Source organism: Nitrospira sp. Vd2, from assembly GCF_979581665.1.
In genome coordinates this window covers 1-56,127 of sequence record NZ_CEFZSK010000040.1, presented here as the reverse complement: position 1 = coordinate 56,127, position 56,127 = coordinate 1, and the positions used below count along the sequence as shown (strand labels likewise).

The window sequence follows — 56,127 nt, the reverse complement described above, 5'->3', positions numbered from 1 at the left end:
TACACCTCGACCCAGGCGTGCGCATCCTGTTGCCGCACGACGTAGTAATGGCCGAACTCATTCCAGTCGCCGGGAAGGAACCCGGTCACGAGCCTGGCCGGGATGCCGAGCGTCCGTAACAGCAGCACCATCGCGGTCGCGTAGTGTTCGCAGTAGCCGCTCTTCCGCGTGAATAAGAAGTCCTCAACGGGCGTAGCGGTGATGCCGGCCTCAAGCTCCAGGGTATAACGGTAGTTTCTGAGAAGGTGCTCCTTCACCGCCACGACTCTTTGAAATGGTGTTCGCGCCCTGGCGGTAATTGACTCCGCCAGTTCTTTGACCTTGGAGGTCATCGGCGGAAGCTGGAGGAAATGGCGAAGCACGACCGGTGGGTAGGCGAGCTGCTCGGCTTCCCGGTCTTCATCGACGAGCCGGTTGGATCTGGAGATGACGCTGTACTGAAAGCGAAGCGTCCCCGGCATGGCGAGACGTATCTCGCCCATGCCGTCGCTGTAGACAGCAGAAAAGGGCCCTTTGATCTGTTCGATGAAGGGCAGTCCGAAGAGCACGGCCGTATCGAGCGCTTCGATCAGGATATCCTGTCGAATGCGTGGACCGAGCGCGGCGCGGTGACGCGGAAACAACTCGAACAGTCCTTCCTCGGCTTTTGCTGCTGCATGGCGTGTTGCGAAGGTGTTGATCCAGGATTGACCGGTGTAGGCATCAAAGGCGACGCCGCGAAAATAGAGCGGAACCGACGGTGGCGGGGGACCGTCGGGAAACTGGACCCTCATGACGAGCGTCGGGTCCTGCTTCACGGCGCCGAGAAGACCAAGATCGACCTTTTCTGAAAAGCCGGAGGTCTTGATAGCCGGGCCGTGCGAACGTTGAAAGAATCCGGCGCCGGCACGAGGCATGATGAGGAATACGATTGTCGTGATGGTCAGTGTGACGAGGGCCAAGGCGGCCGTGGTGACCATGAAGCCGGGCGGGGGCATAAAACGTCCAGAGGAGTGCGGCTCTCTCGGCGGCCCGGACGCCGCTTCGGTGTGCAGGTGGTACAGCAAGAGTGCCCAAATGGCGACGACCAGGTACGCGACGAACCCGACAGCGAACCACAGGTCGACGGTCAGTACGGCGGCTGCGAGGAATTGCAAGAACGTAATCGCAAACAAATGCAGCACATCCTGCGCGGTCTTGGCGGTCAATAATTTGTTCGCCATGAGGACGACGAGCAAATACAGACTGGCCTGCAAGAGGTCGGCTGAGCCGATGAGAAAGTCTCCCGCACTGATCAGGCACGCTATGACAACGAGGATGTTCCAACCTTCGGCCGATTGAAGGAGTGCGGGGGTCCGCCAACGCATGCCCCGTGACTGCAGTGCGGCTACCGCGAGTGTCATGAGACCCAACACGGTTAAGCCGAGAGGGACGCGTCCCGTGCCGATCAGCGTGACAAAGGAAACGACGGCCAGAGCGACCATCGCGCGACGCAGTGACGGCTGGAATAGGATCATGCGTCGGGGCTCATGACGATGTGATGTCGACCTTGGCTCCCCATGGCTCTCATGCCGGGCCACGGCAGAATCGTCACCATCGGTTGATCGGGATCCAATCCCGCCGTTTCACAGTCACCGTTCGACGCGGAGTCGACTTCGCACAGGGCGAGTTCGGCGAGGATCCGATGGAGATGTGGAGCCCCGGCTCCAAACGGGACCCGAGTACGGCCGGCGATCAGCATCACTTCGTAGCCGCGCTCGATGTAGAAGGCGGCGACCGAGGCGGCAAGCGACACGGCGTGTTCGAAGCGGGCGGCCCTCTCCGAGGAGAGCCGTCCATCGCGTGGTGGCATGGCCAAGGTGACGACGATCCGCTGTTGTTCCTCCGCCTCGAGTTCTTTGATGATCAACTGCGATTTCCGCGCGGTGGTCTTCCAGTGAATCGACCGAGAGTCATCGCCGGGTTGGTACAACCTCAGGTTATAGAGCGTGCTCCCTGGGCCGCGGCGGATGGTCGGCTGATCTCGACCACCGCCCTCCAACCGAGCCACCAGGGAATCTCGCAGCGGCAGCAGCGCTGGATAGACGAGGAGGTCGGTAGAAACCGGGCGTTTGATAGATTTGTCAAAGAAGCCGAATGGGAAGCGCGTGCAGAGGCTCACACCATCGAGTCGATGTCGTCCCCGTCGGTTGAACCGCAGCCGATAGCTGACACTCGCACTCTGACCGACCGGAAGATACGGGACTCGTGCCTCTCGATCAACCGCGCTACGGCCGAGGACATCGAGAATGCGTAACGAGAGCGCCGGCATGCGACGAGAGGTATTGGTAACGAGGAACGTCGCCCAGGCCTCTTGATCTGCGTACAGATGGCCCGGCACTCGACGGCTGATTGAGATGTGCTTGAGGCACTGCTCGGAGAGCACCCCCGAGACGATGATCAAACTCAGCATCATCGCAAAGAGGAGATACAGCAGATTGTTGCCTGTATTGATGGCGGCGACCCCCACGGCGATCGTGAGCACAATGAATCGCGTTCCGTCGGTTGTCAGGCGGATCGACCGGTAGCCCGAGAGCTTGGCGAGCAGATCCGAGAGGCGGGATGCAGCGAGTGACGTGCTTCCAGTCCCGTGTGCCGAAGGTGAGACAAGCATCGCGGCTGCCAAAGGGGCCTAGAGCGTTACAGCGGGACGGGAACGGAGTCCAGGATGCGTTGGATGATCTCGACTGCGTCTTCAAGGCGGTGGCCGCGGGTCCCGATGGTGGTTTTCAGCATGACGCGATGCGGAAGGACGAGCAAGGCGAGTTCCTTGATGTCGTCGGGCAGACAATAGTTCCGGCCGCGGACGAGCGCCAGCGCTTTCGCGCCGCGTGTCAGCGCGACCGCCCCGCGCGTACTGACGCCGAGCGCGAGCTGTTCGTGCGATCGGGTGACTGCGACGATTTCCAGCAGGTAGTCCAATAAGCTATCGTCGATCCGCACCTTCTCAGCGAGCTGCTGGAGCTCCAGGACATCGTCGCCGGACAGAACTGGTTCCAGGTCGTCGGCCGGATGCAGCGAGGATGGCCGATCGAGGACTGCCTTCTCGGCTTGTCGGTCCGGATAGCCGATGTGCAGGCGCATAAGAAATCGGTCGAGCTGCGATTCCGGCAGCGGGAACGTGCCGTGATGCTCGGCCGGATTTTGTGTTGCGATGACCATGAACGGCTGGGGAAGTGCCCGCGTTTCATTGTCCATTGAGACCTGCGCTTCGTTCATGGCCTCCAGCAAACTGCTCTGGGTTTTCGGCGTCGTACGATTGATCTCATCCGCCAGGACGATATTGGCAAAAATCGGCCCGGGCATGAACTCGAAGGCTTGTTTTTGCCGGTTGAAGATCGAAATGCCGAGAATATCGGAAGGCAGGAGATCGCTGGTGAACTGGATGCGGCGGAACGAACAGTCCAGCGAGCGGGCCAAGGCGTGCGCGAGTGTCGTTTTCCCGACGCCGGGGACATCTTCGATGAGGAGATGGCCGCGGGCCAGGAGGCAGACGATGGCCCATTCGACCACTTGGGATTTTCCTCGGACCACACGTTCGATATTCTCCTGAAGGAGACGTATGTTCGCTCGTGTATCCAAGGTGTAGCGGGAAGCGGCAAAGGCGCCGAGCCAAAAGTCTAGCAAACGCCCTTAGGAGCGTCAATTTATCCAGGAATTGGCTCGGGCACGAGGAGCAGCCACCACGGCGTCTCCTCCTCGGTCATGTCGGCGAAGAGGCGTGCCGTTTGGCTTGAAGGAAGTCCGGGGAACACGGCTCCGCGACGGACCTCGGCGTAGCGAAACCGGACAGTCGGTGGGGTGTCGCCTGCACCGACCACGGGCAGTGCGTCGCGCAAAGGCGTCAAAGAGGAAAGATCAAGCCGTATCCCTGGCCGGAGTGTTGTGAGTTCCATATAGAGGCGCCCGAAGATCTGTGGAATGACCTCGCGCGTGAAGATCACGTCAGGCGGACGATACCCGTCATCCTCCACCAGTTGAGAGAGGATCTCCCAGAACACTTGCGAGTCGATCGCGGTCAGCACGGCCAACGCACCGCGATGTGCGACCAGATCGAGAAGCGCGAGCGGACCCCGGACATCAAATTTCCAGGCCGGAAACAAGAGCGATCGGCCGCCGTGCCGCACTTCCAGCGCCTCTTCGCCCTGGTCGAGAACGAGCCGGAACTCCCCCTTGGTCGTCCGCAAGTCCTGCTCGATCAAGCGACGCGCGACACGGGTCGGTTCGTAGGCGAAGGTCGGCGTGGCCGGGCCGTGACACGTCACGATAGTGTACCCGTCGCGGATGCCCTCGGCGCGATCGAGCGCGAACATGTCTTGATCACCGAAAAACCGGAATTCCAAGGCGCGTGGTGAGGGCATCCCGGGTCGTCCGACCAATCGCTCGGCGTAGCGGGGGTTGACCTGTAACCGACCTCCCAAGTGTGAACCGGGACGGAGCCGGTCCACACAGTGCAGCCTCAGCCGGGCGCCACGTTGCGCGAGGGGAGCCGCGTAGTGATCGGCGAGTTCTGCCGCGAAGGAGAGGTCGCCGGCTCCAAGATCGAGCAGGCTCGGATCGTTCGTTGCGAGCAGGAGATCGTACGGATTCTCCTGGTCGCGCAGAAATGTTTCGACGTTGCTCGGCGTGAGCGTGCCGCGTAGCGGCTGTGCGGGGAACGCACTCAGCCGGCACAGGAGGCAGAGCGATCGAAGCGCTTTTGACGCGGGCAGCCCCGTTAACGCCTTCAGCAGCGCGGTTCGGACCCCGCCCTCCGTCGGGGAGCCGCCGGTCAACGCCTCAGCCAATTTGACTTTCAACGCATCGGGCAGGTCGGTCTCGCGCACCGCGACGGACAAGCGCCTCAGCGTCTCAGGAAGGTGCGGCTCACTCACGAATACACGCGAGTGTTCCCACGCGGCGTGATCTCGTTCACGCAGGTCCTTCAGTCGTGACTGAAAAGCTGTCAGGTCGTACTGTGATGCAATCATGTCGGGCTCGAGTGAGCAGCCAGACTCGGAGAATACGAGTCGGTCCGGGAAGCAGTCAAGGTACCTTGCCTCGTTTCAAACCCGTGTGCTAGGAACGAGCATGCCGCTCCTCTGGATGCTGAGTCTTGCGCTCGTCGCCATCGATGCCTGCGCGCTGGCCAGCGATGTCGCTGAAGAACATCCCGGGCTACACTATCAAGCCTGGCAGGTGATCGATGTGAGAACCGGCCGGCCGGTCGACTTTGAGAGCTGGATGACGTCGTTAGCGCGGCAGGACGTGATCTACTTGGGTGAGGAGCACCACAATCAGTGGCATGTCGAGGCCGCGCAGAAAATTCTTCACGGCCTGCTCGCCATGGGTCGGCGTCCCGGCCTGGGATTGGAAATGTTTTCGTGGGACGGCCAGCAGGCCATAGACCGGTATCTTGAAGATCAGGACCTACCACGCAGCCAGTTCCTCAGCGAGGCGCATTGGACAGACAACTGGGGCGGTGCGTTCGAGGATTATGAACCGCTGCTTACCTTTGCGCGGGATCACCACGTGCCGGTCGTCGCACTCAACGCGCCCCGTCCTCTCGTCCGTAAGGTGGCAACGCGCGGGCTGGCTGCGGCCTTACTCGATCAGGACATGGAACGCTGGACGATGAAGGAAGAGACATTTGTGCAGGATGCAGCCTACCGCGACCGCATCGTGGGCCAACTCACACGCTGCCACGGCGGACTCTCTGAGGACGGCTATCAAAAGATGTACGAGGCATCCCTCTTTCGCGATGAAGCGATGGCGAGTACGATTGTCCGCTATGTCAGGAAGGAGCGGGAGACTGGGCAGCGCCTTCCTTTCATGAGCTACACGGGCGGAGGCCACATCCAATATCAGTTGCCGATTCCAAATCGGGTGCGCCGTCGAGAACCGAGCATACAGCAGGTCACCATTTATATGGTGGCTTTGGATGAGCAACGTCGGGGAGAGGTTCAGGAGCTGGTGAATGAGCGGATCGCCGACTTTGTATGGGTCACACCGGTTGGAGCGCTGGGGCCGGCGAGACGGTGTCGGTGAGCGGGAGCCCGGCATGAGCGAGCACGAATCTGCGAAGATGCACGGGCCACCGGAGCGAGGGAAGCGATGAAAGATGAAGCATTGATCGCGCAACGAGGACCATATGTCGTCGAAGCGGGGCCTGGCATTATCTATTGGTGTCGGTGCGGGCGCTCAAGGACGCAACCCTTTTGTGACGGATCTCATACCGGTACCGCGTTTGCTCCACTCGAAGTCGAACTGAAGGAACGGAAACGCGTCGCGCTCTGCGGATGTAAGCGCACGAAGCGGCCGCCGTTCTGTGACGGCACACATTCCAGCGTGTGATGCATGCACCGGGTGTGCGTTGACAGCTCTGGACTATCGAACGGATGACTTGACACTGCTCAGGGCGGCGGGTACACATGGTACGTAAACAACCGGCCGTGTCAGTACGGCATTGGAAACCATGATGCGCGGGAAAATTGCCTGTTCGGCTCAGCGACTGAGCCTCCTCGATCCCGAGATGGTGCAATCGGTCGTCGACGGACAGGCGTATCAGGTCGGCCTGCAGTACCGTTCGGAGAATCGCGTGCGCATCACCGAGGCGGATGAGCGTCAGATCGCCTCGGTGGTGATCGGCAATTCCGGCGTCTATCAAGTCGCGATTCAACTGAAGGATGGGGCCCTGACGACGAAGTGCTCCTGTCCGTTGAATAACGAACAACCGCTCTGCCGCCATTCCGTGGCGGTGCTCCTCGAGTATCACCGCTGGTCTCAAGCCAAACCGGCCCCACGACCCGTTCCGAAACCCGCTGCTGTTCCGCAGTCCGCTCCGCCCTCGGCGTCTACCTTGGACGTCAAGTTGAGCGAGGTGATGGTGGTCATGGAGTGGCTGCAAGCGGCAGTCCGCGCGATGCAGCAAGAGACGCCACTGCCTGAGGCGCCAGCCGTCGGCGGTGAAGCGGCGACCTGGATCAAGACGGTGCAGGACCTGGATGAGCGCCGGCGGCAGAGCGAAGAGAAGAATCAGGGTCTCGAGGCGGACCTGCGCGCGCGAGAGGCGCATCTGACGCGACTAACCCAGCAGTTGCAGGCGTCAATGGACGAGACGAAAGCAGCGCAGGCGGCCTGCGACAATCTTCGGCGGGAGGTCGCCGGCTATGTCGCGATGCAGACGCGGTATGTCGAGATTGCGAAGACGTTCGAAGGGTTCGACGGGCAGATGAAACGGATCAGCGGCGATGTGATGAAAAATCTGTCCCAGCTCGACGCGCTCGCCAATACGTGTAAGGAAGCGGCCGGCGCTCTGCAAGCAATGGCCAAGAAGCCCTGACCGTCACTGAGCCGGCTTGGCGGTGACGCGCATCACGAACACATAGAGTCCGCACAGCAGCAAGGCAAATCCCCCCACGAAAGAGGACCGTTCCTGTAGCGCCTGTACCAGCCGGTTCGGGTCATGCACGAGGTCAGGCTGGCTTCCCAACAGACTCTGACCAAACCACGCCAGCACCACGCACCATACTCCGGCGCCCACGATCGTCATGAGGCTGTAAACCCCGAACGGCATGCGAACCAAACCGGCGGGAATCCCAATGAGATGGCGAACCACGGGCACCAAGCGGGCGAAAAAAATTCCCCCCGCCTCATATCGCGAGAGCCAGCGTTCGGCCCGCTCTACTTTGGCTGGCGGGCAGAAGACGTACCATCCGTAGCGTAGGAGGAGCGGCCGACCGAGCCAGCGAGCCGCCCAATACGTCGCCGCCGCCCCGAGATAGCTCCCCACCGTTCCCGCAATAACAACTCCCGTCATGCTGTACCGGCCTTGACTGGCCCAGTAAGCGGCGGGAGGAATGACGATTTCACTGGGAATCGGAAAGATCGAACTTTCCAGCGCCATGAGCAAGATAATTCCAGGGTAGCCCCAGTCGTGGACCCATTCGAACCAGATCGATACCCACTCGTGCATCACTCCCCCTTGCCGAATGAAGGCGGATGATTGTAACGAGAGGTCGGTCCGAAGGCTACGGGTTTGAAGAGGGCTAATGTCATGCTCTTGCGTCCGTCCTGGCGGTTTCAGTACAATCCGCGTCGTTTGAGTTCTGCTCGCTGGCCCAGCGGACTGTCAAGGAGGTAGGAAGATGGGTATCATTCGGAGCGTTGCAGTAGCGGGAATGTCGGTGATGATGAGTGCGGCGATCGCCTTGGCGAATGAGCCGAAAGGCGGGGCGCCTGATTACAGCGGCATTTCCTACATGTACTATACGTTGATCGGCGTCGTCCTCGCCTACGGCGTCTACGATACGTTCTTCAAAAAGTCTTGATCTCCCGGCCGCCGGGCGGGCCTCCGCCCGGCGGCCGGTTCTCCTCCTTGACGATTCCCTCTCGCTTCAGCACTGCCTCGACGAACGGCCACAAGCGCTCCACGATGACCCGATAGCCATCGGCGGTCGGATGGATCCCGTCCGATTGGTTGAGGGCCGGCTGGGCGCCTACGCCTTCCAAGAAAAACGGCATGAACGGAAGGTGATATTTGCGCGCCAGCGAGGCATACAGAGCTTCGAAGCCCGTCCGGTATTCTTCTCCATAGTTCAATGGTAATTTCATGCCGGTGAGCAGCACGCTCACGCCGGCCTGTTGGAATCGTTCGATGATCCGCTCGAGGTTCTTGCGGATCGTGTCGATCGGGACGCCCCGCAAGCCATCGTTCACGCCGAGCTCCAAAATCACGACCGCCGGCCGGCTCTTGAGTACCCAATCGACGCGGCGAAGTCCGCCGGCGGTCGTGTCACCGCTCACGCCGGCATTGATGACCCGCACCCCGTAGCCGGCTTGCTGCAACCGACGCTGCAGTTGCGCCGGGTAGGCTTCGTCTGCCGGCACGCCGGCGCCTGCAGTGAGACTATCGCCGAACGCGACGATTTTGGGGGCTGATGTCTCTGGTCTGGTGGAAGAGCCGGGTTCGCGGATCCGCGGCGTGTGATGAGAGGCCGGCGATGATGCATCGACAGTCTCCGCGTCGGTGTCCGTTTGGGTGCATCCCGAGGCGTTGAAGAGCAGGCCCGTAAGAAGAAGCCAGGCCAGAACGGACGGTTTTGGGATCGCGATGGGTATCATGAATCTGTTCCTTCAGGGCAGACAGGAATAAGACAGTATAATATACGGGCTACACCGGTGTTCATCCGCGAGAGAGCCGAATGATTTGCGTCCGCGAAGTCACGATGCGGCTTACCGCAGGGGGCCATACCCTGACGATCCTCGATCAGGTGTCGCTGGATGTTCCTGAGAAGCAGGTCGTCGCGATCGTCGGTCCGTCCGGAAGCGGGAAATCGACGCTTCTCGGATTGATCGCGGGATTGGACAAGCCGACATCCGGTCGCATAACGATCCACGGGGTCGATGTGACGGCGCTGAGCGAAGGTGAGGCGGCTCGGTTTCGACGCCGGCATATCGGATACATTTTCCAGTCGTTTCATCTCATCCCGACGCTGACGGCCCTTGAGAATGTCGCGGTTCCCCTCGAACTCAGTGGGGAAGCCGACGCTCATGGGCGGGCCGCTGACGTGCTGGGATCAGTAGGCTTGGCTGACCGGCTCCATCATTATCCGGTGCAGCTCTCGGGTGGCGAGCAGCAACGCGTGGCGGTGGCGAGAGCCTTTGCCTGTCGCCCTCCGATCTTGCTGGCGGACGAGCCCACCGGCAATCTTGATTCCGCGACGGGCGGGGCCATTATCGACCTATTGCTCATGCTCAATCGCAATCATGGGAGTACGCTCGTGCTCGTGACGCACGATCCAGGCCTGGCCGCGCGTGCGGAGCGGATCATCACATTGCGCGACGGTCGTATCGAATCCGATCACCTTCACCGGACCCGAGAGACTGCCCCGGATGATGTCGTTTAGCGTTCGGATGGCATGGCGGGAAACGCGGGCCGCCTGGCAGCACTTCCTGTACTTTTTTATCTGCATCGCGTTGGGGGTCGGCGCGCTCGTCGGTGTCGGTCTCTTTGCAACGGGCGTGAGTCGTACCGTGACACAGGAAGCGCGGGCGCTGATGGGCGGCGACCTCGAGGTGCGGCTTTCGCGGCCGATCAGCCGTGAGGGCCAGGCCATCCTCGATGCACTCGCGCGGGATGTCAGAGCAACGCATGTGAGCGAGCTGATTGCGATGGCCGCGCGTGCCGAGCTCGCCACCGCGGCCCGGCACGGCACCACCAGTGTCCCCGTACAGTTGATCGAACTGAAAGCCGTCGATCACGCATATCCTTTGTATGGCGCGGTGGCAACCATGCCTGATCGGCCGCTTGACGGGTTGCTTGCACGAGGCCCGTGTGATCGGGATGCGGTTGAGCACGACTGTTTCGGGGCAGTCGTTCAGGAGGCGCTCCTGATCAAGATGGGGTTGGCGGTTGGACAAGAGATGAAGATCGGACAGGCCAGGTTTCGCGTCACGGGAATCCTCACTCACGAACCGGACCGGGTTGCCAGTGCCTTCAGCCTGGGGCCGCGCGTGCTGATCTCTCAAGCAGGATTGGCCGGCGCGGCTCTCGTGAAACCCGGGAGTCGTGTCCGTGAGCGACATCTGATTCGTCTCGCGCCCGACATGTCGCCGGAACCCTTGTTGGCTCGTCTCCGAGTCGACCTGGCCGCAGAGGCCGCGAGGGTCTCAAGTTTCCGCGACGCGCAGCCGCAGTTACGGAGGTTCTTGGACCAGCTCACCCGATACCTCGGCCTCATCGGCCTGACGGCCCTGTTCGTCGGTGGCATCGGCGTCGCGACGACCATTCATGCCTTCGTCAAGGACAAGGTCAACACCATCGCGATCTTGAAAACGGTCGGCGCGGGCTCAGGGATGATCGTCCGCACCTATCTCCTCCAAGCCGTGCTCCTGGGTGCCATCGGGAGCGTCGCCGGTGTGCTTCTTGGGCTGGTCCTGGAGCGCGCTGTCCCTTCCCTTCTGGCGGTGTTCGTGCCGGCCGAGGTGCTGCATGTCGCCACCATGCAATCTCACGTGATGATCGGACCGATCGTCCGCGGCATCGTGCTCGGCGTCGCCACGACCGTGCTGTTCGCTCTCTGGCCCTTACTCGGTATTCGAGCGGTGAGACCGGCTGAGGTCTTTCGACGAGAGACGGTGGCGCGCGATGCGGCTGTGAAGGGCGGATGGCATCGAGTATTCGCGGACCGGTTGCGGCTTTCCGTGGCAGCGGCCATCCTCCTTGGGCTGGCGGCGCTCGCCATGTGGGAAGCGCGCTCGATGAAGGTCGGCATGATCTTCATCGCGGCCGTGCTCGCCGCCGTGCTGATCCTCGTCGGGGCCGCGAAGGTGCTCGTTCGCGTGCTGGCCCGACTCAGCAGACCGGCTTCCTTGACGCTCCGGTATGCGGTCCGGAACCTCTCACGCCCCGGCAGTCACGCGGTCGGCATTACGGTGGCAGTGGGCATTGGGGTGATGATCATCGTCACCATCGCTCTGGTCGAACGTGCGCTCATCGATCAGATTGGTGAGAGCCGGCCGGTGGACGCACCCACCTTCTTCTTGATCGACATCCAGCCGGATCAGCAGGAGGCCGTGAGACGCTTACTCGTCGAACGCTGGCCGGCGAGCCGACCGGAATTCACCCCGTTGGTCCGCTCACGCTTGCACGCCCTCAACGGCCAGGAGATCGGGCTGAACGAGGAAGACGATAAGGAGCGGACGGACAGCCGAGGCGGCGAGCATGGCCGATCCTGGTATCGGACGCGAGAATACGTGCTCACGTTTCTGGACGGTCTCCCGAAAGACAATCGGATCGTGCGCGGGCAATGGTGGAATCATGGGTCGACCTCGGAGGTGGCGCGGGTGTCAGTTGAAGAAGAGGCTGCACGGAACCTCGGGCTGACCATTGGATCGACCGTGGACTTCGACATACAAGGCACCGTCCTACATGCAGAGGTCACCAGCATCCGGAGTGTGGAGTGGAGCAACTTCTCGACGAACTTCTATATGATCCTCTCCCCTGGCTCGCTCGACGGTGCGCCCTTTACGTATGTGGCAACCGTGCGCGTGATGCCCGACCAGGAAGTGCCGCTTCAGCAGGCGGTCGTGACCGCCTTCCCCAACGTTACCGCGATCAATGTTGGGGAAGTGATGAGCACGTTTGCCCGCGTGCTCGAGCAATTATCGCTCGCCATTCGCGCCATGGCGGCGTTTTGCCTCGTGACAGGCACCATCGTGATGGCGGCGGCGCTTGCGACCACCCGGTACCGGCGGCTGTATGAGTCGGTGATCCTGAAAGCGCTGGGGGCGACGAGGCCGATGATCGCCGCCTCTTTTGCCGCCGAATACGCATTGATCGGGGCGGCCGCGGGGCTCATCGGTCTCGGGTTGGCGACGCTCCTCTCGTTGGTATCACTCGAATGGATGTTTGACCTGCGCTGGACCTTCCACCCCGGGATCGCCGTAATCGCGGTGACGCTCACCATCTGTCTCACGCTCAGTGTGGGCTTCTTGGCGACGTTTCGCATTCTCGGTCAGCGTCCGCTCGCGATCCTGCGTCACGAATAGCTCGCCCACTCTCCCATAAGCCCGGCGCCCTGGAGCGTGATCGACGCGAACTCTCGGTTCTCGCAATCAACCCACTTCGACCGTGTCGCCGGCGCTGCCATGCGGTGCTATTGCGACAGATATGTGAGAAGGGCCGCACGCTCCCGTTCACGAAAGACGACGGCCACGCGGAGCTGCTCCAAATACTGCGCGAGGGTCTTGCCGCCCAGATCGATCTTCCGCTCCTCGAAAAAGCGGCGGACGTCGCGTTCGAGCTCCGCCGTAGCGAGACTCGTGATGCCCTCGCACATGCGGCGAAGGCCGTTCTTCGGGTACAGCCGGTCCATCGTGTCCCATTCGCGCTTCATGAACGACCACGCCAGCTCTCGCCCCTCGACATTCCCCATGACCATCCGGACGATGAAAGGTGCATCCTGAGTCCGAATCTCGCCATTGATCGTCTTGTGGAGCGTTCGCTCAAGGAGAGAGCGGTCCTGGAAGAGCGCGAGCGAGTAGAGATACCGGCGCTCCTCCTGCGGCGTGGCGGCTGTCTGATAGCGCGCGACGTATTCATCGTACCGTGCCGCATCACCGGCATAGGCCATGATCGCGATGATGGACGGGAGGAGATTGGGATCGACCTGTGCTGGCGCGTTATAGAGCTCGGCGGCGCGCGCCCGCACAGCCGGATCGCGGCCGATCGTCCCGAGCGTGCGCAGCACCTCGGCCCGCAACTGTTTGGTCAAGTCATTCTCGCCGGGTTTGGGTGCCCAGTCCAGATCGGCAACCACCGGGGCCATGCGCGTCCGTATGAACCGGGCGAGGAGCGGCCGCGCATCAGGATCCAAGATCCGATACATGTGGTGGAACGACGCGAGCAGGAGCTCCCATACGTTCTTATCTCGATCGCGGCTAAACGTTTCAGTGAGTGTCAGATACTCGGTGATCGGCATCAACCCCGCAAATACCGACGCCCAGGCATCACTGATGAGGTTGAAGCGCTCGATCGGCGCCAGGCCATCCGGCACGCTGGAGATGAGCCTGGAGAGAAGGTCCGGGCTGTACCGGACACGATAAAACCCATGGCCGCCCTCGTTCACGATCACAGCTTCAAAGCCGTCTGGCAGGTCCATTGAAGTCTGCGCTTCGGTCAGGAGCAGCCGGCGGGTCTCGGTTCCTGTGTCCGTCTTGATCGCCACCCGAACTGGGATGTGCCATCGTTGGTGCGACTCGGTGTCCGAGCCCGGAGGCGCTTCGCGGAGGTAGGTGAAGCGGGCCTGTTCGAGGAGCAACCGGCGGCCCTCGTGACGCACCGTGACGACCGGATAGCCAGGTTTGAAGATCCACCCATCCATGACGGCCGGTATGGGTTGTCGTGCCACGTGCCCGAGCGCACGCCAGAGGTCTCCCGTGTCCGCGTTGCCGTATGCATGGAGGCGCAGGTATTCGCGCACGCCGTCGCGGAAGAGCTCCGGTCCGATGTGCTGCTCCATCATGCGCAGGACGGACGCGCCCTTTTCGTACGTCAACACGTCGAACATGGCGTCGGCGTCCTTTGGGGCGACGACCGGATATTCAATGGGGCGAGTGCTGTAGAGGCCATCCACCGCCATCGCGGCGGAGCGCGACACTCCGAAGGAGGTCCAGCGCTGCCACTCCGGTTTCCACGCATCGACGGCCAGCATTTCCATGAATGTCGCGAACGCCTCATTCAGCCACAATCCGTTCCACCAGCTCATCGTGACGAGATCGCCGAACCACATGTGCGCATTCTCATGCGCGACGACGTCCGCGACGCGTTCCAACTCGGCATGCGTCGCGCGGGACTGATCGACGAGTAACGCCGTTTCTCGAAAGGTAATGGCACCAAGGTTCTCCATCGCGCCGGACGCAAAATCCGGGATCGCGAGGAGGTCGAGCTTCCGTCCCGGATAGGGAATGCCGTAATAGCGTTCGAAGAACTCCAGCGAGAACCGGGCGATCTCCAAGGCGAACGGGGTCAGGCGCCGTTTGCCCGGAACCGACCAAATGCGAAGCGGCACGGTCCCGACCATCGCGGGATTACTCGCCTCCAGTTTTCCTACCACGAAGGCGACCAAGTAGGTGGACATGCGAATCGTGTCATCAAACCGGATGACTTTCTTCTCGTTCTCGATCGCTTCGATGACGATCGGGGTGTTCGAGACGGCGGTGAGCGACGGATCGATGACCAGGGCCGCAGCAAAGACCGCCTTGAAGGCCGGCTCATCCCAGCACGGGAAGGCGCGGCGGGCATCGGTGGCTTCAAATTGCGTCGCCGCAAGCCATTGTTGTCGCCCATGCTCGTCCTTATAGCGGCTGCGATAGAAGCCACGCAGCTTCTCGTTCAGAATGCCACGAAACGTGAGGTGCAGCCGCCAAGAGCCGGGCGTCAGGGAGGCCGAGAACCGAACGCGGCACCGTTCGGTCGTTTCCTCCGGCTCCGCCGTGCCATGATGGAGCACATTGCCGCCGTCCTCGATCGAGGCGTCATCGATGGTCAATTCAGCCGCGTTGAAGACGACCTCGAACGTCGGCTCCGTCACCGTGAGCGACACGGTGGCTCGACCAGAAAAGCGCCCCGCCTCGAGGTCCGGTTCCAAGCGGAGATCGTACCGGGTCGGAATGACATGAGTGGGCAACCGATACGCGTGAGTGGCACGTGTCGCTGTCGGTAATTCAGTCATGGCGTCGACTCCCAATGGTCGTTCAGTGTTAAAGGAAAAGGCCCGAGCAGTCTCGGAGGTGAGGATCGCCGCAGCCGCCGCAAGGAGCCATCGGACGCCATGAACGACTGTCGTCAGGGCCTGACGACGTGTCATGGTCTGAGTCAGGCGAGACGGCAACGAGGCGGGGGTGCTGGGCGGAAACCGAGGCACGTCACGTCCTGGCCGCCTTGTGCGTTTCCACGCCGTTCGGCGTCCCGACGATCAAGATGTCGGTGCGACCGACGAACAGCCCGGTCTCCACGACGCCAGGAATCTCGTTGAGGGCCGCTTCGAGCTTGGCCGGATCGCCGATGCGGTCGATCTGCAGATCCAGGATGTAGTGCCCCGCCTCGGTCTTGAAGATCTCACCGTTGCGCTCACGAATGACCGCCTTCACTCCCAGCCGCTCGATGAGACGGGCGGTGCTCGCCCAGCCAAATGGCACCACCTCGACGGGCAGCGGAAAGGGGGCTCCGAGCACCGGGACCCGCTTCGTATAATCCACCACGATGATGACCTGTCGCGAGACCGCCGCCACGATCTTTTCCTTGAGCAGCGCCCCGCCGCCGCCTTTGATCAGATTCAACTGTGGGTCGACTTGGTCGGCCCCATCGATATCCACATCGATGTGCCAGCTGTCCTCGGCTTCGATCAGCAGGATCCCGCTTTGTCGGGCCAGTTCGGCTGTCTCACGCGAGGTCGGGACGCCACGAATGTTGACGCCATCGCGTACCCGTTCGCCAAGGGCCAGCACCACGTACTTCGCCGTCGAGCCGGTGCCCAGTCCCACCACCATGCCGTCATGGACATACTGAACGGCCGCTTCGGCCGCCATGCGCTTGAGCGCGTCCTTATCCACCGGCCCTCTCTTTCTCCGCGGCGGCCTGTGCCAGGTTGGCGCCGAAGGCCGCCGCACCGATCAGTGCGGCTTGGTCATTGACGATGACGCGGACCGGGATCTGGCCCATCAGTTTCTTGTAACGGCCCTTCGCGGTAAACGATCGCATGAACGTGCCGTCTTCCAACTTGGGCAGGAGCTTGGGCGCGATTCCACCACCGATATAGACGCCACTCAACGCCATGGCTTTCAAGGCGAGATTCCCGGCTTCCGCGCCGTAAATGGCGACAAACAGATCCAACGCCTGTGTGCAGATTTCCGCCTGCTTCTTCAGCCCGATCTCGGCGATGACCGCCGCGGGGTCCCCCACCTTGAGGCGTTCGGCGACCCAGGTCAGCTCGTTTTTCTTGGTGTCGCGGAGAAATTCATAAATCGCGTACAACCCGGGCCCCGAGAGCACACGTTCATAGCTCACGTGTAGGTACTGCGCGCGCAAGTAGCGAAGCAGATCGATCTCCAGATCGCTGTTCGGGGCAAAGTCGGTATGTCCGCCCTCGGAGGACATCGGATGGTACCGGTCGCCATTCCAAAATAGGATCCCCTCGCCCAACCCGGTCCCTGCCGCAATGAGGGCCATCGCGCGCTTCTGCTGTAAGGCAGTGCCGGCGTTCAGCACAACCGTCTCATCGGGGCGCAATTCGAGCAGCCCGTAGGCGGTCGCTTCCAGGTCGTTCAGCAATCGCACGTGGCGAATATCGAAGCGGCGGCCCAGTTCTTGGCCGTCGACGAACCAAGGGAGGTTTGTCGTGCGACATCGGTTGTCGATGACCGGTCCAGCCACCCCGATGCAGGCCGCGTCGATCGTGATCGGCTCTGCCGTCGGTGGCTCTGTCTGGGTGTCGGGTTCTTCGCTCGCTTCAGTCTCAGACACGGGCTCTGGCGCCGGCGGATGGAGGAATTCCTCGAGAATCTCCTCCAAGGACTTGTAGTCCCGGCTCATGTAGATTTCTTCGCGCTCCGGCTCAACGCGTTCGGTCGTCCAGTGAAAGAGCGCCAATCGCGTTTTCGTTCCACCGACGTCACCGGCTAAGATCATGATTCTATTCCTCGTCGAAGACGACTTGTTGTCGACTGGCGGAGAGCCGGCTGGCTGCCTGGCCGTCGACGTACCACACGAGACGGCCGTCAGGGACGGTGACGAATTTTGCGGGGCAGTCGTGCGGATCGGTCGCCCTGTCCTCAAGGACGCGGGCGACCACCTCGGCCTTCGGTCGTCCTGTCACCAAGAACAGGACAGTGTGTGCATGATTGATGACAGGCAGCGTGATCGTCAAGCGGTGTCTCACCCCACGCGTGGACTCGCTCGTCACGACCGACCGGCTGCGTTCCTCGAGTGCCGGGGAGTGCGGGAACAGGGACGCGGTATGGCCATCATCGCCGAGCCCTAGGAGGATCGCATCGAAACGGGGCCAGCCGCTGGCCTCAGCCGGCAGGCGGCGCCGAAGAATCGCTTCATACGCCTGGGCTGCCGCTTCGACGTTGGCAGTCCCGTCATACATCGGAAAGATCTGTGAAGTGGGAACCTTCAGAGGCACGAACAAGGCATTGTGCGCCATCCGGTAGTTGCTGTCGGGATGGCCGGGCGGCACGCACCGTTCGTCACCAAAGTACCATTCGATGCGATCCCAGGAAGCCGAGGCGGCATGGGTCGTCGCGAGCCGCTCGTAGAGTGCAATGGGCGTTGTTCCCCCCGCGAGAGCGAGTGTAAAGGGGCCTCTGTGAGCGCCGTGCTGTTGAATGAGCCAGACCAGGAACTCCGCCGCTTCATCGGCAACGGTCCAGGCGTCATCGAAGACGTGAACCTCAGGTGCGGGCACGACGGCGCCTCGGCGAACGCGTCGTGGATGAACGACGTGTCCCAGCAGGACGGGTTCCGAGCAATGACGCAATCCGGGCCGCTGGATCGCGGCCGGTAGAAATGACAGCGACGGGCCGACCATGCGCGCGTAACGACTGGACGTCGCCGACGGCTTGAGCCGACGCAAGCGTCCCAAACGTGTACGGTGAGCCGGGAATTTTTACGTCGGGAGTCATGGGTCCCGTCAGTTCCAGAAACACGGCTTCAGCAGGTCCACCCTTGTGCAGTTGGCCGGTCGAGTGCAGATAGCGCGGCCCGTAGCCCGCCGTCGTCGCCACGCGGTAGGTGGTCGCAATGCGCTTGCGCAGGCCCGTCAGTGCCGCGTCGATACGCCGGGACGGCGTGAGATAGGCCAGCAGGCCGACATAGCTGCCTGGCTTCATCGTCTCCAACAGGCCTTTAAGATCAGAGTCGACCGACAGTGGCGGCAACCGGCCTTCCTGTTCGAACTGTGACAAGAGACGCTTCGTGTTGTCCTTACTCTCTTGCACGTTGGGCTGATCGAAGGGATGGATGCCGAGCAGGTGCCCGGCAACCGCCGTTGCGAATTCCCAACGGAAAAATTCGGCGCCCACATCATAGAGGTCGCGTAACCGGAGATGGACGACCGGGTGTCCAGCACGTGTAAGTGCCGCCGCCTGACGGTCGACGGAGTCGTTTCGGTCGCGATCCAAGCGAAGGTAGACGAACAAGCGGTCGTCGCCATAGGCTTTCACGGGAAGCAGAGGTTCCTGGGCCACCGGAACGATGCCCTTCCCCTCTTTGCCGGTACTCTCTGCGAGCAGTTGTTCGGCCCAGAGACCGAACGAGGCGATCCGGGGTGAGGCGAGCAGCGTGACTTTGTCATGGCCGAGACGGTTGAGGGTGCCCATGATCGTGCCAAGCATCGCACCGGGATTCTCTGACGGACTGGAGGCGCGGCAGCGCTCCGCACATGCGATGGCGCGATCGAGCAAACGGCCGAGATCGAGGCCGAGCAGTGCAGCGGGCACCAGTCCGAAATAAGAGAGAACCGAGTAGCGGCCGCCGATATCGTCGGGATTGAGAAACGTTCGCCGGAACTGGTGCTGTTCGGCCAACGAGACCAAGCTCGTGCCCGGATCGGTGATCGCGAGAAACTGTTGCCCGCCTGCATTCCCTTTTGTCTTGGTAACGAGGTCACGGAAGTAGGCAAAGAGCGACAAGACCTCGATCGTACCGCCCGACTTGCTGGAGACGATGAAAAGTGTCTTCGCGGGATGAACGGAATCGGCGACGGCACGCACGGCTCCCGGAACCGTCGAATCGAGAACGCTGAGACGGGGAAAGCCGGCAGCGCCGCCAAACGTCTGCCGCAAGACTTCGGGGCCAAGGCTGCTCCCGCCCATCCCGAGGAGGACGACGTCGCGAAAGCCGGCGTGGCGAATTGACTTGGCGAACTCAGAGAGATCGTGGATGTGGGCCTGCATCTGCTCGGCTACCGCCAACCACCCAAGTCGGTTGGTGATCTCGGTCGGCTCGGGCTTCCACAGACCGTGATCGCGCTCCCAGAGCCGGTCGATCACGCGACTCTGCGCCAGGTCCACCAGTGCAGAATCCACATGCGACTGGTACCTGCCCAAGGCGGCTGTTTCAGGGGATCGCGGCATGATGAGGCGACGAAGCGATGTGTGTATCTTAGGCCCGGCGAGAAGAAAACGCAAACGGATGCTGACCTACGGGGATGTAGCCGGAGTGAGCAGCAGCGGCATCCCATCGACGGCTGTCCAGGCAAGCAATTGAGCGGCCTCTTGAGTGAGAATGAGATGCAGCAGGACGCTGTCGCTCTGACCTGCTGCTTCCACAGTCATGCGGACGCCCCACCACCACTCCTGCAGCATGGCTTTGAGCCATTCCCATGGGCGATCGCGCCATGATGGCGTGACGACGATGAGAAGCCCGGGATCGAACTGAAGGGTGTACGTGTCGGGCATGTTTTGTAGCTCGATCGCACTGACCGGCCCATTCTCCACGGTTGCGGCTCTGGGTCGATTGACCGGGGGGCGGGCACGAAGCTTAAACGAGGGTGTGGCCGGCAGGGAGGCGGCCGTCGACCACCCGGCAATCGGGATGCGCTGAAGCTCGAGGCCGCGGCCCTTGACGGTAATCGAGCCCTCGGCGAGGTTGAGGACGAGATAGATCTGTGCCCGAGCGGCGAGCTTGAGTTCTTCCTCGAAAAGACGATTCGCGGCCGCGAGCGAGGCTGCGTCGGACGTTGATGAGCCGGTCGGTGGATCTGCGGCGAATAAGGCGGACGAGAAGAACAGCGTGATCAGAGAGACCGGCCAAGCGGTCCGCCGAGGCATCACGACTGGCAGTATACATCAGGAGAAAGAGCGCGGGGAGACAGTCAGAAGATCAAGACGGGGGTGCCGATCTTGGCGAGCTTGTAGACCGTGCGCAGGTCATCGTCGTTCAGGCGAATACACCCGTGCGTGACGTTCTTGCCCAACAGCCGCGGGTACAGCGTCCCGTGAATGAAATACCCCTTGCCGAACCCCAGGGCGTAATCGCCGAGAATCCCCGATTCCATACGTTGTGCTCGATCATGAGGGACCGCGAGCCCCTCTTCTAAAAACGCCCAGTCTGGCTTCACCCAGACCGGGTTCGTCAGCTTGGATTGGATGGTGAATTCCCCTCTGGGCGTGTCGAACACCCATTGCGCGCCGGGCTGATCGGGTTTGTCGAGAATCGTCCCGCTCCCCGTTGAGGCCAAGGCGGTGAGGATCGTCTCCTTGCCGCGTTTGACGTACAACCGGTTATGAGCGGTATCGACAACGATGTAATGGCCGGAGGGCGTAAGCTGAGTAAGCTTCTGCTTGAGCTGCGCCTGGCGTATGAGCAGCGCGCGATACTGAGGAGTTGACGGAGTAGCCGGTGGCTGATCGCGAGATTCCTCGCTGGTCGGTATGATGGTGGGCGTCGATGTGGACGACACTGTGGTAAGGAGCAGGACGCCAAGTGCTCCATTCCGAAGCCACGCTCGGCCCAAAACCATGTCACCCCTCTTCGGACTGATCCATTTCCGCCAAGGCCAAGGCGACGGCGTTGCTGACTTTCAAGGCGCCCACGATCGTGACCGGGGTCCCAGCAGCGACTTGACGGAACAGGCTGTCAATGTCGACATTCTCCAGCATGACACACCCGAGCGTTTGACTGAGGAGGGGATTATCACCGCCATGAATCTCGATATGGCCGCCGATATCGCTGCGTGCCGGTAGACGCCCCGCCCGGCGTGCCCGTTCGAAGCGCCGTCGATCCTCCGCGTTGGGATAATCGAGCAGGAGCGCCTTGTAGAACTGCGTCTCCCCGCGATCTTTCTTCTTGATGATGTGATACCGGCCTTCGGGCGTCGCGCCATCCCCCTGATAGCGCTTATCTAACATGCCATTGTAACCAAGTCTCACGGGGTAGGAAACCACCGGCTGCCCATTGCTGTACAGGATCAGCCGGTGATCGGCTTTGCTCACGATGATGGCCGGTTGGCGATGGGCGCGCGACCACTCGATGGTCGCCTGCGCTTGCCGTCGCCACGCATTGACCCGTCGCTCGTCGGCGTAGTGGCCGAGTTCGGCCGCGAGGACTGACGCCTGGGAATTCATGAGCCGGGCAGCCTGCTGGGTCAATTGCGCCGACCGCACGTATAAGCCCTGCTCATAAAAGGACCGAGCTTGATTGAGCAGTAGCGCAGTCTCGGCGGGACGCCGTCCCAGTACGATTCGACTGCCCATCTGCTCGACGTGGGTGTTCAGGACTCGAAAGCGGCTCTCGAGCGAGGCGAGGCGGCCTTCGGCCTCCCGGCGCCGTGCTTCCCGGCGTTCGGCGGCCTTGGCCATGGCGGCCTCGGCCTCCGCCCGCACTCGACTCACTTCAGCCAGCAGCGGGTTGTTCTCCCACGGCCAGGTGATTTCGTCCTCCTCCGCGTCGAGGTGAGCCTTGAGCGACACCCAGCGGGTGACGAAGCGCTCATACTGCTCGGGGGCGTATTCGGCGGCGTGCTCGGCACGGAGTTGATCGTCCAGAGCCTGAATGGCCTCGACGGTTTCCACCGGAACCTTTTGCACGCAGCCCACGAACCCCGCCAAGATGATGGCGGCGAGCCACATTGTAGCGGGTCGTGGGCGGACGTGGCGCATCATTCGATCACGCCTTCTTTTTAGCCTGCGGCTTCTGCACTTTGGCGAGCGCGGCTTCGATTTCGGCTGAGACGGCTTGACTCTTATCCTGCACGGCCTTCGCCTTTGCCTGTGCGGCCTGGTAGTCCTCGGCGGTTATTGCTTTTTCAATTTCCGGCAGTGAGGTCATCAGTGCCTCGACATCTGCTTTGATCGCTTCCACCGCTGCGCGGTCTTTGCCGACCGGCGCCTTGGCTACCAAGTCTTGCGTGCTCTTCACGGCGTCCTGCGCCGCTTGTTGTGCGGCCACCGCTGCCGTTTTCGCCTCTTCTTTCTTCTTTCCGGTATCCGTCACAACGCGCGCAGCATCCGTCTGGACGGCGGTCAACGATTGGGCGGCTTTTTCATAGTCGCGAAGGAACCCGAACTTGGCATCCTGCTCGGCAATCTCGCTCTTTGCAGCCGTGAGCGCGCTTTCCAGCTTGGCGAGATCTTCAGGGAGATATTTGCCGGCGCCCGCGGCCCGGGCATCGGTGACCGCCTTTTCCGCGGCGGCGACTTTTTCCGTGGGCGCCTTTGAGCAAGCGGCAACCAGGAGCAGCAAACTTGGAACGATCAGGAACGTCAGTGTGCGTGTCATCGAACGTTTCTCCACGTGAGACTCCTCTTAAAGATGATAATGAGGACCGGCACGCTTTGCCAGCGACAAAGCGCACCGGTCCCGGGTGACCGGAATTACTTCTTCTCCGTCTTCTTCTCAGTCTTCTTCTCTGTCTTCTCCATCTTCTTGTCGGTTGCCGGTGCCTTTTCGTCCGCCTGGACGAACGTGACCGACCCAAAGGTCAGGCCGACGACCAACGCCATCATTGCCATCAAGCTCTTGCTCATGCGCTCACCCCCCTTCTCTCGAGGCTCAGCCTGTGCAGGCCGCGACGCACCAGCAATGCCCGTGAGCAAGGCCAATACCAGTACAGGAGAGCTCCAAGTACCGGCAAATCCACAAGGGAAAAAAATAGCAGGAGCCGCGGTTGGTCGCCGCTGTGGCCGAATGGCTCGGGTGCCAACAAGACCGCCCCAGGGTGTCAGAGGTACTACGTGGCTCTGGTGATTCGTTGACACCTCCGGGACCGCTCCCTATAATGACGTGCTTTCAGAGAGAAGTGGAGGGTTTGCATGTCGGTGACGTATAGGCAGCCGTCGAAATTGAAGCGGAAGCGGGATCACGGCTTCCGAAAACGGATGAGTACGAAGAATGGACGGAAGGTCTTGGCCCGGCGCCGGGCCAAGGGGCGAGCACGCCTGACGGTGTAGAAGCCTACCGTACCCTAGCCCCGGAGATGACCGGCTCCGCAGCATCTCGTCTCCTCCCTCTCCGCCAGAGTGCCGATATCGAACGCGTGAAACGGTTGGGCCGACGCCGACAGACGTCGTTGTTTACCGTCCTTGCGTTTCCATCGGGGCAGCCGAGAGTCCGATTGGCCGTCGTCGTCGGTAAACGGTTCGGTGGTGCCGTGATTCGGAACCGCGCGAAGCGGATCTTCCGGGAACTCGCGCGTCATACGGCGAGCGTCATGGTTGATGGCTATGACCTTGTGGTCTTTCCAAGACGAGAAGCCTTAACGGCGCCGCATGCCTTGCGGGCAGAAGTGTGGCTGACGGCGCTCAAGGCACAGGGTGTTGTGATTCAAGGATGATGTGCGGTTCCTCTGCATTAGGATCATAGGCTTGTATCATCGGTGGATTTCTCCGCTGCTCGGCCCGGCCTGCCGGTTCGAACCGACGTGTTCACGGTATACCGCTGAGGCGATTGCACGGTATGGGGTCATCGGTGGCGTCTGCCGTGGGCTGTGGCGATTGATGAAATGTCATCCCTTCCATCCCGGTGGGCTTGATCCGGTGAAATAGTCCCCAGCCACGGACGAACGTCGTATCGGCAGCAGATCCTATCGTACGAGTTGTATGGAAAAGAGAGTTATTGTCTTCCTAGTCCTCTCCCTCGCCATTATCATCGGCTACGACTATGTGATGAAGCAGTTCGGAATCGTGCCTGTGCCGGAGCCTCCCGGCAAGGAAGCGGAACCGCGGCCTGAAGGGGGATCGGAGAAGGGCGACAATCCGGAAGTCCTCAAAGAGAAGCGCTCGGAAGCGGTCGCCTTGCCCGCCGGCAGGGAGGCGAGCGCGCAGCCCCGCGCCGCGGGAGGCGCAGCGCACGAACAGCAGACGGAAGAGATTGTCACGGGGCTCTTTCGCGCTGTGCTGAGTAATCGCGGCGGCACGATTACGAGTTGGGAGCTCGCCCGGTATACGACGGGCCCGAAGGAGGATACGAGGCCGGTACAGATGGTATATGGCGAAGGGCGGTTTCGAAAACCGCTCTCGCTGCGTCTACCTGATAGTGCGGTGACGCAACGACTCAACGACTCGCTCTATCAGGTCGAGCGGGACTTCTCGGTCCTGGATGCGACGCATCCGATCGGCCACGTCGTCTTTCGATATGCCGATCCTGCCGGGTATCAGGTCGTCAAAGAGCTAACGTTCCACCACGACAGCTATCTCGTCGATCTCGTAATCCGTGTCGACGGCGTGTCGGGACCGGTGGACGTGGAACTGGGCACGAACTTCGGCGTGGTCGAGTGGGGCGAGGGATTTATCGGACTGATCGGGCCGGCGTCGTCCGTGGATGGAAAGGTCGAAAAGGATGTGCCCGAGACGGAGACCGAGCGCAAGGGGACCGTCACATGGGTCGCCTTACAGGACAAGTATTTCTTGAGCGTGTTGATCCCGACAGGCGCGTCGGGTGCGGTGATCAAAAAGGAGGCGGACAAGCTCGTCTCGGCCGGGGTGCGATATGCCTCAGCGGCCGAGCCGATGCGACTTGCGCTCTACGCCGGCCCGAAAGAATTCGACACGCTGAAGTCGTTCAATATCGGGCTGGAAGATACGATCGACTTCGGGTGGTTTATCTATGGCAGTTGGGGGATCGTGAAGGCGGTGGCGAAGCCGCTCTTCTCCGTGCTCCGATTTATCTACGACTACACCCACAACTATGGCGTCGCGATCGTCCTGCTGACCATCTCGATCAAGCTCCTGTTCGTGCCGCTGCAATACAAGAGCTACAAGTCGATGAAGGACATGCAGCTCATCCAGCCCAAGGTGGTGGCGCTGCAGACGAAGTACAAGGATGACCGCGAACGGCTGAATCGCGAGCTGATCAAGCTGTACCGCGATCATAAGGTGAATCCGGTCGGGGGCTGCCTGCCCATGGTCTTGCAGATGCCGGTGTTCGTGGCCTTGTTCAACATTCTCTACATGACGATCGACCTGCGCCAGGCGCCGTTCATGCTGTGGATTACGGACCTCTCCGCACAAGACCCCTACTACGTCCTGCCGATTCTGATGGGCATCAGCATGGTCGTGCAGCAGAAGATCATGCCGACGACCATGGATCCGACGCAGGCGAAGATCATGTTGCTCTTGCCGGCGTTCATGACGCTCTTGTTCCTGACGTTTCCCGCGGGGCTCGTGCTGTACTGGCTGACGAACAACGCCGTGACGATCACTCAGCAATTCGTGACGGACCGGTACGTTTTCAAGAAGCCGGCTGCGCCGGTCGCTGCCGCTGAAGATGCTGAAGGCGCGGGTGATGGCAAGAAGGCAGGAGGCCGGAAGAAGCGCGACAAAGAAAAAGAGGAACGTGTCGAGGAAGCCACCGGATCGCAAACCGAACAGCCGTGAGGCGAGCACGGCCATGGATGACACGATTTGTGCGGTCGCCACGCCGTTAGGCGAGGGCGGAATTGGAATTGTTCGAATCAGCGGGGCAGAAGCCGTTGCCGTCGCTGCTCGGATCGTTCGCGTAAAGTCAGGCACGCCCCTTCAAGACCTCGCAAGCCACACGCTGCACTATGCCAGTTTCAGCTCCGTTCAGAATGACACAGAAGAAGACGTTGACGACGGTCTCGTCGTGGTCATGCGTGCACCGCGGTCGTACACCGGGGAGGACGTGGTGGAGCTGCACTGCCACGGTGGGCCAGTCGTTCTGATGACCATTTGTCAGGTTCTAGTGGAGGCAGGCGCGCGTCTAGCAGCGCCAGGGGAATTTACCAAGCGGGCGTTCCTCAATGGCAAGATGGACCTGACCCAGGCCGAGGCGGTGATGGATGTCATCCATGCTCACAGCGAGCGCGGGCTACGCATGGCACAGGCCCAGCGGCGGGGCCGGCTTGGAGAGGCGCTCGACGACCTCCGCGAGCGGCTGATGCGTTTGCTGGCTGAGCTCGAGGCGGGCATTGACTTCTCGGAGGAAGACATTGAATTCATCGGACGAGAAGAATTGATCAAGGGTATCGGCGAGGTCCGTGTCGCAGTCGCGAGGCTGCTGCAGAGCGGGGCGCGCGGACGGATCCTGCGCGAAGGGGCGTCTGTCGCCCTCGTCGGTCGCCCGAATGTGGGCAAGTCGAGTCTCATGAACGCGTTGCTTGCGACGGATCGGGCCATCGTCACCGCGATCCCCGGAACCACGCGCGATGTACTCGAAGAGATGGTGAATTTGGACGGCGTCACGGTGCGGCTACAAGATACCGCCGGCTTGCGGACAGCCGAGGATCCGGTGGAGCGTGAGGGGATACGGCGAACTGAAACGACGATCGAAGATGCCGATGTCGTCGTCATCCTCATCGATGGCTCCTCGCGACTGCTTGACGAGGATTGTCTCTTGCTGGGCCGGTGTCGAGAGAAGAAGTGCCTCGTGGTGGTGAACAAGGTCGACTTGCAGCCGCGACTGAGTGACGAGGACCGAGACAAGCTCGGTCTTGGCACTTTGGAAGTATCGGCCAAGACCGGCGAGGGACTCGACAAGCTTCGAACTCGGATCCGTGAGCTGCTGGTGGGGAGAGATGGCGAATCATCGGATGGTGTGCTCATCACGCGGGTGCGCCATGAGATCGCCTTGCAGACCGTCGGCGCGTCACTGGAGAAAGCGATGAAATTCGTTGGTGCACGGTTGCCTGCCGAAATCATCGCGGTAGATTTGAGAGACGCAGTCGAGGCGCTCGGCGAAATCACGGGTGCTGTGACCACCGACGATATTCTCGACCGGATTTTCAGCCAATTTTGTATCGGGAAGTAGTGTGGCGCTGTCGTACGACGTCATCGTGGTGGGGGGAGGACACGCCGGGTGCGAGGCGGCGCTCGCTGCGGCTCGTATGGGTACCCAGGTCGCGTTGCTCACGATGGATGGAGGCAAGATCGCGCAGATGTCCTGCAACCCAGCGGTCGGCGGGATCGCGAAAGGTCATCTCGTCAAGGAAATCGACGCACTTGGCGGCGAGATGGCTCGGAATACCGACCGCGCGGGGATCCAATTTCGTATGCTGAATACAAGTAAGGGGCCGGCGGTGCGCGCGTTACGCGTGCAATGCGACAAGGCGCTCTACCGGCGAGAGATGCAGGACACGATCCGCAATCAAGTGAACTTGGACGTTGTGCGTGGGACAGTGGATCGGATCCTGACCCGGCAAGGCGCAGTGTGTGCGGTGGAGACTGGTGCCGGTGAGCGAATCGAGGCGCGCGCCGTCGTGTTGACATCGGGGACGTTCCTGAAAGGACTTATTCACATCGGGCTCACACACTTTCCGGCCGGGCGCGCGGGGGAAGGGGCGGCCGAGCATCTCTCCGATTGCATGCGAGATTTCGGTTTCGAACGGGGACGGCTCAAGACCGGGACCCCGCCTCGCCTCGACCGCGAGACGATCGATTTTGCCGCGATGATCCCGCAGTCCGGCGATGAGCTGCCCACACCGTTTTCGTATCGAACGAAAGCGATTGGGTTGAGGCAGATGTTGTGCCATCTCACGTACACGAACGCGAAGACGCATGACATCATTCGGGCGAATCTCGATCGGTCGCCGATGTACAGCGGAGTGATCGAAGCGACCGGCCCCCGATATTGCCCGTCGATCGAGGACAAGGTCGTGCGTTTTGCCGACAAGGAGCGCCATCAGATTTTTGTCGAGCCTGAAGGGCTTGATACGCGTGAGTTCTATCCGAATGGAATTTCGACAAGCCTCCCGGCAGACGTACAGTACGAAATTATACGTACAATACCAGGCCTCAGTCGCGCAAGCATGCTCAAGCCAGGGTACGCGATCGAATACGATTACTTTCCTCCGCGCCAATTGCATCCCACCCTTGAAACCAAGTTGGTCGCCGGCCTTTATCATGCGGGTCAAATCAACGGTACGTCGGGATACGAAGAAGCGGCCGCCCAGGGCATTGTCGCGGGCATCAATGCGGCGCTCAAGGTACGCGGCGAGTCTCCGCTGGTGCTCGATCGATCGCAGGCTTACATCGGGGTACTGATCGACGACCTCATTACCAAGGATGCCCGAGAGCCATACCGAATGTTCACCTCTCGAGCGGAGTACCGCCTGCTGCTTCGTCACGACAACGCTGACTTTCGGCTGATGGAGATCGGCCATCGCCTTGGGCTTGTACCGGTGGACTGTTATGACAGGTTCGTTAGAAAGAAAGAGCGAGTAGAGCAACGCATTGCTCACCTAAAGAAGCACAGGCCGAGATGGTCACCAATCGCGCGGCAGCAGTTGGCGACACTCGGGATCGATCGATTGTCTCCTGATCTGACGTATAGCCAAATCCTCAAGCGCCAGGATGTCACGTACGATCTACTCTGCGAACTGACGGAAGATGAGAGCTTGCTCGTAAACGATGAGGAGGCGAAGGACGCCATAGAGGTGGCGATTAAGTATGAGGGATACATTCAACGGCAGCTTCAGCAGGTTGCGCGGCACAAGAAAATGGAAGACCAACCGATCCCGCCGGCGTTCGATTACGATTCAGTCGTTGGCTTTTCTCGAGAGGTGACGGAGAAGCTAAAGCGAGTCCGGCCGGCCTCGATTGGGCAAGCCTCTCGCATTTCAGGTGTGACGCCGGCAGCCATCTCAACTCTCCTTGTTGCTTTGCGGCGCCATCGGGGAGGTGGTGCTTCGACCCTGGCTCCGGCTTCTCTGTAGCCTATTGTGCGTCTCCTGACCTTTTTCTTTTTCTTGACGTCCCTACCCGTGTCCCGATAAGTGTTCCACGTGGAACATTCCACATTTCTTTCCTGGTCAGCTCAATTCGGGCTCAGCATCAGTCCTGTCCAACTCACACTGTTAGAAAGATATGAGCAGGCGCTTCTCGCATGGAACGAGAAGACCAACCTGACGGCAATCACGAAGACCAATGAGATAGCCGCAAAACACTTTCTCGACTCTCTGGCCGCGACGAGGGTTGTTGGGCCAGGTCCTTCATCGCTGTTAGATGTTGGGTCTGGCGCTGGGTTTCCCGGCTTGCCCCTCAAGATTTACTATCCTGACCTCACAATCACATTGTTAGAGCCAAATCAAAAGCGGACGGCCTTTCTGCGCTACATGGTCGGAATTTTGAATTTGCACGCAATCCAAGTCGTTTCTGAGAGATTGGAGGAATTTTCACCTCGTTCAGCGGATCGGTATGACTATGTTGCGACGAGAGCATTCGATGTGCTGCCGAGTCTTGATCTACTTCAGTCGATCCTTGCGCCTGGTGGAAAAGTGATTCTGTTTCGATCGACGAGAGTGCCACACGACTCAATCCAACAACGTAGTGGCTTTGAAATAGCCGATGAAATCGTGTATGAGTTGCCCGGCGGATTCGGTACGCGTGTTCTCTCGGTGTTGATGTCGCGTCGTGTTCCACGTGGAACATTGTGAGGTGAGCGGGCAGTGGCACGAATTATCGCGGTGGCAAATCAAAAGGGCGGTGTTGGGAAAACAACCACTTCCGTCAACCTCTCAGCATCTCTCGCCATTAGCGATCAGTCGGTGCTCCTCGTTGATCTCGATCCCCAAGCCAACGCTACGAGCGGGGTTGGCATTGACTCTCGCTCTCTGGCCAAGTCCCTTTACGATTGCCTGATGCGTGAGGAAAAATTTTCAGAAATCATTCAGGCCACCTCTGTCCCGAAACTGTTCGTTGCACCCGCCACTGGGGATTTGGTGGGCGCCGAAGTCGAATTCGTGTCCTTGCCTGATCGAGAGCACGTATTGAAGCGCACACTGACTTCTGTCGCTGATCGCTTTGATTTCATCATCATTGATTGTCCACCGGCCCTGGGATTTCTGACCATCAATGCGTTCGTTGCGGCTTCGTCCGTCTTGGTCCCGGTTCAGTGTGAGTACTACGCGATGGAGGGCCTCGGCCGGTTGATGGCCAATGTTCATCGTGTCCAGGAAAGCCTGAATCCATCGCTGCAAATCGAAGGAGTCGTGCTGACGATGTACGATTCCAGGAATAGTCTCGCGCGACAGGTCGTCGACGAGATTCGGGGACATTTCAAAGAAAAGGTGTATCAAACGATGATCCCTCGCAACGTCACCCTCGCCGAAGCCCCAAGTTATGGTCGGCCCGTGGCTCTCTACAACGCGGGATCATCAGGGGCGCAGGCCTACTTCGAATTGGCCAAGGAGGTCCTACACAGTGGAGAAAAAAGCGCTCGGTAGGGGGCTGGAGGCACTCCTTCCGCATGCCGCAAAGGCAGAACCGGCCTATTCGACGGCTCAGGACGTCCAAGAAATCCCGCTTCAGCATATTATTCCTAATCGGTACCAGCCGAGGACGACATTTTCAGACGACGATATTTCTCAACTATCTGAATCAATTAAGCAAAATGGGCTTCTTCAGCCGATCATCGTTCGGAGGAGAGGCGACGGGATTTACGAGCTGATTGCCGGCGAGCGACGATTTCGTGCCGCCAAAATGGCCGGTCTCCCGAAGATCCGCGCGATTGTCCGCAATTCGACGGATGAGCAAGCCATGGAACTGGCATTAGTTGAAAACGTCCAGCGCCAAGACCTCAATCCCATGGAGGCGGCACGGGCCTATCATCGGCTTATTACCGAATTCGGCTTTACTCAGGAGACCGTCGCACAACGGATCGGTAAAGACCGCTCCTCGATTGCGAATATTGCTCGGCTTATCCACTTACCACCGGATATTCAGGGCCTCGTCGAGTCAGGCCAATTGACGACAGGGCATGCGAAAGTTTTGCTCGGCTTGTCTACTGCAGATGCACAACATCGGCTCGCGCAGCAAATTGTCCGGGAGCAACTCTCTGTCCGGCAGGCAGAAAAGCTAGCCGCGGGGCTCTTTCATCCCAAACGAAAGAGCAAGGCACAAAAGCCATATACCGATCTTGAGGAACGCCTCCAACGGCGTCTAGGGACCCGCGTATCGGTAGTGAAGGGCCGGAAGGGCGGAAAGCTTGTGCTACACTACTTTGGTCCCGAAGAGCTTGAACGATTGGTTGAGATCCTGTTGGCTTGATCCATCCTGGCACATCACACCTCGACCGTCGTTTCTATCCGTTCACTCGTTCCTTCGCCCTCCGTCATCAGCTAGCCCGTTGCTAGTTCGGAGGGCGCAGAACGTCGACAGAGAGGAGGATGACCGATGTGGGAGCTCAATAAGAAGCCATCCGGAGAAAGAGATGAAAACTTTACGTTTTTAGGGCGCGGTGTCGATTTTCAAGGCGTGATTCGATTTGAGGGAACCGTTCGCGTCGACGGCCGCCTCGAAGGCGAGATTCATACCAAAGGTACATTGATCGTCGGCGAGCATGCCATGATCAAGGGGACCGTAAGTGCAGGCGTATTGGTCTGTGGCGGCAAGATCCATGCGGCCGTGACCGCGACTGAAAAAGTTCAGCTCTTGAAGTCCGCCGTCGTGATCGGCGATATTCGGGCACCCTTGATCTCGATGGAAGAGGGAGCGCACCATCACGGCCTGTGCGATATGGGGGTCAAGAAGACCATGGACCCTGTGACCGAGGATCTCGTGCAGCCTGACAACGTCCACAACCTAGCGCTGCATCGGGGCAAGGTGCGCGTACAGGAATCTTCGCAAGGCTAAGTAATGTCTCGTCCACGCGTCCTCCTTGGCATGAGCGGCGGTGTCGATAGCTGCGTAGCGGCGGCGTTGCTCGTCGAGCAAGGCTACAACGTCCACGGCGTCACGCTTCAGGTGTGGGAGCACGAGGACGATGAGGTGGCGGTATCGAAACGTTGGCAAGAGCGCGGTTGCTGCAAGATCGGTATTGCACGATTTGCCGCGAAGCAGTTGGGCATCACCCATGAAGTCGTCGATACGCGCGCGCGCTTCCGAAGCGGGGTCATCCACGATTTTCTCTCCGGGTATTTAGCAGGGACGACGCCGAACCCGTGTGTGCGATGCAACGAGCGGGTCAAGCTGCGGGTGCTCGCTGAGCTTGCCGATGCATGCGGGGCTCAGTTCTTTGCCACCGGTCATTATGCGCGGATTGTCGCTGAGAACGGCCAGGTCACTTTGCGGAAGGCGAGCGATGCTCGAAAGGATCAAACCTATTTTCTGTACCGCATCTCCCCCGAATGGCTTCCGCGTCTTCTCTTCCCTGTAGGGGAACTCCAGAAGTCTGAGGTGTGGGAGCGGGCGGAGGCGATCGGGCTACCCGCTGACGAACTCAAGGAGAGCCAGGAAATCTGTTTCGCCTCACAAGGCGATTACCGATCGTTTCTTGAGCGTGAGGCACCGGAAGTGCGCCAGCCGGGCGTCTTTACCGACGCCCATGGGAATGTCTTGGGAGCGCACGAGGGGGTTGCTTTCTATACTCCTGGACAACGGCGGGGCCTCGGCGTAGCGGTCGGTGAGAGGCTCTACGTGCAGCGTTTGGTGCCGCAGACTCGCACGGTCGTTCTCGGCCCGGCTGAAAATCTCCTGTCCACCGAATGTCGTGTCAGTGATATCGTACTGCTCGATAAGGCGGTGGGGACAAAGCCGGTTGCCGTTGAGGTCAAGGTCCGCTACGCCTCCCCGGCGTCTCCGGCGGTAATCGAACCTATCCAAGACGGTTCAATCCTTGTGCGATTTGCGCACCCTCAGCGAGCACTTAGCCCCGGGCAATCCGCCGTCTTCTATCACGGTGACCGAGTCCTCGGCGGCGGCATCATTCAGTAGCAGCTGTTCGAGCCTTCCGTCCTTCCTTCTTGACACCGCGTCAGATCGAATGCTACTGTTTCGCGTTTTGTCGTGCCCGCCGCACGCCAAGTTACCCCCGATCATCGGTACGGATCGTGATCAAAACCGGAGTCGCCCGTCGTTACGCCAAAGCCTTGTTCGGGCTCGTCGAGTCAGCCCAAGTGGAGGCGACTCGTGCAGGACTCGCCGCCTTAGCCCGCGCGACTGCTGAATCTAAGACCCTCAGGCACGTCCTTGCCTCACCGGCATTTACGTTTCACGAAAAGCACGACGTGCTCGCCGGGCTGAGCCAGCGACTCGGATGCCCGCCAATTGTCAATCGGTTCCTCGGGCAACTCATCAAGAAAAACCGATTGGGATTCCTTGCCGAAATCGCCGAGGAACTCACCCGGCTGGCCGATCAGCAGAAAGGGACGAAGCAAATCCAGGTGACATCCGAGAAGCCATTGAACGCGGCCGAGCAAGAACAGTTGAAACACCGACTGGCCCAGCTGATGGGTCAGACAGTCGATATTGCCTTCCACACCGATCCCGGTCTGCTGGCAGGACTGAAGATCATGGTCGGGAGCACGGTATTCGATAGCAGCGTCAAGAGTCGGTTGGCAGCAATGCGGACGCTCGTGACGAAGGAGTAGCCGATGCAGATCAAGTCGGAAGAGATTACAGCCATCATCAAAGAGAAGATCAAAGGCTTTGATCAGCGGGTCGATGTCAATCAGACCGGGTCGGTGATCCAGGTTGGCGACGGGATCGCGAAAGTCTATGGTCTGGAAGGGGCGATGGCGGGCGAAATGCTCGAGTTCCCCGGCAACCTGTACGGCATCGCGCTGAATCTCGAAGAAGACAGCGTCGGCGCCGTGCTCATGGGCGAGGAAACAGGAATTAAGGAAGGCGATGCCGTCAAGCGAACCGGGCGGATCGCGGAAATTCCGGTCGGAGAAGCGCTGGTCGGGCGCGTCGTCAACGCGATCGGTCAGCCACTCGACGGCAAAGGGCCGATCAAGACGTCGACCACCCGTCGTTTGGAAGTGCGGGCCCCCGGCGTGGTTGAACGACAATCGGTCCGTGAGCCGCTTCAGACCGGTCTCAAAGCCATCGACGCGATGATCCCCATCGGACGCGGTCAACGCGAGTTGATCATCGGGGATCGGCAGACCGGGAAAACGGCAATCGCGGTCGACACGATCATCAATCAGCGCGGCCAGAACGTCTTCTGCATCTACGTCGCGATCGGCCAAAAACGCTCTACCGTCGCCCGCGTCATCAAGACACTCGAAGAGCACCATGCCATGGAATACAGCATGGTGGTCTCCGCGACGGCCAGCGATGCGGCCTCTCTTCAATACCTGGCGCCGTACGCCGGCGTCGCGATGGGCGAGTACTTTCGAGACAACGGCAAGCACGCGTTGATTATTTATGACGACTTGTCGAAGCATGCCACCGCGTATCGGCAAATTTCCCTCCTGCTCCGTCGCCCACCGGGACGCGAAGCCTATCCCGGTGACGTCTTCTATCTGCATTCACGGTTGCTGGAGCGTGCGGCGAAACTGAGCCAGGAATTAGGTGGTGGTAGCCTGACGGCGCTGCCGATCATCGAGACCCAAGCGGGTGACGTGTCGGCATACATCCCGACGAACGTCATCTCGATTACCGATGGGCAGATCTATCTCGCGAGCGATCTTTTCTATTCAGGCATCCGGCCCGCGATCAACGTCGGCCTCTCGGTGTCCCGTGTCGGTGGGTCGGCCCAGATCAAGACCATGAAGCAGGTGGCCGGGACGCTGCGTTTGGATTTGGCGCAGTACCGGGAGATGGCCGCATTCGCGCAGTTCGGCAGCGAGCTGGACAAGGCCACGCAGGCGCAATTGAACCGAGGCGTTCGGATGGTGGAGTTGCTCAAGCAAGGGCAGTATAAGCCGATGCCCGTGGCGGACCAGGTTCTATCGATCTTTGCCGGCACGAACGGCTTCGTCGACGATGTGCCGGTCGATAAGATTCGGCAGTTCGAAGAAGATTTGCTGCACTACGTGGCGCAGCATCACCCGCACATCAAGAAGGACTTGGTCACGAAAAGTAAGATCGACGAGGCGTTTGCCGCAGAATTGAAGCAGATCATCAACACGTTCAAGCAGAAGATGGGCTACGGCGCCAAACCATAACAGATCCGATCCCCGAATCCTATGCCGAGTCTGCAAAGTCTTCGACGAAAGATCGCTGCGGTCAAGAACACGCAGAAGATCACGAAGGCCATGAAAATGGTGGCCGCCGCGAAACTGAAGCGGGCACAAGACCGCATCCTCGCCGCGCGGCCGTATGGTCATCGCGTGCGCGATGTCATTGCCAACCTCAGCCGCCGCGTCAATCGCGCCGCCCATCCGCTGCTCCAGAAGCGCACGGGGAAACGGATCGAAGTCCTCGTCGTGACCAGCGATCGTGGCTTGTGCGGCGCGTTCAATGCCAACATCATCCGCAAGGCGCTGGAGTTCATCCATCAGTCCGAGGCTCGTGGTGGGGCGATCACAGTAAGCATCGTCGGCCGCAAGGGGCGCGACTTCTTTCGGCGGCGCCCTTGGCCGGTTCGCCAACAATGGGTCGGCGTCTTCGACCGGCTGACGTACGAGCACGGCATCGACATCGGCCAAGATCTCATTCAGCACTACACCCAAGGGACCTTCGACGAGCTGTACGTCATCTACAACGAGTTCAAATCGGCCATTCAGCAACGGGTGATCGTCGAACAGTTCTTCCCGATCGACTCCATTGATGAGCCGACCGGCACCGAACGCATGGGTGGCAGTTATTTGTATGAGCCAGATGAGGATCAACTCTTGGCCGCGCTGCTCCCGAAGCACTTCGAGACCCAAGCCTCCCGTGTGCTGCTCGAATCCTCAGCCGCTGAACATGGCGCTCGGATGGCCGCGATGGATGGCGCCACGCGGAATGCCGGCGAGCTGATCAAGCGGATCAATCTGTACTACAACAAGACGCGCCAGGCGGCGATTACCAAGGAATTGATGGACATCGTCGGCGGCGCCGAAGCGCTCAAGTAACCCGCGATACCGGTGGGCGCCTCAGCAGAGAAGGAGCGACATGAGCACAGGGAAAGTCATTCAAGTCATCGGCCCCGTCATCGACGCCGAGTTTCCGCCCGGTCAACTTCCCAACATCTATAACGCGCTTCGCATCGAACAGCCGGAAGACAAGCAGACGGGACGGCCGGAAATTCGGCTGACGCTGGAAGTCGCCCAGCACCTCGGGGAGAACCGCGTTCGTGGCGTGGCGATGTCCTCCACCGACGGTGTGGTCCGTGGGATGGAAGTTCAGGATACCGGATCGCCGATCTCAGTGCCCGTCGGACGTGAGACGTTGGGGCGTTTAATCAACGTCCTGGGAGAGCCGGTGGACGGCAAGGGGCCGATTCGCGCGAAGAAGACCTACCCGATTCACCGCCCGGCTCCGCCCCTCGACGAACAAGAGACAAGGACCGAGGTGCTTGAAACCGGCATCAAGGTCGTCGATTTGCTGGAGCCGTATTCCAAAGGTGGAAAGGTCGGCTTGTTCGGCGGCGCCGGCGTCGGCAAGACCGTCATCATCATGGAGCTGATCAACAACATCGCGCTCCACCATGGCGGGTTTTCCGTGTTCGCGGGCGTCGGCGAGCGCACTCGTGAAGGCAACGACCTTTGGCATGAAATGCAGGAGTCGAAGGTCATCGATCCGGAGGACTTCACGAAGTCCAAGGCCGCGTTGGCCTACGGTCAGATGAACGAGCCGCCCGGAGCCCGCCTTCGAATCGGTCTGACGGGCTTGACCATCGCCGAATACTTTCGCGACGAAGAACACCAGGACGTGCTGCTGTTCATCGATAATATCTTCCGGTTCACCCAAGCCGGTTCCGAGGTATCCGCCCTTCTCGGCCGCATGCCGTCCGCCGTCGGTTACCAACCGACGCTGGGTACCGAAATGGGCGCGTTGCAGGAGCGGATCACCTCGACGAAGAAAGGGTCGATCACCTCGGTGCAAGCCATTTACGTCCCGGCGGACGACTTGACCGATCCGGCGCCCGCTACCGCGTTCGCGCACCTTGACGCGACGACCGTGCTGTCGCGGTCGCTCGCCGAGCTCGGCATCTATCCGGCTGTCGACCCTCTCGATTCCACATCCCGTATCTTGGACCCGCAAATCATCGGGGAAGAGCATTACACCGTGGCCCGCTCCGTACAATCCATCCTCCAGCGCTACAAGGATCTGCAGGACATCATCGCGATCCTGGGCATGGACGAACTCTCGGAAGACGACAAAATGGTCGTGGCGCGAGCGCGGAAAATTCAACGCTTCCTGTCGCAGCCGTTCCACGTGGCCGAGGCGTTCACCGGTTCGCCGGGTAAGTACGTGAAGCTCAAGGACACCGTGCGTAGCTTCAAGGAGATCGTCGACGGCAAGTACGACGACCTGCCCGAGCAGGCGTTCTACATGGTCGGGACGATTGAAGAAGTGATCGCGAAGGCTGAAAAGTTGGGCTACAAGCGAGGCTAGTCGATGGCCGGATCGCTCTTACTCGAAGTCGTGACGCCGGAGAAACTGCTGTTGAGCCAGCAGGTCGAAGAGGTGATTGCTCCCGGTGTCGAAGGCGAATTCGGCGTGTTGCCGGGCCATGCGCATTTTCTCTCCACACTGAAGGTCGGCGAGTTGCGCTACCGCGTTGGCGATGTCACCTCCTACATGTCTGTGCTGTGGGGCTTTGCAGAAGTCACACCCACCAAGGTGACGATCCTGGCTGAAATAGCGGAAAAGGCCGAGGATATCGACGTGGATCGTGCCCAGGCCGCCGTTGAAGCGGCCGAGCGGCGCCTCGAGATGGGCGGGCTTCCCTCTGAACTGGAAGCCGCTCGAGTCAGTTTGGAAAAAGCCCGGCTCCGCAAGAAGATCGCCGAGCGCGCACGGCACAGATAGGGTTCACGCCGTACGTGGGAGCTTTTGTGGTCCACGGTCCCGGTTGCCGTCCTTCGTCTCACCCTGCTCTTCCTCGTCGGTCTGCTCTCGTTTCAGTAAGCGTGGTGCTGCCGCTCTACCTGATTCTCGTCAGTGCGACGCTCTTGCTGTCCGATTCCTCGGTCGATGCCGCACAACTCCGCATTCGGAAGGACATCCTCCTTCAGCAATCGGATCGCGCGCTGATTAATGTGACCGGTCGCTTCGATGAGGTAGAGGCGATCCCGGAAAAAGGCGACTGCGAACTCCGAACCGCCGTCCGCACCAGTGAACTGAAGATTCCGCTGGTCGCGGAATTCATCAACGCGTGCTCATCGCGCCTCGACGCAAAGGACATCAAGACCCTGAGCCAAGACGGCGATGTCGCGATTAATGGGGTGTTTCGCATTTGGTTTGAGCACGCCGGCGGCAAGGACGATATTCACTCGGAAGAGCAGGAGCCGATTCCCTACGAGACCGCCAATCCGAAACATGCCGTCGAGATCCATCCGGTGCTTCATGCCGGTTCCCGGAATTTCTCGGACAGTGTGCGGGCCATGGAATGGGTCGATTTCACGACCTACAGCACCGCCGCTCTCAATCGGGTGCTGAAACGAAAGGCGACCATCGAAGAATACGAGGCCGACGATGGAACGCCGTATGTGCTGATCGAAAGCAACGGCTCCCTCCCCACCTATTTCCATCTGAAAGCGGTGCTACGCGCGAAGCCGGTGAAGACGGAAGACGGCTATGTGGCCCTTGTCGACATTCTCGATCGCCACCGGGTGGTGGCCTCCGGCTTCCGAGTCTTTACGGTTGAGGGCACCAAGGCGAACGAAGCCCTGAAGGGCCTGCGGGTGAAATCAGATTTTTCCTTTTGGGGCATCACACGACTGGACGGCAAGAAGGCCTTGAAGATCCTCGAAGACGACACTGGCTACCACGTGCCCGTTCCCGTCGAGTTCGTCCTGCTCGACATACACAAATAAGCCGCCCTTTCCCTAACGGCGGGCAACGCAGGGCCGTATTCCGGCCCGTCGTTCCAAAATTTTGACAGCCATTTGCTCCACCCGCCTCGGTTGCGGGCCGATAAGCTTCTGTTCTTTCGCCTCTTGATTGTTGAAGCAGTTCGGCGTCCAATATGGCATTGATCGTGCTTCATTGACGAAACCCTTCCGGCAGCCATGGCGCAGCAGCGACAACTCTTCCGAATTCCCCTCCGTCGAGCCGGCCGACTCCGGAGCGGCTCTGTAGAAGCCAACTGCCAGATTATCGATATTACCGAACAGGGCCTTCACGTCGAGTCTTCGCTCACGGTCGACCCGGGGGCCACCGTCGGCATCGACTTTCAGTTGACGGATGCCCGGCGCATCCAGTGTGTGCTGACGGTCCGGCATGCCGAATATCCACGCTTTGGCGGCGCGATCACCGCCATAGGGGAACGAGACCAGCAGGACCTGTCCCAGTTCATCGAACAGATCCTCGCCTTGACACTCACCGGCTTCTGACGGCCGAGAGGCACGTGTGGAACTGCATAGTAGTCACCCTCACAACGTGAGAGCGCTTCTGTACGTGCTGCTCGCGGTCGTCCTGCTCAGCACCGTTACTCCGACAATTAAATATAAATACGTCTTCAGCCACTGGAGTGTCGAGCCGGTCATGTTCGCATCCTTCCGTGTGCTGATAGCCTTTGTGTTGTTGCTGGGTATCACCGCGCTCAGCGATGTGCGAGGCCTCATCGGGCTCGCGCGCGCCGACCTGACCAAATTGTCGTTGCTCGGCGTGGTGGGCGTCGCTTCCTATGGAATTGCCGCTTGGGGATTGATGAAGACGACCGTCACCCACTATACGTTCATCTATAGCTTGATCCCTGCCTTAACCACACTGTTCGCCTTCGTACTGAGAAAAGAGGATATTACCGTCACAAAAGCGGCCGGTATCGGTATCTCGCTCCTCGGCTGCTTGATCGCGATCTCCCGCGACCTCTTCGGTAGCGCAGGTGATTTCGGTCTCGGCGATGGGTTGGTCTTTCTGTTCACCGTCATGATGGCCGCACATCTCGCCGTGGGCGGCCATATTGCCAAGCGCTATGGAGCGATGGCGGCGAATACCGTCATGTTTGGATCGGGCGCACTGGTTCTCGTCGCGCTCACATTGTCGGATAGAGCCATGCCGGTCCTCGACTGCCCGCTGCCGATCCTACTCGCCGTCGTCTACATTGGTTGCGCGACGGCAGCCGTCTTCGTGCTCCGCTCCTTATCCCTCCAAGCGTTGGCCCCTGGGACTGTGGCGGGCTATCACAATCTGGTGCCGGTTTGCACAATCGTGGCGGCACATGTCTGCCTGGGGGAACCGATCCTTCTCACACACGTCACCGGAGGAATCCTGATACTGGCTGGCTTGGAACTCGTCCGACGCGTCAAGATCCAAGTATCCGAGCCCGCTGCCGCACTGACCCTGGCGCGGCGGCCGAGCGGCGCCTAAAGGTGCTTTAAGCTGCCGGCCCGTGTAGGGCCGACGACGTCCTCTCTGCCTGCCGCCCCTCGGAATCAATCCGCGCGAGTGCGACCGGCAATCGGATGCGGAAGGTCGCACCGTGCCCGAGTTCGCTCTCGACATCGATCGTGCCGCCATACTTCGCAACCAGCGTCCGAACGATCGACAGGCCAAGCCCCGTCCCGGTGCCAAGCGGTTTAGTGGTGAAAAAAGGCGTAAACAATTGTGCGCGGTGCTCCGGGCGGATTCCGGGACCGGTATCCTGAATAGAGATTTCGACGTCGTCCAACACCGTGGCCAGCCCAATCGTCAACCGCCCGCGTCCCTCCATTGCTTGAATGGCATTGGTCAGGAGGTTCACAAAGATCTGCAGCAGCTCACTTCCCTGGGCGCGGTAAGACGGAACGGAACCGTACTGACGAACCACTTCAAGGTCGGTGCACGGGGAGGCATATCGTGAAAATGTGAGTGCCTGATCAAGAAGGTCCGCAAGCGAAACGGTTTGCTCCTCGTTCTCCAACCGTCGTGTATATCCGGTCAGGACATCGAGAATCGACGCGAGATACCGATCAGCCTTTTGAATCTCTTGCGAGTATTCCTTGATCTGCTCCGGATCCTGCTCTTCTTCGATAAACCGGGCAAACTCGCGAATGCAGTACAAGGGGTTCTTCAGGTCGTGGGCGATCTGCGCTGCAAAGGTACCGATGGTGGCGAGTTTGTCGGCATGGATGAGCTGCGCGCGCAAGTCGTGCTGCTGCTGGATCAGGAGCCAGACGAGACGGGCCGCAGTCCCGCCCAACCATTCCATATGGGAGGGCAGGACTGCAGACAACTGAGAGGGCAGAGAAGGATCGCCCGTGACGTCGACCACAAGATCCGCCCCGTCCCGAGCGATCAGATCAGCCGCGCACGAGGAGGTGGGCACACACAAGCGTCGGGCGAGGCGTAAACCTGGAGCGTCCGGATTGATGTCCGCGATGCCGGTCACCTCGACCCCGGCGCTCCGCGTCAACAGCTCGAGGAGCGCGGTCCCCCCCTTGCCGCCGCCGAGAATGATGACCTTCACCGAGGGACCACTCTCGACGGGGCGCGGAGCGCTCGTCGCCGAATCCAGTCCGCGGTTCGTCATGACGCGAATAGCGTCCGCTTCTCCATCGCGGTCTTGACGGCCGCCAACAGCTTCTCGCGATCCACAGGCTTGACCAAATAGTCCGAGACGCCCTCTTTCAAGAAAGAGGTCGCGAGTTGAAAGTCCGGGTAGGCGGTGAGGACAATGATCGGGACGGAGGGATATTGGCTACGGAAATACTTGATGGCTTCCGTCCCGTTGATGCGCGGCATACGAATGTCGCAGATGATGCAGTCCACCATCATTGGATTCGCGCCGGTATTGAGAACCTCGATCGCCTTGCCTCCGTCCTCCGCCTCCTCAACGTCGTAGCCGGCCTTCCTCAACGTCGTGCCGACTACTTTTCGGATTTGTTCCTCGTCGTCGACTACCAAGACACGACCTTCAACCGATCGATCGCTCATCAACCACGCCATGGCAACCTCCTTCTTGTGAGGTGCGATATGCACCTGGGTGGGGCGTACTGCAAGCGGCAGGCCGCGAACCGGTGAGCCGGAAGCATTGAAAGCGTATGCACTTCTGCGGTAGCGTGAAACCGAATAAACACACAGACGAATTCCATTGGTTCGAATGCACCACTCCCCGGTTCAGATGCACCACGCAAGCAAGGTGACAAATACGGGCATTTCAAGTGCCGGGACTTCTTTTGCTGAAATCGTCGTGAGCCAGGGCGAAGCGCCCAAACGCCTGGACGTGTTCCTAGCCAACCGTGACCCGTCGTTCTCACGATCCGCGCTGCAGCGCTTCATTGAGGAGAGACGGATCACGGTGAACGGCCTGACCATCAAGCCGAGCTACAAGATTCGAGCTGCCGACCGAATCGTATTGACGATTCCACGGCCGGAGCCGATCGAGCTGAAACCAGAAGCTATCGAACTCGACGTGCTGTTTGAGGACGAGGCGTTGCTCGTCCTCAACAAACAACCGGGCCTCGTCGTACACCCCGCGCCGGGGCACTGGTCCGGGACACTCGTCAATGCCCTGCTGCATCATTTCGAAGGTGGTGGGGTGCTGCCGACGATCGGAGGCAAGGAGCGCCCCGGACTCGTTCATCGGCTTGATAAGGACACGTCGGGGGTGATGGTCATCGCGAAGACGGATCAGGCACATCGGGCACTGGCTGCGCAATTCAAGCACCATACGATCGGCCGCACGTACGAAGCGTTGACCTGGGGTTCACCGGTGCGGCGCGAGGGACGCATTGAGCTCGCGATCGGGCGCGACACCAAGGAACGGAAGAAGTTTTCTGCGAGAACGGCACGGCCCAAGGCGTCGGTGACGAGCTATGTCGTCAAGGAACGGTTTGGGAAGCTTGCCGCGCACGTTGAGCTGATCCCGAGGACGGGCCGCACCCATCAATTACGTGTGCACCTGACTGCGCTTGGCCATCCCTTGCTTGGAGATGTCACCTATGGCGGCCGAAAGGTGGCGGCCCTCGACGGGGTCTCGATCCCTCGCGTCATGCTGCATGCCAAGCGCCTTGCGTTTGTCCACCCGAGCACCGGGCGGCCGATGGACTTTGTCACCTCACTGCCGGCCGATATTGAAGCCGTCATCGGCACATTGCGCCGTGCCACGCAGGCTTGACAGAACATCGGGCTCACGCTATGTCTCAGCCACAAGTCGGCATGACCTGCAGCGAATTCCTTGATATCGTCGGAAGCCTGGTCTCGTCGTTGAAGGCCTATGCCGAGAAGCTTCCCGCCGTCGTCCATCTAAAAGCGGTCCCAGGCGGGCTTCGCCCGACGCCCGAAGCCGTCGACGTCTATGATAAGACCGTCTCGCGGTTTCGCGATCAAAGCGGCAAGTCCGTCTATCGCCGATTGAACGAACACTTCCTGGATTCACTGGAAGCGTTCGAGGCGGGAAAGCTCTTCAGCGCGATCCAGCCGCTGTTGGCCGTGCTCGATCAACTCGAGACGATGCAGCGAGACCGGGAGATCACGATCACGCCTCAGGAACTCAAGCGGATCGCGGAATACCGAACGTCACTCCACAAGATTATGCCGGGCAATCAGCCGGAACTCGAAGGGGCCGGTCGAGGATTGTAAGCAAGGGAAGTACTATCTCAGCGCTCAAGACAAATCGCTCATCACTGAAGTTTCAGTGCCCCATTTTCGGCCCGGCGGCTCGGTCGCCTTCGATAATAAGTTTGAGCCGCACTAATCCATGACAGTGAGGGCACGTCGTGCGAACCGTATTGTCATCGACGTATTCGAAGTCCTCGTCCTTGAGCCACATCAATTGAAAGCAACGCGGACATCTCCGCACCTTCGTCATCGCTACCACCTCATTGCACTCAAGCCCGGTATACATAATATAAGAGAGGCTCGTCGCTCAAGCCCATGATCACGTTCTCTGATCGAAAGGATGTCGACCCGGCGCAACTCCTGCGCCTCTACCAGCAAGCCCCGTGGGCGAAGGCGCGAACGGTCGCGGGCGCCCGCGAAGCGCTCATGCATACGGACCTTGCCATATCGGCCTGGGAGGGCGACCGCCTGGTGGGGTTTGGGCGGGTGCTGACCGATTACGTGTACCGGGCGTCGATTTGGGATGTCATCGTCGATGAAGCTTACCAAGGGCAGGATATCGGTACGCAAATCATGCAACAGATTCTCAACCACCCGGCCTTAAAGCGCGTCGAGCTCTTCTGGCTCTGCACCCGCTGCCCCGGCTTTTATGAAAAGCTCGGATTCACCTCGAAGGAGCAGGTCGGCATGGTCTGGGCGCGGGAAAAACACGCCAAGCTGGAGTAGGGCTGCTGAAAACGGTCCCCAACCGCATTCTCGGCCCGAAAAATCCTCAACGTACCCCAGAGGGTACGCCTGCGGTGTTTTCCTTCGCCTGCCGCCTTGTTGGATGGCCGTTTTGAGCAGCCTGGTTAATCTGATGGATACTCAAGCCATGGGAAGAGCCGAAAAGTTCAAGGAGGCAGCTGAGCAATTTTGTCGTTTACTCGAGAACCGGCCTCATGATGTTGATCGGTGGGCTGAAGCCGGTTCTAAGCCCTAACCCTTCGAGCCCGCTTCGGCGACGCCAACACCGACAGGAAGAACACCGCTGTGGCGAGGAGCACGATCGCCGGGCCGGTGGGGATATCCCAAACGTACGAAAGCAACACGCCGACAATCGCGCACGCCATGCCGATGATCACGGAGTAGATTGTCATCTGCCTTAAACTGTCCGTGAGCTGATAGGCCGTCGAGGCGGGGATGAGTACCATCGCGAACACGAGGATGGCTCCGACCGTTTTCAACGATACGACGATGGTCAATGCGATGAGCGTCAGGAGCAGGTAATAGATTCGACGGGCAGGCACTCCGCTGGCCTCGGCCATCTCCTGATCGAACGCGATGAAATACAACTCCTTGGAGAAGAGAAAGATCAACGCGAGCACCAAGACGCTGAGCGCGAGAATCGCCCGCAACTCCTCGCTCGTCACCGAGAGCACGCTCCCGAACAGGTAGCCGTAGACTTCGGCGTTATAGGTTTTCATCAGCCCAAGAAAGAGAATCGCCAGGGCCATCGTCGCCGTGTAGAGAATCCCGATCGACACGTCGAGCTTCATCCGACCTTGCTCCTCCATGAGGCCGGTGCCCCAGACGGTGCCCAAGCCAAAGAGGACCGCGAGGGGCAATGGCGGCAGCCCGACAAGATACGCCAACGTGACACCGGCAAAGGCCGCGTGTGCAGTCCCGGCTCCCATGAACGCGAGCCCACGCAGCACCACGAAGACTCCCATCACCGAACACAGCCCGCCGACGAGCACCGCCGCGAGCATGGACCGTTGCATGAAGTCGTAAGACAACAGCTCGAACATGGAACAATGGGCTACGGGGTAGAGAGATAATGGGTAAGTAAATTAATGTCTCGGCGCGTTGGAACCTCTGGTTGTCACGTTCCCCCTTTACCCATACCCCTTCTACCCCTTCCTAATGGTGGTGGTAGTCCTCGACGATGACGAGGTCTTTTTCGGTAATCACCACGTCTTTCCCATACACTTGCCGGAGGATGTCCGGCTTCAACACGTCGTCCGGTGGCCCGGCGGCCCAGAGGCGGGTCTTCAGCAGGACGAGCCGGTCGACGTGGGCGCGGATCATGTTGATGTCGTGCGTGATCAGGACGACCGTGAGGCCGAGCTCCCGATGCAATCGACGGATGAGGTCGAGCACGCTGTGCTGCGTGACGATATCGATGCCCGTCGTCGGCTCATCGAGCAGCAGGACCTGCGGCTCCTGGGCCAGCGCACGCGCGATGAACACCCGCTGCTGTTGTCCGCCGGACAGGTGGCCGAGCGCCGTCTGCTGATGATCCGCCATGCCGACGTGCGCAAGCGCCTCCCGCGCGATTTCATAGTCGCGGGCGGCCGGCCTTTTGAACAGACCGAGCACGCCGTAGCGACCCATCATCACCGTCTCGAGCACGGTGATCGGAAAATTTTTGTCGAGGCTTCCTTTTTGAGGCAGATAGCCGATGCGGGCCCGATGGTGGCACTGCAGCCTTTCACACGCGCAGTCGAAAATCTGCAGGTGGCCTTCGAATGGCGCCATGAGTCCGAGGATCGCCTTGCAGAGCGTCGTTTTCCCTGAGCCGTTTGGCCCGATCACGCCGATGAACTCCCCTTCGTGGATATCCAGCGAGATATCCTTCAGCGCGACGATACCGGGAAAGCCGAAGGATGCGTGTCGAAATTGAATGATCGGATGCAACGGTGCGGATCGGGGCGAAGGCGCGTCACGGCCCGAATCGGACAAAGGAGAGTGTGACCGCCGAGAAGGCATCATGACGGCTTGACCGAGGACGTCACGTTAGGCGCTTTGCAGCGCGTCGGCCAGCTGTCCAACATTATAGCGAAGCAGGTTGAGATAGGTCTCGGTGCCGGGGATGGCGCCTGGGAGCGCGCTTAACACGACGACCCGGGCCTGGGTCTCTCGCGCCAGCATCTCGGGAATTTTGGGGTTCATTTGCGGCTCCGAGACAATGACCCGGATCCCGTCTTTGCGAATCCGAGCGATGAGCTTTTGCAGATGATGGGCCGATGGCTCGGCGCCGGATTGTAGGACGATCGCGTCGACCACGCGGAACCCGAACCGTCGTGCAAAATAGGGCCACGCGGGGTGATACACGATGAGGCGACGATCGGACAGGGCCTTGACGCGCCTGAGGAGCTCGCCTTCTACTTGATCGAGTTGCCGCAAGTAATCGGCTTGATGGTCCCGGTACTCGGCGGCGTGCTGAGGATCGACGTGGGTGAGCGCTTCGGTGATATGGCGCACCATGATTTTGGCATTCTCAGGGTCCAACCAGATGTGCGGATTGCCGCCGTGGTGGCTCTCGCCGGTCTCCTGCACCTCGTTGTCGCGATCACGCACCAGCCCAATGCCTTTCGATGTCGTGACGATGCGAAGCCGACTGTTGCCGGCATTCTTCACCAATGATGTGACCCACACCTCGAGTCCCACCCCCACTTCAAGGAGGAGATGCGCTTTGCGGACTGCGACGATATCGCTGGGCCTGGGCGAATAGGTATGCTCGCTCTCAAGCCCGGTCATGAGGGACGTCACTTCTACGTGCTCCCGTCCCACCTGCTCCGCAAAATCCTTCAACACCGGAATGGTCGCGACGACTTTGATAGGCCCAGGGGATGATGATTGTGCATGAGCGTCGGCCGCGGAAGCGACGAAGACGAGGAAAGAGAGGAGCCTGAAACACACCAGTACGCGGACCGGCATCGGGCGGGACGGTAGCATCGCGTTCGCCTCAAAGTCAACGCGAGACGTTGCCGATCCTCCCTACGATCGTCCCTTGACCCTCACCGGGACTTCGTTTAGCGTAGCCGCGCCATGCGTACGCCCCGCGGAGGACGATCAAGCCGGCCGAGCCTTACCGTGGTCGGCTTGATGTCCGGCACGTCGGGGGATGGCGTGGATGCCGCGCTCGTGCGGATCCGTGGTGTCGAAGAGGACATTCGTCTCACCCCACTCGCCTTTCAGACGGTTCCCTACTCCCACAGTCTCCAGCAACGAATCTTGCGGGCCTCGCTGACGGGCTCGGTGGCCGACATCAGTCAGTTGAACGCGGTGCTTGGCGAATGGTTCGCCCGGAGCGCGCTCGCGGTCATCAGTCGGGCTGGGCTTCAACCGGAGCAAGTGGACTTGATCGGGTCCCATGGGCAGACGGTCCATCATCTGCCGCTACCGGTACGTGAACCCGTCATCGGCCGGGTCCGCTCTACGCTGCAAATCGCCGAGCCGTGCATCATCGCCGAACGCACCGGCGTGACGACGATCGCCGATTTCCGGCCGCGTGACCTCGCCGCCGGCGGGGAAGGCGCCCCGCTCACCCCGTATGCGCACTACGCATTGCTCCGGGACGCACACCGGTCACGGCTGATCGTCAATTTGGGCGGCATCGGCAACGTCACGTATCTGCCGGCTGGCAAAGGAGTGGAGGCGACGCAGGCGTTCGATACGGGACCGGCGAACATGGTCTTGGATGGTCTCGTGCAACGTCTCACCGACGGACGGCGGACCATGGACCGCGACGGACGGCTCGCGGCCAAGGGCATCATCGATCAGACCCTTCTTGCGCGACTCCTGGCCCATCCATTCCTCAAGCGCCGACCGCCGAAATCGACCGGGCGTGAACTCTTTGGGCAAGCGTTCGTCGACGAGCTGGTTCGGCTTGGTCGCACGCAGCGCCCTCAAGATCTGTTGGCGACGGCGAGCGCCTTCACCGCTCGGACGGTGGCCGACGCGCGCCGGTGGCTGTCGGGATCCGTGGACGATGTCGTCGTGGCCGGTGGTGGTGCCCGCAATCCTACTCTCTTGGCTCACCTGACTCGGGAGTTTGCCCCCGTACGCGTGCGACGACTCGAAGAGCATGGCTGGGATAGCAAGGCGTTTGAAGCGATTGCCTTTGCCCTGCTGGCGTATCAAACCTGGCACGGGCGTCCCAGCAACATTCCGTCGGTGACGGGGGCCCGGCATGCCGTCCTCCTCGGGAAGATCATTCCGGGTCACGCATGGACGCGCTGCTGACCTTCGTGTTCGACAATTGGATCCCGATTGCGGTGGCCGCCGGCGGGTTGGTCGCTGTCCTGCTGCTGTGGTGGGTCACCATCCTCGCGACGAAGCTCTCGGCGCGTCGAGCGGCGCGCCGGAGCCTCTTGCCCCGCGGGCTGACGCTGGTCGCCCAGCCGTTCATGTCACCCGGCGAAGCGGCCTTCTACAATGTCTTGCGCCTGGCGGTGCAGGATGAGTATCTCTTGTTTGCTCAAGTGCCCCTTTGGTGCCTCGTCGAGATGCAGGCCGCTCGTCCTGATCTCCGGAGCAGTTTTCTCCGGCAGATTGCACTCAAGCGCGTCGATTTTGTTCTGGTGCATCCCGGCAGCCTGACGGTGGCGAAAGTCGTCGAACTGGACGACCCGGAGAACACATCGCCACAACGGCAGCTGCGCAATCGTCTGGTAGAGGAGACGCTGCGGGCGGCCAGGATCGAGATCGTCCGACTCCGTGCCGGAGCCGTGTACACCATCGCCGAGCTCGCTCACGCGCTCGATATCGAGCCCGCCGAGTAGTGGTAAAGAGCTAGAGTCGTCCGGGGTAGATTTCGCAGAGTAGCGTAAAAGGTCCCGTATCACCTACCACCGCATTCGCTTACATCCAGCGCTTCTTTCGAAAGATTGCAAGCATGGTGATCGCGATGGCCACCATGATGCCGATGATGATCGGGTACCCCCACGGCGTATCGAGGCCGGGCATCCAGGGAAAATTCATCCCGTACAGGGAGGCCAGGAAGGACAGCGGCATGAAGATCGTCGTGATGATGGTCAAGACTTTCATGACCGCGGTCATGCGATTGCTCACGCTCGACAAGTAGATGTCGAGCATTTCCGCGACCGTCTCGCGCTGGGTCTCGAGCGTATCAATGACCTGGATGGTATGATCGTACACGTCTCTGAGGTAGAGCCGCGTAGGCTCGGTGATGAGCGAGATCTCCGCCCGATCGAGCCCGTTGAGCACCTCACGCAACGGCCAGACGGCTCGCCGCACGTACAACAATTCCCGCTTGAGTTGATACAACTCCCGCAACGTGTGTGGGCTTGCCTCGATCAAGAGGCGATCTTCGATATGTTCGATGCGTTCTCCGAGCAATTCCAGGACGCCGAAATAGTTGTCCACGATGGCATCGAGCAGGGAATAGAAGAGATAATCCACGCCGAATTGCCGGCTCCGCCCCTTGCCGCTCCGGAGTCGGTCGCGCACCGGCGCGAAGACGTCGCCGCCGTTCTCCTGAAACGAGAGCAATACGCGCGGGCACAGCACGAAGCTCACCTGTTCCGTATGCACGGCGACGTGCAGACGTTCGGCACGCAGCATTTTCACGACGACGTAGAGCGCCGTCCCGTAATCCTCGCGCTTCGGACGCTGCTCGGCGTTGACGACGTCTTCGAGGAGCAAGGGATGCAATTGAAAATGCCCGCCGAGCTGCTCGACGATGTGGACGTCGTGAATGCCGCCAATGTCGACCCACGTGATGCTCCCTGCCGGAGCTGAGCTGAGGCGTGCCACCACGTCTTCCACGGTTTTCAGTTCCTGCTCCTCCAGCGCGCCGGCGGTATATTGAATCAGACTCAAGCGCGTCTGTGCCGCCTTTTGCTCGCCGATATGCAAGAGCGTGCCGGGTGGCAATCCGGCTTTCGATGATTGCCGCCGTGAAGTTCGGCCAGCCGGTGTCTGTGAATGCACGGCATCACTCATCGCGCTGCTCGCTCGCAAGTAAGCGAGCCTAACAGACGCCCTTCTTCTGACGCAACGTCGAGGCGTGGACGCGCTCGTGCCACTTCAGTACGCCCTGTCTCGCCGTAGACAACTTGCCTTGCTGTACGTACAGAACAGTCAAGAGGGACGGCGACGAGCCTCGTGAACGGAACTCCAGCTTGCGTTTCGCTCGCCTCATTGGGCGTTCTGGCACGCGATCGGCTCAGCACGGCCGCATCATGCTGGCGTCGGCTTTGCAGTATTTTTCTGCGAAGGCAAGATCGGTCAACGGAGGCCTCGTACGACGCGGGGCGGACCTCAAAGGAGGGCGATAATGGAACTGGAGCGGACAATGCAGCAATGGTCATGGGGCGGCCCGCGCTTCCGCTGGGGCGCTATTTTCGCCGGCTTGGCCGTCGGGATCGCTGTCCAAATGATGCTGACACTCTTGGGGCTCGCGATCGGAGCGTGGGCGATCGACGTCCGAGAGGCGAATGCGGGAAGCGGCGTCCCGCTTGGTACAGGAATTTGGACTGCGATATCGATGTTAATTGCCGCGTTCGCCGGCGGCTATGTCGCGGCGCGAATGGGTGGAGCGATCGAGCGGACCGACGGGGTGTATTACGGCATTGTTGTCTGGGCCGTCACATGGCTGACATTTGCATGGCTCACGACAACGGTCCTGTCGTTCATGATCGGCGGACTGTTCAATGCGTTCGGCTCCGCGGTCCAAGGCATCGGCGGGGCGGTGAGCCGGATGACAGGCAACAGTGCGATCAATCTCTCGGTCGACGATGTGCAGCATCAAATCGAATCGGTCCTCCAAGCGACCGGGAAAAAGGAACTGCAGCCGGGAGAGATCAAGCGGGATACGGACAGGCTCACCGAGCAGGCACAGACCGGGCAATCGATCGCCAAGCTTCACGAATCCGGGATGCAGGAGGTGCGCGACAAACTCGGAGCACTCGATCGGGAGGCCGCGATCAACGTCATGGTCAACAAGCTGGGAATGACAAGGCCGCAGGCTGAACAGGTGGCGAACTCGACGATTGGCCTGCTTGGGTCAGCTCAGCAGACCGGGCAAAATCTGAAACAGCAGTCACTCGAAACCGTCAACACGGCGGTGAATCAGATCGCGTCCGCCGCCTGGTGGATGTTCTTGCTTGCGTTGGTCACGCTCGGCGTGTCCAGCGCCGGCGGGGCCACCGGCGCGTATGAACAACCCATGGTGCAAGTCCAGGGTGAGTCGATGCGCGATGTCCGGCGGACCGGGTAAGCATGAGGCGCGGATCGCTGCGGCTGTTGGCGGTTTTGCTCTGGTGCGGCGCCATCGCCACGACGGCGGCGACATCGGCGCAGCCGCCGGACCAGCCGCAGCCGATCCCTCCTGCCCCCGTGCCAGGGCCGACACGAAGCCTCTGCCCCCGTCACCGGTTCCGGCTCCTCAGCCCGAGCCCATTCCCCCTGCTCGGTAGCGCGGGAGGCCGTTTCCTACACGCGCACCCACACCGCCTTGATGAGCGCGACGAGCGCGCCTATCACCAGCACGAACACCGCGAGGACCACGACGAGGAGCCCGATCACGAAAGCCCAATCACCCACCGTGGACGGCCGACGAGTGACGCTGGCATAGCGCTCCAGCAGCGCCACATTGCGCACATTGCTCTTGAACCAAAACGAAAACAGGTCGCCGAGGACCGGGACGGTGCCCACGATTCCGTTGATCGCCGTATTGAGACTCATGCGCACGAGGACGATTTTCGGGACCTGATACTGCGCCGCCATGACCAGCAGGATCGCGCCCAATCCGCTCGCGAGGAGATCGCCGATGCCGGGAATCAATCCCAACAACGGATCGAGGCCGACCGGCAGCCGGAGCCCGGGAATCGGCAGCCGCCGATCGAGCAGGTCAGCCAACATGCGGGCGAGTCGCAGCGTCTCGTCTCGCTGATCCATACCGCATGGTAAGGCACGAAGAGGGAGAAGGAAAAGAGGACATGCCGTAGAAAGCGTCATGCCGACACTTGATGGCGGTCCGAGCGGACGATATACTCGCCCCACCCGGTCTTCGATGGACATATTCCGCGCCTCTGTTCTGCACCTCACCACCTGGCTTCGGTCGTCCCGGCTCGCCGTTTTGATCATCGCGCTTGCCGCGTTCGCGACAGTGGGTAAGACGACACCCATGGCGGCGGAGAGTGCTCCGGAGGTCTGGCTTGTCGGGGAAAACAAGCGCGAAACACTCCGTAACGTGACGGGCGTCGAGGTGGTGGTCGAGTCGCTCCACGATGACGATCTCCCCGGCCGCGACCTCCGCTTAGACGTCGAAACCCAGCTCGAGCAGGCCGGCATTAGAGTGTTGCGCGAGGAGGAGCGGTTATCCCAGCCCGGCTTTCCCTACCTGTACGTCAGGGTCGCGGTGCTGCATACGGCGGTCGCCTCGTCGTATCTGCTGGAGGTCAGCGTCAACCAAGCGGTCACGCTCACCCGTCAGCCGACGCTCGCGCTGTTTGCGCCGACGTGGTCTGTCGAAGCAGTCGGCCTCATGAATCCGTTCAACCCGGCACGTCTTCAGGAGGCGATCCGGGAGTACGTCCAGAAGTTCATTCTCGCCTACCGCGCGGCCAACACACCGGACAGTGCCGTCATGCCGTGACCCTTATCGCGCCGCCGTTTTCACGATTACGACTTGAGGCCGCGCAATCTCGATCAGGGTCGAGACCGGCACCGATCGGACGGCCGGGGACGGCAGGATGAATTCCGACTCCGGCAGCATCGAGAGCAGCCACTTGGCATACTGGACCCGCACGGCAACCGCCCCTTCCCCGGCCAACGGCGCGAGGTTCGGAAAGACCTGCTCGACATCGGTGGGAGACAGCGTGAGGCCGATCACTTCGCCCTGTTCGTTCAGGACGGGTCCACCGCTGTGGTGAATGGGATTGCTGACCGACAGTGGGAGCAGCCGAGGATCGGTTGGGGCATTGCCGGACGGATTGCGCACCCGTCCTTCGCGCCACACCGGTTTGTCGCTGCCGACACTGGCCGAGGAGAGATCGGCGACCCAGACGCGGTCGCCCACCTTGATCTTCGTCCCCTCCCCCAATCGCAATCCGGACAACGATTGCGCCGCGCTCGGATCCTCTACCTTCAACAGCGCGATGTCACTCAACCGGTCGCGAAGCACGAGCGCCGCCGGCATCGGCTGTTCCTGATGATAGACCGTCAACGCGTTCATCCCGGCGATCAGATGATACGCCGTCACGACATATCCAAACCCGACCGCAAACCCTGCCCCGGTCAACGCCGTGCGGCCGTTCTCTGGGACGGCGGGGACCATGGGCATCGGGGTCACCATGCGCTTGGGCGGCTCGGCGGGACGCGCGGGCGGTGACGGTTCGGCAGCGGCGGGCGTGCTCGTTGCGGGCGGCGTCAGCGCCGGGACCGCGGCCGTCGCCGCGGGTGTCGGGGGCGCAGCCGGCGCGGGGGTGGCTGGAACCGTGACGGGCAGCCCGGCATAGGATTGAAGCTTCGGCGTCGTCATGAGGCTTTGCGCCATCACCTGCAGCATGTCGACCATCGCCTTGCCAACGCCGTCGAGCACGCGCTCTTCGGTGTGCGGGCTGGACGAAAAGGTTCCTTCCACCAGCGGTTGTTCGCGCCGGTCGAGCACGCGCACGGCTACGCTGGCTTTCGCATCGAGGGTGGGCTTCTCCGTGCTGAACAGTTCGCAGTGTCCTTCCAAATCAATCTTCGGGGCCGAGGGCTCGATGACGACGTCGTATTGCCCGACCTTCGGTCGATCGCGGACGACCTCCACTTTGCTGAAGGAGCGCGACAAAGCCTGCGCGGCGCCTTTCTCGAAACTGCTTCCGGTCTGAAAGACGAAGTTCGTCGTGCTGAGCGGGCAGTTGACCTGCTCTTGATCCGACGCCGTCCGAATGGCATCCGGAAGGACGAGCGCCGCGGTGAGCGGCAACGGCTCGCCTTCGGTCGGCGGCACCGATGGGAGGCGCACGGTCAGATACCGTGTGCGGGCCGTACAGGCGAGAAGAGAGAGGCACGCCGTCAGCAACAGCAGGCTGCAGATGAATCGAGAGACTTGCGTTCGCGCACTCATGGTAGATCTCCTCTGTGGGCGCAGGTTCAGCGTTCGGCGACCGGGATTCCCGGCGGCGCATCCGGAGTGAGCCGAGCCCCATAGCGACAGGCTTGACGGCCCTCGCCGTTGACCTGGCTGCACCACCGGTCGCGCTCGGTGCTCTCGGCCGTGAGCGCCCAGATTTCTTCACCGACCGCTTCGAAACACTTCAGTCGATTTCCCTCACCGGGGACCCGCGGGCAGAAGGTGAGGCCGCTTTCGGCCTTTGCCGTCACGTCAATAAAATTTTTCACGAGCCCCACATAGCACCACGGTTGATACTCCGGCGTCCCGAGCGAGCACAGCCGGATGGACTCTTCCGGCTGCTGCAGGGTGTAGGAACTGATATCGCGGCCGAGACTCTGATAGCAGGCTCGCCGCATCCGTTCAGGGGCTTGATCACACGTCTTCGCCGCCGCGCCGATGTCTCCATGGTTCAGGTAGAGCATGATCGAGGTTTGCATTTGATAGCAATCAGCCAGATACCGGTCCTCGAGCACCGAGCATGGGTGGAGCGGATCGCTTGCCTTGATCGGGACGAAATCCGAGGCCGCGGCCGGGTTTCGAGCCTGGTCGTGATGGGGGCGCTGCGTGGGATGGTGTGAGTTCGTGCCGTGCACGACGTTTTCCATGAAGGCGCCACCGTAGCAGCCGTGGCGATCCCATTCCTCGCTGAGGCGATCGCAGCCGCGAAGCGCTGTCGGCAAGTCGTGCGCGAAATAGGAGGTCAGACCATGACCGAGCGCATGGACGCATTGAAAGAGCAGCCAGTGCCCACCGGGGTCATTCCGATAAGGGGCGCAGATGCGGTCCAGTTGTCCGGCGTCATTGGCCAGATCGAGTGTTTCATCCAGATACGCCTGAACCACGCCGTGATAGCAGCCTGATTGGAACAACTCGGAGCATCGGGTAAACGTGTCGCCGACATCGTGTGACCGTTCGTATGCCGCGATCCCGATCGCATGCGCGTACACATGGCCGTCGCGCTGGACGTCGGTATCCATCAAGCCTGTCACCACGAGGATGTCCATTGCGGCCTCTACCCCTCCCGATCCGACAATCTCCAACAAGAGCCGCTCGTAGCATTGAAACTTCTCGGTGTTCGGCTTCTTGCCGCACGCCTGCACCAACTTCTTGGCGCTTGGCGGTGAGGGCGATGGAGTTGAAGGCCCAGGTGACGCGTGGTCGATGGTGGGCATCGCTGCGAAGATGCAGGCGACGACGAGACTGACGACGAATTTTCTTCCAGGTGTCATGATCAAGCGTGCCGTCTTCACCCGTTGCCTAGTCGACCTCATTCTCATTTCCTCACCTTATCGAAGGCTGCGCGCCGCCGGTGGTGCCGGAGCCGGAGCCGGAGCAGGGGCCGGTGCGGGTACAGGCGCTGGAGCCGGCGCGGGAGCTGGTGCCGGGGCCGGTGGCGGCGCTGGCGGCGGGGG

General features: G+C 60.7%; 58 protein-coding genes (1 of these 58 only partly in view). 32 read left to right on the top strand and 26 right to left on the bottom strand.

Annotation, left to right across the window (positions count from 1 at the left end; all coding sequences use genetic code 11):
• From AC1U7K_RS16935 to AC1U7K_RS16920, 4 genes are all read right to left on the bottom strand, one after another.
• On the bottom strand, positions 1-1,496 hold the 5' portion of the coding sequence (locus tag AC1U7K_RS16935) for a transglutaminase TgpA family protein (RefSeq protein ID WP_480252872.1). The gene continues 643 nt to the left of window position 1, outside the view; only the first 1,496 of its 2,139 coding nucleotides appear in the window; it begins with the start codon at positions 1,494-1,496; its stop codon lies off the left edge, out of view.
• Positions 1,493-2,632 (bottom strand): DUF58 domain-containing protein, encoded by a 1,140-nt coding sequence (locus tag AC1U7K_RS16930; RefSeq protein ID WP_480252870.1) that lies wholly within the window; start codon positions 2,630-2,632, stop codon positions 1,493-1,495. The genes AC1U7K_RS16935 and AC1U7K_RS16930 overlap by 4 nt, the downstream gene beginning before the upstream one ends.
• A 26-nt stretch (positions 2,633-2,658) precedes the next feature.
• A complete protein-coding gene (locus AC1U7K_RS16925) occupies positions 2,659-3,531 on the bottom strand; it encodes an AAA family ATPase (protein ID WP_480252868.1) in 873 nt (290 codons plus the stop codon).
• A gap of 134 nt (positions 3,532-3,665) precedes the next feature.
• Complete coding sequence (locus AC1U7K_RS16920) at positions 3,666-4,988, bottom strand: hypothetical protein (RefSeq protein WP_480252867.1); 1,323 nt, start codon at positions 4,986-4,988, stop codon at positions 3,666-3,668.
• 100 nt (positions 4,989-5,088) lie between these two features.
• Here AC1U7K_RS16920 and AC1U7K_RS16915 point away from each other — a divergent pair, with 100 nt between their 5' ends.
• The 3 genes from AC1U7K_RS16915 to AC1U7K_RS16905 all read left to right on the top strand — a co-directional run bounded on the left by AC1U7K_RS16915 (position 5,089) and on the right by AC1U7K_RS16905 (position 7,339).
• Positions 5,089-6,045 (top strand): ChaN family lipoprotein, encoded by a 957-nt coding sequence (locus AC1U7K_RS16915; protein ID WP_480252865.1) that lies wholly within the window; start codon positions 5,089-5,091, stop codon positions 6,043-6,045.
• Positions 6,046-6,111: 66 nt separating this feature from the next.
• Positions 6,112-6,351 (top strand): CDGSH iron-sulfur domain-containing protein, encoded by a 240-nt coding sequence (locus tag AC1U7K_RS16910; protein ID WP_480252864.1) that lies wholly within the window; start codon positions 6,112-6,114, stop codon positions 6,349-6,351.
• Positions 6,352-6,472: 121 nt separating this feature from the next.
• On the top strand, positions 6,473-7,339 hold the full coding sequence (locus AC1U7K_RS16905; RefSeq protein WP_480252862.1) for an SWIM zinc finger family protein: 867 nt from the start codon (positions 6,473-6,475) through the stop codon (positions 7,337-7,339).
• A gap of 3 nt (positions 7,340-7,342) precedes the next feature.
• Here AC1U7K_RS16905 and AC1U7K_RS16900 read toward each other — a convergent pair whose 3' ends face one another.
• A complete protein-coding gene (locus AC1U7K_RS16900; RefSeq protein ID WP_480252860.1) occupies positions 7,343-7,972 on the bottom strand; it encodes a DedA family protein in 630 nt (209 codons plus the stop codon).
• Positions 7,973-8,144: 172 nt separating this feature from the next.
• On the opposite strand from AC1U7K_RS16900, the gene AC1U7K_RS16895 reads away from it, so the two are divergent.
• On the top strand, positions 8,145-8,327 hold the full coding sequence (locus tag AC1U7K_RS16895; protein WP_480252858.1) for a hypothetical protein: 183 nt from the start codon (positions 8,145-8,147) through the stop codon (positions 8,325-8,327).
• Here AC1U7K_RS16895 and AC1U7K_RS16890 read toward each other — a convergent pair.
• Positions 8,314-9,120, bottom strand: coding sequence for an arylesterase (locus tag AC1U7K_RS16890; RefSeq protein ID WP_480252857.1), 807 nt, complete (start codon positions 9,118-9,120; stop codon positions 8,314-8,316). The two genes, AC1U7K_RS16895 and AC1U7K_RS16890, sit on opposite strands and share 14 nt — an antisense overlap.
• An 80-nt stretch (positions 9,121-9,200) precedes the next feature.
• On the opposite strand from AC1U7K_RS16890, the gene AC1U7K_RS16885 reads away from it, so the two are divergent.
• Both AC1U7K_RS16885 and AC1U7K_RS16880 read left to right on the top strand, forming a co-directional pair.
• Positions 9,201-9,905: an ABC transporter ATP-binding protein gene (locus tag AC1U7K_RS16885; RefSeq protein ID WP_480252855.1), complete on the top strand. Its 705-nt coding sequence runs from the start codon at positions 9,201-9,203 to the stop codon at positions 9,903-9,905.
• Positions 9,892-12,549 (top strand): ABC transporter permease, encoded by a 2,658-nt coding sequence (locus AC1U7K_RS16880; RefSeq protein WP_480252853.1) that lies wholly within the window; start codon positions 9,892-9,894, stop codon positions 12,547-12,549. The genes AC1U7K_RS16885 and AC1U7K_RS16880 overlap by 14 nt, the downstream gene beginning before the upstream one ends.
• 107 nt (positions 12,550-12,656) lie before the next feature.
• Here the strand turns inward: AC1U7K_RS16880 and AC1U7K_RS16875 are convergent, their stop codons facing one another.
• The 10 genes from AC1U7K_RS16875 to AC1U7K_RS16830 all read right to left on the bottom strand — a co-directional run bounded on the left by AC1U7K_RS16875 (position 12,657) and on the right by AC1U7K_RS16830 (position 23,031).
• Entirely contained in the window at positions 12,657-15,233 is a 2,577-nt protein-coding gene (locus AC1U7K_RS16875) for a M1 family metallopeptidase (RefSeq protein WP_480252851.1), read from the bottom strand.
• Positions 15,234-15,426: 193 nt separating this feature from the next.
• Positions 15,427-16,113: a ribose-5-phosphate isomerase RpiA gene (gene rpiA / locus AC1U7K_RS16870; protein WP_480252849.1), complete on the bottom strand. Its 687-nt coding sequence runs from the start codon at positions 16,111-16,113 to the stop codon at positions 15,427-15,429.
• Positions 16,106-17,188 (bottom strand): glucokinase, encoded by a 1,083-nt coding sequence (gene glk / locus AC1U7K_RS16865; RefSeq protein ID WP_480252847.1) that lies wholly within the window; start codon positions 17,186-17,188, stop codon positions 16,106-16,108. Before glk ends, rpiA begins: the two co-directional genes overlap by 8 nt.
• A gap of 4 nt (positions 17,189-17,192) precedes the next feature.
• On the bottom strand, positions 17,193-17,969 hold the full coding sequence (gene pgl, locus AC1U7K_RS16860; protein ID WP_480252845.1) for a 6-phosphogluconolactonase: 777 nt from the start codon (positions 17,967-17,969) through the stop codon (positions 17,193-17,195).
• On the bottom strand, positions 17,956-19,590 hold the full coding sequence (locus AC1U7K_RS16855; protein WP_480252843.1) for a glucose-6-phosphate isomerase: 1,635 nt from the start codon (positions 19,588-19,590) through the stop codon (positions 17,956-17,958). The genes pgl and AC1U7K_RS16855 overlap by 14 nt, the downstream gene beginning before the upstream one ends.
• A 114-nt stretch (positions 19,591-19,704) precedes the next feature.
• A complete protein-coding gene (locus tag AC1U7K_RS16850; RefSeq protein ID WP_480252842.1) occupies positions 19,705-20,334 on the bottom strand; it encodes a hypothetical protein in 630 nt (209 codons plus the stop codon).
• 44 nt (positions 20,335-20,378) lie between these two features.
• Positions 20,379-21,026, bottom strand: a complete 648-nt coding sequence (locus tag AC1U7K_RS16845; protein WP_480252840.1) for a L,D-transpeptidase — start codon at positions 21,024-21,026, stop codon at positions 20,379-20,381.
• Position 21,027: 1 nt separating this feature from the next.
• Positions 21,028-22,167: a L,D-transpeptidase family protein gene (locus AC1U7K_RS16840; protein ID WP_480252839.1), complete on the bottom strand. Its 1,140-nt coding sequence runs from the start codon at positions 22,165-22,167 to the stop codon at positions 21,028-21,030.
• A 4-nt stretch (positions 22,168-22,171) separates the two neighbouring features.
• Positions 22,172-22,783 (bottom strand): hypothetical protein, encoded by a 612-nt coding sequence (locus AC1U7K_RS16835; RefSeq protein ID WP_480252837.1) that lies wholly within the window; start codon positions 22,781-22,783, stop codon positions 22,172-22,174.
• A 95-nt stretch (positions 22,784-22,878) separates the two neighbouring features.
• Entirely contained in the window at positions 22,879-23,031 is a 153-nt protein-coding gene (locus tag AC1U7K_RS16830) for a hypothetical protein (RefSeq protein WP_480252835.1), read from the bottom strand.
• Positions 23,032-23,316: 285 nt separating this feature from the next.
• Here AC1U7K_RS16830 and rpmH point away from each other — a divergent pair, with 285 nt between their 5' ends.
• From rpmH to AC1U7K_RS16735, 19 genes are all read left to right on the top strand, one after another.
• Complete coding sequence (gene rpmH / locus AC1U7K_RS16825; RefSeq protein ID WP_480252834.1) at positions 23,317-23,454, top strand: 50S ribosomal protein L34; 138 nt, start codon at positions 23,317-23,319, stop codon at positions 23,452-23,454.
• A 26-nt stretch (positions 23,455-23,480) separates the two neighbouring features.
• Entirely contained in the window at positions 23,481-23,837 is a 357-nt protein-coding gene (gene rnpA / locus AC1U7K_RS16820) for a ribonuclease P protein component (protein ID WP_480252832.1), read from the top strand.
• Between the two features lies 1 nt (position 23,838).
• The gene (gene yidD / locus AC1U7K_RS16815) at positions 23,839-24,048 is read left to right on the top strand and encodes a membrane protein insertion efficiency factor YidD (RefSeq protein ID WP_480252830.1); all 210 of its coding nucleotides are present in this window, start codon (positions 23,839-23,841) and stop codon (positions 24,046-24,048) included.
• Between the two features lie 54 nt (positions 24,049-24,102).
• Positions 24,103-25,878: a membrane protein insertase YidC gene (gene yidC, locus AC1U7K_RS16810; RefSeq protein WP_480252828.1), complete on the top strand. Its 1,776-nt coding sequence runs from the start codon at positions 24,103-24,105 to the stop codon at positions 25,876-25,878.
• A complete protein-coding gene (gene mnmE, locus AC1U7K_RS16805) occupies positions 25,838-27,271 on the top strand; it encodes a tRNA uridine-5-carboxymethylaminomethyl(34) synthesis GTPase MnmE (protein ID WP_480252826.1) in 1,434 nt (477 codons plus the stop codon). The genes yidC and mnmE overlap by 41 nt, the downstream gene beginning before the upstream one ends.
• A 1-nt stretch (position 27,272) precedes the next feature.
• Positions 27,273-29,174, top strand: a complete 1,902-nt coding sequence (mnmG, locus tag AC1U7K_RS16800; protein ID WP_480252824.1) for a tRNA uridine-5-carboxymethylaminomethyl(34) synthesis enzyme MnmG — start codon at positions 27,273-27,275, stop codon at positions 29,172-29,174.
• A 69-nt stretch (positions 29,175-29,243) separates the two neighbouring features.
• Positions 29,244-29,894, top strand: a complete 651-nt coding sequence (gene rsmG, locus AC1U7K_RS16795; RefSeq protein ID WP_480252823.1) for a 16S rRNA (guanine(527)-N(7))-methyltransferase RsmG — start codon at positions 29,244-29,246, stop codon at positions 29,892-29,894.
• 12 nt (positions 29,895-29,906) lie between these two features.
• A complete protein-coding gene (locus tag AC1U7K_RS16790) occupies positions 29,907-30,683 on the top strand; it encodes a ParA family protein (RefSeq protein ID WP_480252821.1) in 777 nt (258 codons plus the stop codon).
• Entirely contained in the window at positions 30,661-31,506 is an 846-nt protein-coding gene (locus tag AC1U7K_RS16785; RefSeq protein WP_480252820.1) for a ParB/RepB/Spo0J family partition protein, read from the top strand. Before AC1U7K_RS16790 ends, AC1U7K_RS16785 begins: the two co-directional genes overlap by 23 nt.
• Positions 31,507-31,632: 126 nt before the next feature.
• Complete coding sequence (locus AC1U7K_RS16780) at positions 31,633-32,091, top strand: bactofilin family protein (RefSeq protein ID WP_480252818.1); 459 nt, start codon at positions 31,633-31,635, stop codon at positions 32,089-32,091.
• A 3-nt stretch (positions 32,092-32,094) separates the two neighbouring features.
• Complete coding sequence (gene mnmA / locus AC1U7K_RS16775) at positions 32,095-33,171, top strand: tRNA 2-thiouridine(34) synthase MnmA (protein ID WP_480252816.1); 1,077 nt, start codon at positions 32,095-32,097, stop codon at positions 33,169-33,171.
• Between the two features lie 116 nt (positions 33,172-33,287).
• Complete coding sequence (gene atpH, locus AC1U7K_RS16770; RefSeq protein WP_480252815.1) at positions 33,288-33,827, top strand: ATP synthase F1 subunit delta; 540 nt, start codon at positions 33,288-33,290, stop codon at positions 33,825-33,827.
• A 3-nt stretch (positions 33,828-33,830) separates the two neighbouring features.
• The gene (atpA, locus tag AC1U7K_RS16765) at positions 33,831-35,351 is read left to right on the top strand and encodes a F0F1 ATP synthase subunit alpha (protein ID WP_480252813.1); all 1,521 of its coding nucleotides are present in this window, start codon (positions 33,831-33,833) and stop codon (positions 35,349-35,351) included.
• Positions 35,352-35,372: 21 nt separating this feature from the next.
• On the top strand, positions 35,373-36,242 hold the full coding sequence (atpG, locus tag AC1U7K_RS16760) for an ATP synthase F1 subunit gamma (RefSeq protein WP_480252812.1): 870 nt from the start codon (positions 35,373-35,375) through the stop codon (positions 36,240-36,242).
• A gap of 40 nt (positions 36,243-36,282) precedes the next feature.
• The gene (gene atpD / locus AC1U7K_RS16755; protein ID WP_480252811.1) at positions 36,283-37,728 is read left to right on the top strand and encodes a F0F1 ATP synthase subunit beta; all 1,446 of its coding nucleotides are present in this window, start codon (positions 36,283-36,285) and stop codon (positions 37,726-37,728) included.
• Positions 37,729-37,731: 3 nt separating this feature from the next.
• Entirely contained in the window at positions 37,732-38,145 is a 414-nt protein-coding gene (locus AC1U7K_RS16750) for a F0F1 ATP synthase subunit epsilon (RefSeq protein WP_480252809.1), read from the top strand.
• 101 nt (positions 38,146-38,246) lie between these two features.
• Complete coding sequence (locus AC1U7K_RS16745; protein WP_480252808.1) at positions 38,247-39,152, top strand: hypothetical protein; 906 nt, start codon at positions 38,247-38,249, stop codon at positions 39,150-39,152.
• Positions 39,153-39,347: 195 nt separating this feature from the next.
• Entirely contained in the window at positions 39,348-39,671 is a 324-nt protein-coding gene (locus tag AC1U7K_RS16740) for a PilZ domain-containing protein (RefSeq protein WP_480252807.1), read from the top strand.
• Between the two features lie 46 nt (positions 39,672-39,717).
• Positions 39,718-40,647 carry a DMT family transporter gene (locus AC1U7K_RS16735; protein ID WP_480252806.1) on the top strand — a complete coding sequence of 310 codons (930 nt, stop codon included), beginning with the start codon at positions 39,718-39,720 and terminating at the stop codon, positions 40,645-40,647.
• Between the two features lie 7 nt (positions 40,648-40,654).
• Here the strand turns inward: AC1U7K_RS16735 and AC1U7K_RS16730 are convergent, their stop codons facing one another.
• Together AC1U7K_RS16730 and AC1U7K_RS16725 are read right to left on the bottom strand one after the other, a co-directional pair.
• Positions 40,655-41,788 carry a sensor histidine kinase gene (locus AC1U7K_RS16730; protein WP_480252804.1) on the bottom strand — a complete coding sequence of 378 codons (1,134 nt, stop codon included), beginning with the start codon at positions 41,786-41,788 and terminating at the stop codon, positions 40,655-40,657.
• Positions 41,785-42,204 (bottom strand): response regulator, encoded by a 420-nt coding sequence (locus AC1U7K_RS16725; protein WP_480252803.1) that lies wholly within the window; start codon positions 42,202-42,204, stop codon positions 41,785-41,787. Before AC1U7K_RS16725 ends, AC1U7K_RS16730 begins: the two co-directional genes overlap by 4 nt.
• Before the next feature lie 244 nt (positions 42,205-42,448).
• Here AC1U7K_RS16725 and AC1U7K_RS16720 point away from each other — a divergent pair, with 244 nt between their 5' ends.
• Both AC1U7K_RS16720 and AC1U7K_RS16715 read left to right on the top strand, forming a co-directional pair.
• Positions 42,449-43,375: an RluA family pseudouridine synthase gene (locus AC1U7K_RS16720; protein ID WP_480252802.1), complete on the top strand. Its 927-nt coding sequence runs from the start codon at positions 42,449-42,451 to the stop codon at positions 43,373-43,375.
• Positions 43,376-43,416: 41 nt separating this feature from the next.
• The gene (locus tag AC1U7K_RS16715; RefSeq protein WP_480252801.1) at positions 43,417-43,839 is read left to right on the top strand and encodes a hypothetical protein; all 423 of its coding nucleotides are present in this window, start codon (positions 43,417-43,419) and stop codon (positions 43,837-43,839) included.
• A gap of 52 nt (positions 43,840-43,891) precedes the next feature.
• Here AC1U7K_RS16715 and AC1U7K_RS16710 read toward each other — a convergent pair whose 3' ends face one another.
• Entirely contained in the window at positions 43,892-44,068 is a 177-nt protein-coding gene (locus AC1U7K_RS16710) for a hypothetical protein (RefSeq protein ID WP_480252799.1), read from the bottom strand.
• A gap of 65 nt (positions 44,069-44,133) precedes the next feature.
• On the opposite strand from AC1U7K_RS16710, the gene AC1U7K_RS16705 reads away from it, so the two are divergent.
• Positions 44,134-44,544, top strand: coding sequence for a GNAT family N-acetyltransferase (locus AC1U7K_RS16705; RefSeq protein ID WP_480252797.1), 411 nt, complete (start codon positions 44,134-44,136; stop codon positions 44,542-44,544).
• A 245-nt stretch (positions 44,545-44,789) separates the two neighbouring features.
• Here the strand turns inward: AC1U7K_RS16705 and AC1U7K_RS16700 are convergent, their stop codons facing one another.
• From AC1U7K_RS16700 to AC1U7K_RS16690, 3 genes are all read right to left on the bottom strand, one after another.
• Positions 44,790-45,581 (bottom strand): metal ABC transporter permease, encoded by a 792-nt coding sequence (locus tag AC1U7K_RS16700; protein ID WP_480252796.1) that lies wholly within the window; start codon positions 45,579-45,581, stop codon positions 44,790-44,792.
• 139 nt (positions 45,582-45,720) lie between these two features.
• The gene (locus AC1U7K_RS16695) at positions 45,721-46,497 is read right to left on the bottom strand and encodes a metal ABC transporter ATP-binding protein (protein WP_480252793.1); all 777 of its coding nucleotides are present in this window, start codon (positions 46,495-46,497) and stop codon (positions 45,721-45,723) included.
• Between the two features lie 99 nt (positions 46,498-46,596).
• Positions 46,597-47,538, bottom strand: a complete 942-nt coding sequence (locus AC1U7K_RS16690) for a metal ABC transporter substrate-binding protein (protein ID WP_480252792.1) — start codon at positions 47,536-47,538, stop codon at positions 46,597-46,599.
• Positions 47,539-47,631: 93 nt separating this feature from the next.
• Between AC1U7K_RS16690 and AC1U7K_RS16685 the strand changes: the two genes are divergently transcribed.
• Positions 47,632-48,828, top strand: coding sequence for an anhydro-N-acetylmuramic acid kinase (locus tag AC1U7K_RS16685; protein ID WP_480252791.1), 1,197 nt, complete (start codon positions 47,632-47,634; stop codon positions 48,826-48,828).
• Positions 48,813-49,367, top strand: coding sequence for a DUF2726 domain-containing protein (locus AC1U7K_RS16680; protein ID WP_480252789.1), 555 nt, complete (start codon positions 48,813-48,815; stop codon positions 49,365-49,367). Before AC1U7K_RS16685 ends, AC1U7K_RS16680 begins: the two co-directional genes overlap by 16 nt.
• 79 nt (positions 49,368-49,446) lie before the next feature.
• Here AC1U7K_RS16680 and corA read toward each other — a convergent pair whose 3' ends face one another.
• Positions 49,447-50,550: a magnesium/cobalt transporter CorA gene (gene corA, locus AC1U7K_RS16675; protein WP_480252787.1), complete on the bottom strand. Its 1,104-nt coding sequence runs from the start codon at positions 50,548-50,550 to the stop codon at positions 49,447-49,449.
• A 334-nt stretch (positions 50,551-50,884) separates the two neighbouring features.
• Between corA and AC1U7K_RS16670 the strand changes: the two genes are divergently transcribed.
• Entirely contained in the window at positions 50,885-51,826 is a 942-nt protein-coding gene (locus AC1U7K_RS16670; RefSeq protein ID WP_480252786.1) for a hypothetical protein, read from the top strand.
• A 215-nt stretch (positions 51,827-52,041) separates the two neighbouring features.
• Here the strand turns inward: AC1U7K_RS16670 and AC1U7K_RS16665 are convergent, their stop codons facing one another.
• A complete protein-coding gene (locus AC1U7K_RS16665) occupies positions 52,042-52,506 on the bottom strand; it encodes a DUF4112 domain-containing protein (protein ID WP_480252785.1) in 465 nt (154 codons plus the stop codon).
• A gap of 58 nt (positions 52,507-52,564) precedes the next feature.
• On the opposite strand from AC1U7K_RS16665, the gene AC1U7K_RS16660 reads away from it, so the two are divergent.
• Positions 52,565-53,206: a hypothetical protein gene (locus AC1U7K_RS16660; RefSeq protein ID WP_480252783.1), complete on the top strand. Its 642-nt coding sequence runs from the start codon at positions 52,565-52,567 to the stop codon at positions 53,204-53,206.
• A 3-nt stretch (positions 53,207-53,209) separates the two neighbouring features.
• Here AC1U7K_RS16660 and AC1U7K_RS16655 read toward each other — a convergent pair whose 3' ends face one another.
• Together AC1U7K_RS16655 and AC1U7K_RS16650 are read right to left on the bottom strand one after the other, a co-directional pair.
• On the bottom strand, positions 53,210-54,667 hold the full coding sequence (locus tag AC1U7K_RS16655; protein ID WP_480252781.1) for a S1 family peptidase: 1,458 nt from the start codon (positions 54,665-54,667) through the stop codon (positions 53,210-53,212).
• Positions 54,668-54,693: 26 nt separating this feature from the next.
• Positions 54,694-55,986, bottom strand: coding sequence for a hypothetical protein (locus tag AC1U7K_RS16650; protein ID WP_480252780.1), 1,293 nt, complete (start codon positions 55,984-55,986; stop codon positions 54,694-54,696).
• Between the last annotated feature and the right edge of the window lie 141 nt (positions 55,987-56,127).

Excerpts from the sequence above, each read along its gene's own strand:
- AC1U7K_RS16930 (WP_480252870.1), bottom strand. The coding sequence starts at position 2,632 with ATGCTTGTCTCACCTTCGGCACACGGGACTGGAAGCACGTCACTCGCT.
- AC1U7K_RS16660 (WP_480252783.1), top strand. The coding sequence starts at position 52,565 with ATGCCGACACTTGATGGCGGTCCGAGCGGACGATATACTCGCCCCACC.
- AC1U7K_RS16750 (WP_480252809.1), top strand. The coding sequence starts at position 37,732 with ATGGCCGGATCGCTCTTACTCGAAGTCGTGACGCCGGAGAAACTGCTG.
- AC1U7K_RS16740 (WP_480252807.1), top strand. The coding sequence starts at position 39,348 with ATGGCGCAGCAGCGACAACTCTTCCGAATTCCCCTCCGTCGAGCCGGC.
- AC1U7K_RS16845 (WP_480252840.1), bottom strand. The coding sequence starts at position 21,026 with ATGGTTTTGGGCCGAGCGTGGCTTCGGAATGGAGCACTTGGCGTCCTG.
- AC1U7K_RS16685 (WP_480252791.1), top strand. The coding sequence starts at position 47,632 with ATGCGTACGCCCCGCGGAGGACGATCAAGCCGGCCGAGCCTTACCGTG.
- rpmH (WP_480252834.1), top strand. The coding sequence starts at position 23,317 with ATGTCGGTGACGTATAGGCAGCCGTCGAAATTGAAGCGGAAGCGGGAT.
- AC1U7K_RS16835 (WP_480252837.1), bottom strand. The coding sequence starts at position 22,783 with ATGACACGCACACTGACGTTCCTGATCGTTCCAAGTTTGCTGCTCCTG.
- AC1U7K_RS16730 (WP_480252804.1), bottom strand. The coding sequence starts at position 41,788 with ATGACGAACCGCGGACTGGATTCGGCGACGAGCGCTCCGCGCCCCGTC.
- AC1U7K_RS16910 (WP_480252864.1), top strand. The coding sequence starts at position 6,112 with ATGAAAGATGAAGCATTGATCGCGCAACGAGGACCATATGTCGTCGAA.
- AC1U7K_RS16880 (WP_480252853.1), top strand. The coding sequence starts at position 9,892 with ATGATGTCGTTTAGCGTTCGGATGGCATGGCGGGAAACGCGGGCCGCC.
- AC1U7K_RS16895 (WP_480252858.1), top strand. The coding sequence starts at position 8,145 with ATGGGTATCATTCGGAGCGTTGCAGTAGCGGGAATGTCGGTGATGATG.
- atpG (WP_480252812.1), top strand. The coding sequence starts at position 35,373 with ATGCCGAGTCTGCAAAGTCTTCGACGAAAGATCGCTGCGGTCAAGAAC.
- AC1U7K_RS16905 (WP_480252862.1), top strand. The coding sequence starts at position 6,473 with ATGATGCGCGGGAAAATTGCCTGTTCGGCTCAGCGACTGAGCCTCCTC.
- AC1U7K_RS16690 (WP_480252792.1), bottom strand. The coding sequence starts at position 47,538 with ATGCTACCGTCCCGCCCGATGCCGGTCCGCGTACTGGTGTGTTTCAGG.
- AC1U7K_RS16705 (WP_480252797.1), top strand. The coding sequence starts at position 44,134 with ATGATCACGTTCTCTGATCGAAAGGATGTCGACCCGGCGCAACTCCTG.
- AC1U7K_RS16780 (WP_480252818.1), top strand. The coding sequence starts at position 31,633 with ATGTGGGAGCTCAATAAGAAGCCATCCGGAGAAAGAGATGAAAACTTT.
- AC1U7K_RS16665 (WP_480252785.1), bottom strand. The coding sequence starts at position 52,506 with ATGGATCAGCGAGACGAGACGCTGCGACTCGCCCGCATGTTGGCTGAC.
- atpA (WP_480252813.1), top strand. The coding sequence starts at position 33,831 with ATGCAGATCAAGTCGGAAGAGATTACAGCCATCATCAAAGAGAAGATC.
- AC1U7K_RS16710 (WP_480252799.1), bottom strand. The coding sequence starts at position 44,068 with ATGACGAAGGTGCGGAGATGTCCGCGTTGCTTTCAATTGATGTGGCTC.
- AC1U7K_RS16655 (WP_480252781.1), bottom strand. The coding sequence starts at position 54,667 with ATGAGTGCGCGAACGCAAGTCTCTCGATTCATCTGCAGCCTGCTGTTG.
- atpD (WP_480252811.1), top strand. The coding sequence starts at position 36,283 with ATGAGCACAGGGAAAGTCATTCAAGTCATCGGCCCCGTCATCGACGCC.
- AC1U7K_RS16650 (WP_480252780.1), bottom strand. The coding sequence starts at position 55,986 with ATGAGGTCGACTAGGCAACGGGTGAAGACGGCACGCTTGATCATGACA.
- mnmA (WP_480252816.1), top strand. The coding sequence starts at position 32,095 with ATGTCTCGTCCACGCGTCCTCCTTGGCATGAGCGGCGGTGTCGATAGC.
- AC1U7K_RS16850 (WP_480252842.1), bottom strand. The coding sequence starts at position 20,334 with ATGCCTCGGCGGACCGCTTGGCCGGTCTCTCTGATCACGCTGTTCTTC.
- AC1U7K_RS16875 (WP_480252851.1), bottom strand. The coding sequence starts at position 15,233 with ATGACTGAATTACCGACAGCGACACGTGCCACTCACGCGTATCGGTTG.
- AC1U7K_RS16890 (WP_480252857.1), bottom strand. The coding sequence starts at position 9,120 with ATGATACCCATCGCGATCCCAAAACCGTCCGTTCTGGCCTGGCTTCTT.
- AC1U7K_RS16700 (WP_480252796.1), bottom strand. The coding sequence starts at position 45,581 with ATGCAACGGTCCATGCTCGCGGCGGTGCTCGTCGGCGGGCTGTGTTCG.
- AC1U7K_RS16715 (WP_480252801.1), top strand. The coding sequence starts at position 43,417 with ATGACCTGCAGCGAATTCCTTGATATCGTCGGAAGCCTGGTCTCGTCG.
- rnpA (WP_480252832.1), top strand. The coding sequence starts at position 23,481 with ATGACCGGCTCCGCAGCATCTCGTCTCCTCCCTCTCCGCCAGAGTGCC.
- AC1U7K_RS16915 (WP_480252865.1), top strand. The coding sequence starts at position 5,089 with ATGCCGCTCCTCTGGATGCTGAGTCTTGCGCTCGTCGCCATCGATGCC.
- glk (WP_480252847.1), bottom strand. The coding sequence starts at position 17,188 with ATGATCTTAGCCGGTGACGTCGGTGGAACGAAAACGCGATTGGCGCTC.
- AC1U7K_RS16900 (WP_480252860.1), bottom strand. The coding sequence starts at position 7,972 with ATGCACGAGTGGGTATCGATCTGGTTCGAATGGGTCCACGACTGGGGC.
- AC1U7K_RS16680 (WP_480252789.1), top strand. The coding sequence starts at position 48,813 with ATGGACGCGCTGCTGACCTTCGTGTTCGACAATTGGATCCCGATTGCG.
- yidC (WP_480252828.1), top strand. The coding sequence starts at position 24,103 with ATGGAAAAGAGAGTTATTGTCTTCCTAGTCCTCTCCCTCGCCATTATC.
- AC1U7K_RS16830 (WP_480252835.1), bottom strand. The coding sequence starts at position 23,031 with ATGAGCAAGAGCTTGATGGCAATGATGGCGTTGGTCGTCGGCCTGACC.
- AC1U7K_RS16725 (WP_480252803.1), bottom strand. The coding sequence starts at position 42,204 with ATGGCGTGGTTGATGAGCGATCGATCGGTTGAAGGTCGTGTCTTGGTA.
- corA (WP_480252787.1), bottom strand. The coding sequence starts at position 50,550 with ATGAGTGATGCCGTGCATTCACAGACACCGGCTGGCCGAACTTCACGG.
- AC1U7K_RS16840 (WP_480252839.1), bottom strand. The coding sequence starts at position 22,167 with ATGATGCGCCACGTCCGCCCACGACCCGCTACAATGTGGCTCGCCGCC.
- AC1U7K_RS16885 (WP_480252855.1), top strand. The coding sequence starts at position 9,201 with ATGATTTGCGTCCGCGAAGTCACGATGCGGCTTACCGCAGGGGGCCAT.
- AC1U7K_RS16670 (WP_480252786.1), top strand. The coding sequence starts at position 50,885 with ATGGAACTGGAGCGGACAATGCAGCAATGGTCATGGGGCGGCCCGCGC.
- AC1U7K_RS16920 (WP_480252867.1), bottom strand. The coding sequence starts at position 4,988 with ATGATTGCATCACAGTACGACCTGACAGCTTTTCAGTCACGACTGAAG.